At 57.0% G+C, this 57,036-nt stretch carries 57 protein-coding genes and 2 pseudogenes (1 of these 59 only partly in view); 34 read left to right on the top strand and 25 right to left on the bottom strand.

The annotated features are described in order from the left end of the window. From UB23_RS20635 to UB23_RS20625, 3 genes are all read right to left on the bottom strand, one after another. Positions 1-99, bottom strand: partial view of an alpha/beta hydrolase family protein gene (locus UB23_RS20635; RefSeq protein WP_045061160.1) — the start only. The gene continues 939 nt to the left of window position 1, outside the view; only the first 99 of its 1,038 coding nucleotides appear in the window; the start codon lies at positions 97-99; the stop codon falls past the left edge of the window. 166 nt (positions 100-265) lie between these two features. Then, complete coding sequence (locus UB23_RS20630) at positions 266-877, bottom strand: FMN-dependent NADH-azoreductase (protein ID WP_045061159.1); 612 nt, start codon at positions 875-877, stop codon at positions 266-268. Between the two features lie 102 nt (positions 878-979). Next, on the bottom strand, positions 980-1,906 hold the full coding sequence (locus UB23_RS20625; RefSeq protein ID WP_045061158.1) for an SDR family NAD(P)-dependent oxidoreductase: 927 nt from the start codon (positions 1,904-1,906) through the stop codon (positions 980-982). A gap of 187 nt (positions 1,907-2,093) precedes the next feature. Here UB23_RS20625 and UB23_RS20620 point away from each other — a divergent pair, with 187 nt between their 5' ends. After that, on the top strand, positions 2,094-3,014 hold the full coding sequence (locus UB23_RS20620) for a LysR family transcriptional regulator (protein ID WP_045061157.1): 921 nt from the start codon (positions 2,094-2,096) through the stop codon (positions 3,012-3,014). A 242-nt stretch (positions 3,015-3,256) separates the two neighbouring features. On the opposite strand, the gene UB23_RS20615 is transcribed toward UB23_RS20620, so the two are convergent. Further along, on the bottom strand, positions 3,257-4,126 hold the full coding sequence (locus tag UB23_RS20615; RefSeq protein WP_045061156.1) for an SDR family oxidoreductase: 870 nt from the start codon (positions 4,124-4,126) through the stop codon (positions 3,257-3,259). A 116-nt stretch (positions 4,127-4,242) separates the two neighbouring features. Here UB23_RS20615 and UB23_RS20610 point away from each other — a divergent pair, with 116 nt between their 5' ends. The 7 genes from UB23_RS20610 (at position 4,243) to grxC (ending at position 8,961) form a co-directional block, all read left to right on the top strand. Further along, entirely contained in the window at positions 4,243-5,181 is a 939-nt protein-coding gene (locus UB23_RS20610; protein WP_045061155.1) for a LysR family transcriptional regulator, read from the top strand. A gap of 221 nt (positions 5,182-5,402) precedes the next feature. Continuing rightward, entirely contained in the window at positions 5,403-6,032 is a 630-nt protein-coding gene (locus tag UB23_RS20605) for a LysE family translocator (RefSeq protein WP_045061154.1), read from the top strand. A gap of 277 nt (positions 6,033-6,309) precedes the next feature. Further along, on the top strand, positions 6,310-6,786 hold the full coding sequence (locus UB23_RS20600; protein ID WP_045061153.1) for a nuclear transport factor 2 family protein: 477 nt from the start codon (positions 6,310-6,312) through the stop codon (positions 6,784-6,786). Between the two features lie 366 nt (positions 6,787-7,152). Then, positions 7,153-7,620, top strand: coding sequence for a cyanase (gene cynS, locus UB23_RS20595; protein WP_045061152.1), 468 nt, complete (start codon positions 7,153-7,155; stop codon positions 7,618-7,620). 101 nt (positions 7,621-7,721) lie between these two features. Continuing rightward, entirely contained in the window at positions 7,722-7,970 is a 249-nt protein-coding gene (locus UB23_RS20590) for a DUF2790 domain-containing protein (RefSeq protein WP_045061151.1), read from the top strand. 38 nt (positions 7,971-8,008) lie between these two features. After that, positions 8,009-8,671, top strand: coding sequence for a carbonic anhydrase (locus UB23_RS20585; RefSeq protein ID WP_045061150.1), 663 nt, complete (start codon positions 8,009-8,011; stop codon positions 8,669-8,671). 26 nt (positions 8,672-8,697) lie between these two features. Continuing rightward, on the top strand, positions 8,698-8,961 hold the full coding sequence (gene grxC, locus UB23_RS20580) for a glutaredoxin 3 (protein WP_045061149.1): 264 nt from the start codon (positions 8,698-8,700) through the stop codon (positions 8,959-8,961). A 21-nt stretch (positions 8,962-8,982) separates the two neighbouring features. Here grxC and UB23_RS20575 read toward each other — a convergent pair whose 3' ends face one another. The 6 genes from UB23_RS20575 to cynR all read right to left on the bottom strand — a co-directional run bounded on the left by UB23_RS20575 (position 8,983) and on the right by cynR (position 16,050). Continuing rightward, positions 8,983-11,055, bottom strand: coding sequence for a 2Fe-2S iron-sulfur cluster-binding protein (locus tag UB23_RS20575; protein ID WP_045061148.1), 2,073 nt, complete (start codon positions 11,053-11,055; stop codon positions 8,983-8,985). 319 nt (positions 11,056-11,374) lie between these two features. Beyond that, positions 11,375-11,998 (bottom strand): DJ-1/PfpI family protein, encoded by a 624-nt coding sequence (locus UB23_RS20570; protein WP_045061147.1) that lies wholly within the window; start codon positions 11,996-11,998, stop codon positions 11,375-11,377. Positions 11,999-12,368: 370 nt separating this feature from the next. Beyond that, positions 12,369-13,280: a LysR family transcriptional regulator gene (locus tag UB23_RS28770; RefSeq protein ID WP_082069225.1), complete on the bottom strand. Its 912-nt coding sequence runs from the start codon at positions 13,278-13,280 to the stop codon at positions 12,369-12,371. Then, complete coding sequence (locus tag UB23_RS20560) at positions 13,280-14,200, bottom strand: LysR family transcriptional regulator (RefSeq protein WP_045061145.1); 921 nt, start codon at positions 14,198-14,200, stop codon at positions 13,280-13,282. The genes UB23_RS28770 and UB23_RS20560 overlap by 1 nt, the downstream gene beginning before the upstream one ends. 199 nt (positions 14,201-14,399) lie before the next feature. After that, positions 14,400-15,029: a glutathione S-transferase family protein gene (locus UB23_RS20555; RefSeq protein WP_045061144.1), complete on the bottom strand. Its 630-nt coding sequence runs from the start codon at positions 15,027-15,029 to the stop codon at positions 14,400-14,402. 130 nt (positions 15,030-15,159) lie between these two features. Further along, a complete protein-coding gene (cynR, locus tag UB23_RS20550; RefSeq protein ID WP_045061143.1) occupies positions 15,160-16,050 on the bottom strand; it encodes a transcriptional regulator CynR in 891 nt (296 codons plus the stop codon). Positions 16,051-16,377: 327 nt separating this feature from the next. On the opposite strand from cynR, the gene UB23_RS20545 reads away from it, so the two are divergent. Next, the gene (locus tag UB23_RS20545) at positions 16,378-17,310 is read left to right on the top strand and encodes an alpha/beta fold hydrolase (RefSeq protein WP_082069224.1); all 933 of its coding nucleotides are present in this window, start codon (positions 16,378-16,380) and stop codon (positions 17,308-17,310) included. Positions 17,311-17,468: 158 nt separating this feature from the next. Here the strand turns inward: UB23_RS20545 and gorA are convergent, their stop codons facing one another. Further along, on the bottom strand, positions 17,469-18,830 hold the full coding sequence (gene gorA, locus UB23_RS20540) for a glutathione-disulfide reductase (protein ID WP_045061142.1): 1,362 nt from the start codon (positions 18,828-18,830) through the stop codon (positions 17,469-17,471). A 781-nt stretch (positions 18,831-19,611) separates the two neighbouring features. Between gorA and UB23_RS20530 the strand changes: the two genes are divergently transcribed. Next, the gene (locus tag UB23_RS20530) at positions 19,612-20,388 is read left to right on the top strand and encodes an alpha/beta fold hydrolase (protein WP_045061140.1); all 777 of its coding nucleotides are present in this window, start codon (positions 19,612-19,614) and stop codon (positions 20,386-20,388) included. A gap of 213 nt (positions 20,389-20,601) precedes the next feature. Here the strand turns inward: UB23_RS20530 and rclC are convergent, their stop codons facing one another. Both rclC and UB23_RS20520 read right to left on the bottom strand, forming a co-directional pair. Beyond that, complete coding sequence (rclC, locus tag UB23_RS20525) at positions 20,602-21,207, bottom strand: reactive chlorine resistance membrane protein RclC (protein ID WP_045061139.1); 606 nt, start codon at positions 21,205-21,207, stop codon at positions 20,602-20,604. 176 nt (positions 21,208-21,383) lie between these two features. Continuing rightward, positions 21,384-21,725 carry a carboxymuconolactone decarboxylase family protein gene (locus UB23_RS20520; RefSeq protein WP_045061138.1) on the bottom strand — a complete coding sequence of 114 codons (342 nt, stop codon included), beginning with the start codon at positions 21,723-21,725 and terminating at the stop codon, positions 21,384-21,386. Between the two features lie 108 nt (positions 21,726-21,833). Between UB23_RS20520 and UB23_RS20515 the strand changes: the two genes are divergently transcribed. Next, positions 21,834-22,748, top strand: coding sequence for an AraC family transcriptional regulator (locus UB23_RS20515; protein ID WP_045061137.1), 915 nt, complete (start codon positions 21,834-21,836; stop codon positions 22,746-22,748). Here the strand turns inward: UB23_RS20515 and UB23_RS20510 are convergent. Continuing rightward, positions 22,738-23,688, bottom strand: coding sequence for a LysR substrate-binding domain-containing protein (locus UB23_RS20510; RefSeq protein ID WP_045061172.1), 951 nt, complete (start codon positions 23,686-23,688; stop codon positions 22,738-22,740). The two genes, UB23_RS20515 and UB23_RS20510, sit on opposite strands and share 11 nt — an antisense overlap. Positions 23,689-23,907: 219 nt before the next feature. Between UB23_RS20510 and UB23_RS29550 the strand changes: the two are divergent. Next, positions 23,908-24,021 (top strand): annotated as a pseudogene (locus UB23_RS29550) (LysR family transcriptional regulator); the annotation flags it as partial. Further along, positions 24,018-24,377: an MmcQ/YjbR family DNA-binding protein gene (locus UB23_RS20500; RefSeq protein ID WP_045061135.1), complete on the top strand. Its 360-nt coding sequence runs from the start codon at positions 24,018-24,020 to the stop codon at positions 24,375-24,377. The pseudogene UB23_RS29550 and the gene UB23_RS20500, both read left to right, overlap by 4 nt. On the opposite strand, the gene UB23_RS20495 is transcribed toward UB23_RS20500, so the two are convergent. Both UB23_RS20495 and UB23_RS20490 read right to left on the bottom strand, forming a co-directional pair. After that, positions 24,374-24,781: a DUF1294 domain-containing protein gene (locus UB23_RS20495; RefSeq protein ID WP_045061134.1), complete on the bottom strand. Its 408-nt coding sequence runs from the start codon at positions 24,779-24,781 to the stop codon at positions 24,374-24,376. The genes UB23_RS20500 and UB23_RS20495 overlap by 4 nt on opposite strands. Then, complete coding sequence (locus tag UB23_RS20490) at positions 24,778-25,608, bottom strand: undecaprenyl-diphosphate phosphatase (protein WP_045061133.1); 831 nt, start codon at positions 25,606-25,608, stop codon at positions 24,778-24,780. The genes UB23_RS20495 and UB23_RS20490 overlap by 4 nt, the downstream gene beginning before the upstream one ends. 256 nt (positions 25,609-25,864) lie before the next feature. Between UB23_RS20490 and UB23_RS30865 the strand changes: the two are divergent. The 10 genes and pseudogenes from UB23_RS30865 to UB23_RS20445 all read left to right on the top strand — a co-directional run. Next, a pseudogene (locus UB23_RS30865) lies at positions 25,865-26,674 on the top strand (cache domain-containing protein); the annotation flags it as partial. A gap of 12 nt (positions 26,675-26,686) precedes the next feature. Continuing rightward, a complete protein-coding gene (locus UB23_RS30860; protein WP_442963636.1) occupies positions 26,687-27,532 on the top strand; it encodes a methyl-accepting chemotaxis protein in 846 nt (281 codons plus the stop codon). A 210-nt stretch (positions 27,533-27,742) separates the two neighbouring features. Then, a complete protein-coding gene (gene pnuC / locus UB23_RS20480) occupies positions 27,743-28,306 on the top strand; it encodes a nicotinamide riboside transporter PnuC (protein ID WP_045061131.1) in 564 nt (187 codons plus the stop codon). Further along, positions 28,303-28,845 carry an AAA family ATPase gene (locus UB23_RS20475; protein WP_045061130.1) on the top strand — a complete coding sequence of 181 codons (543 nt, stop codon included), beginning with the start codon at positions 28,303-28,305 and terminating at the stop codon, positions 28,843-28,845. The genes pnuC and UB23_RS20475 overlap by 4 nt, the downstream gene beginning before the upstream one ends. Positions 28,846-29,137: 292 nt before the next feature. Next, positions 29,138-29,575 (top strand): hypothetical protein, encoded by a 438-nt coding sequence (locus UB23_RS20470; protein ID WP_045061129.1) that lies wholly within the window; start codon positions 29,138-29,140, stop codon positions 29,573-29,575. A 1-nt stretch (position 29,576) separates the two neighbouring features. Next, positions 29,577-30,149, top strand: a complete 573-nt coding sequence (locus tag UB23_RS20465; RefSeq protein ID WP_045061128.1) for a hypothetical protein — start codon at positions 29,577-29,579, stop codon at positions 30,147-30,149. A gap of 51 nt (positions 30,150-30,200) precedes the next feature. Beyond that, a complete protein-coding gene (locus UB23_RS20460) occupies positions 30,201-31,571 on the top strand; it encodes a hypothetical protein (RefSeq protein WP_045061127.1) in 1,371 nt (456 codons plus the stop codon). A 62-nt stretch (positions 31,572-31,633) separates the two neighbouring features. Beyond that, the gene (locus UB23_RS20455; protein WP_045061126.1) at positions 31,634-32,317 is read left to right on the top strand and encodes a C39 family peptidase; all 684 of its coding nucleotides are present in this window, start codon (positions 31,634-31,636) and stop codon (positions 32,315-32,317) included. Positions 32,318-32,350: 33 nt separating this feature from the next. Continuing rightward, the gene (locus UB23_RS20450) at positions 32,351-33,148 is read left to right on the top strand and encodes a hypothetical protein (protein ID WP_045061125.1); all 798 of its coding nucleotides are present in this window, start codon (positions 32,351-32,353) and stop codon (positions 33,146-33,148) included. 46 nt (positions 33,149-33,194) lie between these two features. Next, entirely contained in the window at positions 33,195-34,475 is a 1,281-nt protein-coding gene (locus UB23_RS20445) for a hypothetical protein (protein WP_045061124.1), read from the top strand. Between the two features lie 116 nt (positions 34,476-34,591). Here UB23_RS20445 and UB23_RS20440 read toward each other — a convergent pair whose 3' ends face one another. Continuing rightward, positions 34,592-35,917 (bottom strand): sigma-54 dependent transcriptional regulator, encoded by a 1,326-nt coding sequence (locus UB23_RS20440; protein WP_045061123.1) that lies wholly within the window; start codon positions 35,915-35,917, stop codon positions 34,592-34,594. 344 nt (positions 35,918-36,261) lie between these two features. Between UB23_RS20440 and UB23_RS20435 the strand changes: the two genes are divergently transcribed. From UB23_RS20435 to nhaB, 3 genes are all read left to right on the top strand, one after another. After that, entirely contained in the window at positions 36,262-36,528 is a 267-nt protein-coding gene (locus UB23_RS20435) for a hypothetical protein (RefSeq protein WP_045061122.1), read from the top strand. 246 nt (positions 36,529-36,774) lie between these two features. Further along, positions 36,775-38,064: a hypothetical protein gene (locus UB23_RS20430; RefSeq protein ID WP_045061121.1), complete on the top strand. Its 1,290-nt coding sequence runs from the start codon at positions 36,775-36,777 to the stop codon at positions 38,062-38,064. 83 nt (positions 38,065-38,147) lie between these two features. After that, positions 38,148-39,650 carry a sodium/proton antiporter NhaB gene (nhaB, locus tag UB23_RS20425; protein WP_045061120.1) on the top strand — a complete coding sequence of 501 codons (1,503 nt, stop codon included), beginning with the start codon at positions 38,148-38,150 and terminating at the stop codon, positions 39,648-39,650. A 116-nt stretch (positions 39,651-39,766) separates the two neighbouring features. Here nhaB and UB23_RS20420 read toward each other — a convergent pair whose 3' ends face one another. The 3 genes from UB23_RS20420 to gnd are packed head-to-tail and all read right to left on the bottom strand — an operon-like array spanning position 39,767 to position 43,103. After that, entirely contained in the window at positions 39,767-40,606 is an 840-nt protein-coding gene (locus UB23_RS20420) for a Cof-type HAD-IIB family hydrolase (RefSeq protein WP_045061119.1), read from the bottom strand. Beyond that, the gene (zwf, locus tag UB23_RS20415; RefSeq protein ID WP_045061118.1) at positions 40,603-42,126 is read right to left on the bottom strand and encodes a glucose-6-phosphate dehydrogenase; all 1,524 of its coding nucleotides are present in this window, start codon (positions 42,124-42,126) and stop codon (positions 40,603-40,605) included. The genes UB23_RS20420 and zwf overlap by 4 nt, the downstream gene beginning before the upstream one ends. Next, a complete protein-coding gene (gene gnd, locus UB23_RS20410) occupies positions 42,123-43,103 on the bottom strand; it encodes a phosphogluconate dehydrogenase (NAD(+)-dependent, decarboxylating) (protein ID WP_045061117.1) in 981 nt (326 codons plus the stop codon). The genes zwf and gnd overlap by 4 nt, the downstream gene beginning before the upstream one ends. A 271-nt stretch (positions 43,104-43,374) precedes the next feature. Here gnd and UB23_RS30365 point away from each other — a divergent pair, with 271 nt between their 5' ends. The 4 genes from UB23_RS30365 to UB23_RS20390 all read left to right on the top strand — a co-directional run bounded on the left by UB23_RS30365 (position 43,375) and on the right by UB23_RS20390 (position 48,173). After that, a complete protein-coding gene (locus tag UB23_RS30365; RefSeq protein ID WP_205893896.1) occupies positions 43,375-43,548 on the top strand; it encodes a DUF6026 family protein in 174 nt (57 codons plus the stop codon). Between the two features lie 236 nt (positions 43,549-43,784). Beyond that, positions 43,785-45,518, top strand: coding sequence for a phosphoethanolamine transferase CptA (locus tag UB23_RS20400; RefSeq protein WP_045061115.1), 1,734 nt, complete (start codon positions 43,785-43,787; stop codon positions 45,516-45,518). 117 nt (positions 45,519-45,635) lie between these two features. After that, positions 45,636-47,873: a TonB-dependent siderophore receptor gene (locus UB23_RS20395; RefSeq protein ID WP_045061114.1), complete on the top strand. Its 2,238-nt coding sequence runs from the start codon at positions 45,636-45,638 to the stop codon at positions 47,871-47,873. A 99-nt stretch (positions 47,874-47,972) separates the two neighbouring features. Beyond that, entirely contained in the window at positions 47,973-48,173 is a 201-nt protein-coding gene (locus tag UB23_RS20390; protein WP_045061113.1) for a hypothetical protein, read from the top strand. Between the two features lie 55 nt (positions 48,174-48,228). Here the strand turns inward: UB23_RS20390 and UB23_RS20385 are convergent, their stop codons facing one another. The 3 genes from UB23_RS20385 to zapE form a co-directional block, all read right to left on the bottom strand. Beyond that, on the bottom strand, positions 48,229-48,720 hold the full coding sequence (locus UB23_RS20385) for a GNAT family N-acetyltransferase (RefSeq protein WP_045061112.1): 492 nt from the start codon (positions 48,718-48,720) through the stop codon (positions 48,229-48,231). A gap of 113 nt (positions 48,721-48,833) precedes the next feature. Continuing rightward, a complete protein-coding gene (locus UB23_RS20380) occupies positions 48,834-49,415 on the bottom strand; it encodes a DinB family protein (RefSeq protein ID WP_045061111.1) in 582 nt (193 codons plus the stop codon). Positions 49,416-49,433: 18 nt separating this feature from the next. Next, a complete protein-coding gene (gene zapE / locus UB23_RS20375) occupies positions 49,434-50,552 on the bottom strand; it encodes a cell division protein ZapE (RefSeq protein ID WP_045061110.1) in 1,119 nt (372 codons plus the stop codon). A gap of 146 nt (positions 50,553-50,698) precedes the next feature. Here zapE and UB23_RS20370 point away from each other — a divergent pair, with 146 nt between their 5' ends. Continuing rightward, positions 50,699-51,751: an aldo/keto reductase gene (locus tag UB23_RS20370; RefSeq protein WP_045061109.1), complete on the top strand. Its 1,053-nt coding sequence runs from the start codon at positions 50,699-50,701 to the stop codon at positions 51,749-51,751. 90 nt (positions 51,752-51,841) lie between these two features. Here the strand turns inward: UB23_RS20370 and speB are convergent, their stop codons facing one another. Next, entirely contained in the window at positions 51,842-52,801 is a 960-nt protein-coding gene (speB, locus tag UB23_RS20365; protein WP_045061108.1) for an agmatinase, read from the bottom strand. A 108-nt stretch (positions 52,802-52,909) separates the two neighbouring features. On the opposite strand from speB, the gene UB23_RS20360 reads away from it, so the two are divergent. The 3 genes from UB23_RS20360 to UB23_RS20350 all read left to right on the top strand — a co-directional run bounded on the left by UB23_RS20360 (position 52,910) and on the right by UB23_RS20350 (position 55,933). Beyond that, positions 52,910-53,812, top strand: coding sequence for a LysR family transcriptional regulator (locus tag UB23_RS20360; protein WP_045061107.1), 903 nt, complete (start codon positions 52,910-52,912; stop codon positions 53,810-53,812). Between the two features lie 117 nt (positions 53,813-53,929). After that, positions 53,930-55,402 (top strand): nucleobase:cation symporter-2 family protein, encoded by a 1,473-nt coding sequence (locus UB23_RS20355; protein WP_045061106.1) that lies wholly within the window; start codon positions 53,930-53,932, stop codon positions 55,400-55,402. A gap of 57 nt (positions 55,403-55,459) precedes the next feature. Next, positions 55,460-55,933 (top strand): LEA type 2 family protein, encoded by a 474-nt coding sequence (locus UB23_RS20350; RefSeq protein ID WP_045061105.1) that lies wholly within the window; start codon positions 55,460-55,462, stop codon positions 55,931-55,933. 118 nt (positions 55,934-56,051) lie between these two features. On the opposite strand, the gene UB23_RS20345 is transcribed toward UB23_RS20350, so the two are convergent. Continuing rightward, the coding region (locus UB23_RS20345; protein ID WP_045061104.1) for a sensor domain-containing diguanylate cyclase at positions 56,052-57,036 on the bottom strand (985 nt) is incomplete at its 5' end.

Below are 57,036 nucleotides of genomic sequence, written 5' to 3'. Positions count from 1 at the left end.
GTAGCCGACGCTCCAGCGCGGATGCATCGCAGGTGCTGCCTGCACCCAATTAAGGCTGCCGAGCAGGCCCAGCAGTAATGCTGCACAAAGACGTACCATGGAACGCCCTACCTGTTCACTTGCGGTGACGATGCCCTTTGACTGCACGACTTGGGCCAACGTGTGACACAGCCAGAAACAAAAAACTCCGTACCTGGCGCTTGCGCTTCCAGAATACAGAGTTTTTTACCGATTGCCCGAGCTGTTTGAGCTCTTTACGCAAGCCTTACGCAGCGGCGAACAACTGCTCACTGATGCGCACGTGCGCGTCATTCATGGCTTTGGTACGCACTTCGTCACCGTAGGCCAGGCCTTCGGCACGCACGAACTCGATGTCGGTGATACCGAGGAAACCCAGCAGCAGCTTCAAGTACTCTTCATGGGCTACGCCGCTGGCCTGGCCGGCATGCAGGCCGCCGGAGGTCGACACGATCACCACTTTCTTGCCCCCGCACAGGCCTTCAGGGCCGGCTTCGGTATAGCGGAAGGTCTGGCCAGCTACCGCGATGCGGTCGATCCAGGCCTTAAGCTGGGTTGGAATCGTGAAGTTGTACATCGGCGCGGCAATCACCACGGCATCGGCCGCGAGGAACTCAGCCAGGGCAGTGGCGCTCAGGTCGGCCTCGTGTTGTTGCGCGGCATTGCGCAACTCGGCGGTGGTGCCGGCCGCAACGAGGGTGGTGGCGGAAAAATGGCTGATGGCATCGGCGGCCAGGTCACGGTAGGTCACCACCGTGCCTGCTTCAGCGCCCTGCCAGGCCTTGACCACTTCGCTGCTCAGCTGACGGGAGGCCGAGTTGTCACCCAGAATGCTCGAATCGATATGCAACAGTTTCATAAGGGATCTCCAAGGTGAGGATCGCCAGCCGGCGATCTGATGGAGTAAATCCTACAGGTGAAACCAATAGCCGATTAGTCAGCAACAATGCGATTGATCGTCTCACCTATAGAACAATCCGACGGTCATCCGCGTGGCAACTTCCCACAACCGCTGCGCGTTATCAGGGTCAACGGCATAAGCTGCAACGCCCCTGTAATCGGCAGGCCGTTTGGTGACTACCAGCGCCTCATTACAGTCCTCGAAATAACGACCACCAATGCCTTCCAACAACGGAGACGCCGCAAGCAGTACCGATGTCGCAGCACCTTGTTGCACGTTCTTCTGACGTTCAATTGGGGTCTTAAGCCCACCGGTATGTTTCTGAAGGTTGGTCGCGATTGCCCCAGGGTTCAAAGCGTTAGCGAAAATGCCTAGCTTCGCCCAGCGACGGGTGATCTCTACGGCGATGAGCGCGCATGCTGACTTTGCCTGGGCATATGATGCGAACGCATCGTATGTGCGGAAGTCAAAATTGATGTCGTCGAAAACTACTGGCCCTAGAAGATTAGCGTTTGAGCTCAACGAAACAATTCGGGCGCCTTCGGCTTTGATCAGGGCGTTTTGCAACCCAAGCACGAGCGCAAAATGGCCGAGAAAGTTGGTTGCAAACTGCATCTCCCAACCCTGCGATGTCAGCTCCCGCTGAGGAACGGCCATGATCCCTGCGTTATTGACCAGGATATCAAGTGGCCCTGACCACGACTCAGCAAACGATTTCACAGAGGACAGATCCGCCAGATTGATTGAGCGGATATCAACGGTACCCCTGCCCCCAGAGCGCAGTTCGGCGGCTATCGATTCCGCCGCCTCCGGACGCCGTACTGCAAGCGTCACGTTTGCGCCGGCATTGACCAATGCGCGCGCTGTCTCAATACCGATACCGGAGGCCCCGCCCGTTACGATTGCACGTTTACCAGTGAGGTCGACCCCTTCAATGACCTCTTGTGCGGTTGAATGAAACCCGAAAGGTGTAGTGATACGCGTCATGAATTATTCCTCGCATGTTTAATAACCGCTGAGTCGAACTGACTTGCGGGATCACCGGATGACCGGGATGCCACAGGCCACGCTATGAAGCCCGACCCGCGTAAAGTTGCTGTGGACCAAGATAAGCCTCAGCACTGTCGCAAACAATCAGGCTAATATCGGATGAACTGATGCAGGAATTAGCACAATGCAGAAATCCGGGCTACTCGAGCTGAACGCCGTAGTCGCCGTTTCTACTCATCGCAGTTTTCGTCGTGCGGCCGTGGAATTGGGAATGTCGCCATCAGCACTCAGTCATGCGATCGCTGCACTGGAGAAACGCCTTGGCGTGAGGTTGTTCCACAGAACCACGCGAAGCGTTTCTCTGTCTGAAGCCGGGGAGCAATTTCTGGTTCGTGTGCAGCCCGCTCTGCGTGATATATCCGCGGCCATGGAGGCGGTAAGCGAATTCCGCGATACGCCGGCGGGAACCCTACGCCTGAACACCTCCGAAGGTGCTGCGCAAATGGTGCTGACGCCAGTGGTACTGGAGTACCTAAGGCGTTATCCCGACATGCGGGTAGACATCGTTACCGATAGAAGTCTGGTTGACATCGTTGCTGGTGGATTCGACGCCGGCATACGGTTGGCGGAAAGCGTTCCGCAGGACATGATCGCCATTGCGATCACTCCCCCGCTCCGTTTTGCGGTGGTCGCTTCCCCCCAGTATTTCGCGAAATGCAAAAAACCAAAGGTTCCGATAGACCTGCTCGCACACAACTGCATACGCGTGCGCTTCCCCAGTGGTTCGATCTACAAATGGGAATTCGAGAAGCGCGGTGAAGAGCAATCAATAGATGTCAGCGGGTCGTTGACGCTCGACAGCCACCACTTGATGTTAGAGGCTGCTTTGCAAGGCGCCGGCATAGCCTGGACTAATGATTTCGCTGCTTCTGCTCATATTTCGTCCGGAAAGCTCATGCGAGTGCTGGAGGACTGGACACCTTCGTACCCGGGGCTGCGCCTTTACTATCCTGCGAATCGCCATATGCCAGCGGGACTTCGGGCTTTCGTCAACGTCGTACGTGAGATTGTGTCGGAGAATTCGATCACTAAAAAGAAAGTCTGAGCTTATATGCTCAGGCCGGGAGAGCTTCGGCATCTGCCTGTCTTCGCATGACAGTGCCAGGAGTTTTTTAGCGAAGGTCATTGGGCCTATGCTTTTTATCCAGCAAAACCCGGTTCACCGTCAAAAAAGGCCCCGCAAGGCCCTTCTCTTCGATGCTCACTCATTGGCTCAGCCAAGACGCTACGGTCGCCGATAAGCGCAGCGCTCGACTTAATGGGGATGTAGGGCAGCCCACTGAACCGTCAGAGCTTGAAGGCATCTCTAACGATGTCCTCAAGATCTTTGGGCTTTCGACCTAGCAGTTCTTCAAGGGTACGACTGGTTTGATCAAATGCGCCTTTCTCGATAGCGCGATACCAATCGCCAATGAAGGTCGCGACATGAGGTGGCCAACCTTCGGCTTCGCGGGCGGCGATGAAGGTTGCGGTCGCGATCGGCTGATAATGAACGGCTTTACCGGTTATGCGCGAAAGCGCGGCGGCGATGTCTGCGAACGACCAGGTTTGTCCGCTATTGAGCAGATAAGCTCGATGCTCGTGACCCGGCTGACTGAGCAGGGTTGCCCCGCCTTCAGCTAGCTCATCAATGTTCGTCAGGGCCACCCGCCCCTGACCGGCGGGTGCGCTGAAGCCCTTCTGCGGAGCATCTTTGCCGATGTACATCGCAAGCACGTCGGCATACAGCGGATGCCGGACGATGGTGTAATCCAGCCCGGATGATTTAAGCATCGCCTCTGTTTCGAGGTCGCTGGCAGTGACACCTTCAATAGGACAATAGTCATCGCTAACGCGCTGAATGCTGGTGTAGAACACATGTCGAACACCCGCCATACGTGCCGCATGAATGACGTTTCTGTGTTGCCCCACCCGATCGCTGAAAGCAACGGCTGACACCAGGTAGATTTTTTCCACCCCGGCGAAGGCTTTGACCAGGGATTCGACGTCAGTGTAATCGCCCAGCCGCACTTCGACGCCCAGGTCCGACAACCACTGCGCTTTGCTCCCCTCTCGAACCAAGGCGACGACATCTGCCGCAGGCACCTTCCGGACCAGTGAGCGCACTACTGCGCTACCCAGTTTACCGGTCGCGCCGGTGATTAATATTTTCCCCATTACGCTCCACCTGTTTTGAGTGTGAAATTCAGTCGGCCACCACTATGGGCTGAAATTCACCACCGAATTAGTCATCAATCAGTAGAATCAGCTTCAACCAAAAGTTGGAGATAAGCGTGGACAGTTTGGGCAACCTGGAATCATTTGTCAGAGCCGCCGAAGCTCGCAGTTTTTCCGAAGCGGCTCGGCGGATGGGCATTTCCGCCGCGGCAGTGAGCAAAAACATTGCCCGCCTGGAAACAAAATTAGGCACCCGACTGTTTCAACGCAGCACGCGAAGTCTGTCCCTTACCGAAGCCGGTGAGGCGCTATATGCACAGGTGGCGGGTAGTGTCGAAACGATTCAAGGCGCAATGGCTCAACTCGGCGACTCACGCGATGTGCCCGCCGGTCGGCTGCGGGTCAACATGTCTCCGTCCTTTGCCTATGACTACGTGCTGCCTCTGCTGAAAACGTTCAAGCAACGGTATCCTTCCGTCGTGCCCGATTGGCACCTCGAAATCCGACGCGTTGATTTGATAGGTGAAGGTTTTGACGTTGCGATTGGCGGCGGCCTGGAATTAAGCCCGGGCGTGGTGGCGCGTGAACTGGCCAAGCTACACCTCGTTGCTGTAGCGGCTCCGGAGTGGCTCCAAGGCAAGCCATTGCCCATTGTGCCGGCGGACTTGCAGGGCCAGGATGGCATTGTCGTGCGATCGACCGACACCAACCGATTACGCACCTGGACGTTGCGCAGTTCGGCTGGCGAAACCTTTGATCTGAGCCTGAAACCAACAGCCATCATGAATGATCCGCAAGCCCTGTGCATGTGCGCCCTGATGGGGCTGGGCGTGGCATTGGTGCCTCTGGAGCGAGCATGGCCCTGGTTACAACGGGGTGAGCTGATACGGCTATTACCAGAATGGTATGTCGATCTGGGCTCAATCTCCGTCTACTACTCGGCCAGGAAAGAACTGCCAGCTAAAACACGCGTCTTCGTAAACTTCCTGATTGAACATTTCCAAGGCACGCTGAGTGATCACTTCAGCGCCATAGAAACTGATAAAGGGAAGTAGCGGCACGCCCTGGCGGTCCCTTCCTGGCATTAGCCAGGCAAAAGCGCAGCCGCCCAAGCCTGATTTGCGGAAAATGATCAGTTGGCATACAGGCTCCTGTTCTAATTATCAAAGCGCAGATTCTGCCAAAAAACGTAGATTTGGGAGTTCAATACGCAACCACCTGCCCTACCCCTTCCCTCTAAAATTGTCTCCCTCATCTCCTACCGAGCCACACGAATATGGAAGACAAAGCGCTGTACCTCCTCGCTCTCTCGATGATTTTTCTAATGCCCGGTCCGGACATGATCCTGCTACTTCAAACGGGTGCGAAACAAGGTAGAACCGCAGCGCTGGCGACTGCGCTCGGGCTCGCGTTGGCGCGTGCCTGCCATGTGGCTCTGACCGCTATGGGATTGGCAACAATGTTTAAGGTGCTACCTTGGACTTTTGATATCGTCAAATATGCAGGAGCAGCCTATCTACTTTGGATAGGGATTCAGATGTTCAAAACCAGTGGCAAGCGTTCACCTGCCACTACAGAGACTGGAAATGTAACACCGAGCTTGAGCGCGGCTATCCGGCGGGGGCTTTTCACCAATTTACTCAATCCGAAAGCACTACTTTTTTGCTCAGTGCTACTGCCGCAATTCATCGATCCGAATCGATCGTCGGTATCGGAGCAATTTGCAATACTGGGTGCAGTACTCGTAATCACCGGTCTGATTTTCGACAGCATTTATGCCACCGCCAGCGCTTGGGTAGGGCGTTGGTTAGAGCGTAGCGTGACCGCGCAACGAGTTCAGCAATGGCTTTTCGGTACCCTCCTGATTGGATTTGCAGTGCGGCTGGCGTTCGTACAGCAAGCCTGACGTCCTGACGCCAAGTCGTTTGGGCGGTGCATTAGTTCGTTCGATTCCTGGACTGCTCAACCGCTACTCTCACATCGCCGCCAACCCGCTTTTACACAGGGCGCTAGCGAATGAAGCAACAACTGAAGGTTGATCAATTCCCGAAGGTCACCTCTCATACCTGCTGATGTATTTGATCTAGAAATGCTCGGTAGGCGCCCTGATGGTTCCTGACTTAACTAAGCTTTTAGCTAACCACGGATTTTATCCCGAGGTACCTCAATGTGGAGTAGTCATCATGGCTGAATCTGAGACCCGTCCCCCGCTACCACCGTTTGACCGCGAGTCTGCAACACTCAAAGTTCGCCTGGCTGAAGATGGATGGAACAGCCGAGATGCTGAAAAAGTCGCATTGGCCTATACCACCGATACCCAGTGGCGCAATCGCGTCGATTTTGCAGTCAACCGGGCTGAGGCTCAGGCGTTCCTTACGCGAAAATGGAATAAGGAGTTGGAGTATCGACTTATCAAGGAGTTATGGGCGTTTACCGACAATCGTATTGCTGTCCGGTATGCCTATGAGTGGCGCGATGATTCCGGGAATTGGTACCGCTCGTACGGGAACGAAAACTGGGAATTCGCAGAGAACGGTTTAATGGCAAACCGTTTTGCCTGCATCAACGACATGCCTATCAAAGAGTCAGAACGAAAGTTTCGGTGGCCGCTAGGCCGTCGTCCGGACGATTATCCAAGCCTTTCCGACCTGGGTCTTTGAGGAGGGCGGAATACTCGCGCTAACTGACGAACACGCATAGAAAAGCAGCGCTATACGACCAGCTGCCTCTCCCCAATAAATGCAGATGCCCGCTGAGCCCGCCTTACGCGGGCTCTTTTGTCTCGCCATCCCGCTCGTGCAGCAATGCGATTATTTTTTTTCGACCAATGTGAATACCCGGAATCAGCAGTATTGCTTCCGAGTTCCCAACGTTCATGAGCACTCCGTTTTAAACCTATAGGCAGGGCTTATGCGACGCATTGTTTATCGGTCTTGGACGCTATCGAGCAAACGGCAGAACATGGCTTCACACCAAGCAACACTCATCCAGCAACTCTTACCCAAGCATCCGATAGGAGCAACACCATGCAACAGTCCCACGCTTACAACGACACCAGTCTTGAACTGACCGCTAAAATTCTAGACGCCAAAGCCCGCAAAAACCTGTCGTTCGAAGACATGGCAGAAGGCACCGGCCTCGGTCTGGCCTACGTGACCGCAGCCCTTCTCGGCCAGCACCCTCTTCCAGAAACTGCCGCGAAAGTGATCGGTAAAAAGCTGGACCTGGACGCCGACTCGGTAGCGCGCCTGCAAATCATCCCACTGCGTGGCAGCCTTTCGGGTGTCCCTACGGATCCTACCATCTACCGGTTCTACGAGATGATCCAAATCTACGGCACGACTTTGAAGGCCTTGGTCCACGAACAGTTCGGCGACGGCATCATCAGCGCGATTAACTTCAAGCTCGATATGAAAAAAGTTGAAGATCCTGAAGGCGGCCACCGCGCAGTGATCACCCTCGACGGGAAGTTCCTGCCACTGCGTCCTTTCTAAGAAGGCGACTGGAAATGTAATTCGGCCCGCACTCGTAGCGGGCCTGCTTTAACACATTAACCCACTTCACCGACTCACCAAATCTAAATGGAGGATGCGTCATGAAAAAAATTCTGTTTCTCGCCCTGTCCCTGACAGCTTCGTTGTCGGCCTATGCACAGGAAGCTTCGGCTGCGCCAGAAGCCACTCCGTATGTCTATGGCGTGCACTTGGATATTGCCAAGGTCATCAACATCACTGAAGCAGCAGACGTCTGCGGTCCAGTGCCAGTGCAAATGACTTACAAGAATTCCCACGGTGACACCCGAGTCCTTGAATACAGCGTGATAGGTCGCGGCTGCACTAATTGAATGTTACCCAACTTAACTACTTGCAAAAGGCTAATCCCATGAAAGCGCTCATTGAAGGTTTTTTAAAGTTTCAGAAAGAAGCATTTCCGCAACGGACGGACCTGTTCAAACACCTGGCCACCACGCAGCATCCAGGCACGTTGTTCATCACGTGTTCCGATAGCCGCGTAGTACCAGAACTGTTGACGCAACAAGAACCTGGCGAACTGTTCGTGATCCGAAACGCGGGGAATATCGTGCCGTCGTATAGCCCCCACCCGGGCGGTGTGTCGGCAACGGTCGAATACGCCGTGGCGGTGCTCGGGGTGACCGATATCGTCATTTGCGGTCATTCGGATTGCGGTGCAATGACGGCTGTCGCCAAATGCAAATGCATGGATCACCTTCCTGCCGTCGCCGGTTGGCTGCAGCATGCAGAGTCCGCGAAAGTCATTAACGATTCTCGTTCTCACGTCAACGACGCAGCAAAAGTAAGCTCAATGGTTCGGGAAAATGTCATCGCACAATTGGCGAACATCCAGACTCACCCAAGCGTGCGCATCGCTCAGGAAAAAGGCTTGTTGAATTTGCATGGATGGGTCTACGACATCGAAACCGGATCGGTTGACGCTCTTGATTCTGATAATCGCAGCTTCAAATCGTTGGCACAGCACCCGGATACCTGCGCTGTACACGCTCGGGTAGAAAAAGCCGCAGCCTAAAGTTGTCTAAACGAGGAGCACTCTTCATGCCTGAAGTCATTATGTACACAACCAGCACCTGCCCTTACTGCCGTGGTGCCAAGCAGCTGCTCAACTCTAAAGGTGTTTCTTATACCGAAATCGACGTGCAGTCAGTTGATCAAAAGGTGGAAATGATAAATCGCAGCGGCCGTCGCACGGTTCCGCAAATTTTCATCGGCGACTGGCATGTAGGTGGATTTGATGACCTCGCTCAACTCGACCGTGAAGGCGGTTTGGCGCATGCGCTCAACCCGCGTCTCGCGGGATGAGCGATAGAGAAGGCATTCATGCTACAGATCCAAAACCAGGGGGGCGTCGCCCTCCTTGCTTTGCGCTGGCACTGCGCAGCAAATCAAGACCTCTCCCTGAGCCGGCATTTCAGCGGGCAAGTTCACATAGTGCACCTCCCCACTGATCAGCTTTGTACGACAAGTCCCACACGACCCGCCGCGGCAACTGAAGTCCGGATTCAGACCACGACTTTCAGCCAACTCCAGCAAGCTGCCGTTGCCTGGCTCCCAACGCGCCTCTTTAGCAGAAGTCGCGAACAGTACTTTTACCGGGGTACTGGCTGCCGGAACTTGTTCGACCGCCGGGGTCAACTGATCGCGTAGCCGAACCAAGGTCGAAGGCCCGAAAGTTTCAGCGTGAATGCGATCATCGCCAATGCGGAGTTCACGTAGCCCATCGTATAACGCCTGGGTAAACGCGCCTGGGCCGCACAAGTAAAAGTCGTAATCATCCAGGGGTAAAAGCGCCTTGAGTAGAGCGACGTCCACACGTCCAGCCAATTCGAAGTCCTCGCCCTCGCGAGCGTGCTGCTCAGGCTGACTCAGAAGTCGCAATGCACGAATTTTATCCTTCGCACGGGTTGCTAGTTCAAACAGCTCATCCCGAAATGCCAGCTCCGCCAGACTGCGGGCACTCTGAATAAACCAGGTCGGCCGAGTGCGACGAATTCGCTCTCCTTCGTAGATCACTTCGCGCAGCATCGACAGCAGCGGCGTGACCCCGACCCCAGCGGCCAATAGAACCAATGGCCGATGCTCATCCGCCTTCACTGTAAATCGTCCCTGAGGGGCACGGGCTTCGATCAGATCCCCCGCCCGAATCTGGTCGTGCAAATGCGACGAAATCAACCCGTCACGCTTGACGCTGATCCGGAAGAAGTTGTCAGACGGTGCACTCGACACACTGTAAGTCCTGACAACCGGCGGCTGCCCATCAACCAGGCTAAACCGTACCGGTAAATGCTGGCCCGCCTCGAATCGCGGCAATCCCGCGCCATCGTCGGGTTCCAGATAAAAAGAGCTGATGGTGCTGCTCTCTTCAACGATTCGGGTGACGCGCAGATGCCGCCATTGGTCGCGCAGGGCATCGGCCTGTAAACGACCTTCAGCTTTTTCCCAGCTGCCGGTCATCATACTGTTCGGCGAAAAACTCTCGAATACCCAGCGCAGCGCCAACACGGCGCGCCTTAGGACGACATGCTCCACCGTCAAGGTCCAGAGTCTTTCTGCCCCTTGGAATGCAGCGATCTGCGGCCCCTCAAGAATAAGCTCCGTGCGCCCGGCCACTTGGAGCACATCACCTGACGAGAAGTCGACAAAAACCAAACCGGCTTTAGGGTTGAGCAACAGGTTGCCCAATGTATTGAAATGCAGATTGCCGGCGAAATCGGGAATCGTCAGCACGTTGCCTTCGACCCTGACAAAACCTGGATTACCTCCGCGGTGCGAAACGTCAACCGAGCGACTGGATGAGTCTCCTTCGAGGTCGACGTAGCTGGCGAGGAAGAACGTGTCTGCCTTGCGAATAATCTCTCTGGCCGCCTCGTCCAGTTCGTGTAGACGTTGCGCTAAAACATTGGATGAGGAACGCCCAACGCTGACCGGCTCGACACTTCGCAATTGGATGTATTGAGGACAGTTGCCAAAAGCGTGCACGACAGAAACGGCAACACCGTCAGAGGAGACGGTGTTGATATTGCCGTTCATACGATTGCGCCTTCGGGTCTTCAGATCGATGCCCAGTAGCCCGACTGCGGCGCCCATTCCCAAGGCAGGTTTGACTGGGTCGCCGTCTGCGGGGAGGCGGTCGAGCTGCAAGCTGCGTGGGTCGGGTGAGTGAACAAACCCTGGAGGGCCTTCTATCAACGTCGCCCAAGGGATGCCTTGTTCATCGACCGCACCTACCACTAGATAAGGTAGCTGGCTGTAGAACGAGCGATGCTGATCCGGCATGTAGTCGCGAACAACCTTTCGCCCAAAGTGCTCCATCTGCTGCGCCACGCCGACACTTTCTTGCAACCGCCGCTCACCAGCATGCCAGGGTGAAGCCCCTTGCTCATCAGTATTATTCATGATCACCTCTACGTATTCGTAAACAGGTGCAATTCACTCACTTCCCCGGCGTCTATCGATGGCTTCACCGGCGAGATGTTCACCTGCACCCACCGATATCATCAATTCAACACCTTGCAGGCCGGAGCGCTACACGTATCTGCGAGGCACAACGGCGTACCGCACGCCCTTACGTCATTTACTTCAGTGCCAACGACGGTCCTTACGACAACTTGTAGAGCTTTTTCCCGGAAATAGTCGTTCTGAATATCAACGACGATGAGAGCCGTATCAGTCATACAAATACCTTGAGAAGTTGATATAGAGTATTGAGCGGGAGCTAGGCCACTTGCGGCTTGTCATACCAGTCACGATCAGGTGTAGCGAAGCGCATTTTTTGGCGGATGTAAGTCGCGTTTTCAGAACTGGTCAGTTTTTCCAACAGCAAAAAGGCGACTTCTGTGGCCGTGCCTGGACCGCTGGAAGTGATAATGTTGTCGTGGACAACGACTGGTCGGTCTACGAATAAAGCACCGGTTTCCACTAACTGGTTTTTGCGCTTTCCGCCTTCCTGGTGATAGGTCGTCGCGTTCTTGCCACGCAACACGCCCGCAACACCCAAGCACACCGACGACACACAAACGCTGGCGACGGGTTTGCCGGCATCAACAAAGTGGCGAATGGTTTCAAGAAAAGGCTCACTCAGAGCTTCTTCATAGAATCCTGCCGGTTCGAAACCACCCGGTAAAGCCAGCGCATCAAAGCTACTCACGTCCAAATCACGAAGCAGAAAACCTGGATTAAGCGTGAGACTAAATGTGGTGATGATTTTTCTGCGAAGGCCTGCATTGACTAACTCAATAGGACAATCACCGAGCAAATCGGCCCAGCCGAGCACGTCGGTGAAAGCCGCCATTTCCATGGGTTCGACACCATTGGCTAACAGCATGAGTACTCGTTTCATAGGTGTCTCCGCAGTCAGGTGTTTTATAAAGTGCCTGAACGCATGGTCCGCCTTAATCGCTTTGGTGAGAACAAACACAAAACACAATCCAATGTTTCGCCTGCTGAAATGCTGGGGGAGCTTTGTGTCGGTTTGTAGCAAAGGCGGCGCTAGATACATTTCCATGCGTAGCACTGGATACGGGGACACATAGGGGATACAGCTAGCGGTTTAACTATTCCTGTCGCTCCACAATCCATCTCCCGTCATGCACAGGAACACAGATGAAAAAGATATTTGCAGGTCTGGCCTTAGCGGCCCAGCCTGATCGAAAAGGCAGCGAACGCCAAATGAAACTAGTCAGCGACGTCAGTCCGGGATCGCCGAACGCTCAATGAGCGTCGGGCAACATTGCCGGATGTTCGCGCAGGCCTTCGACAATGTGGTCGACAAAACTGCGCACTCTCATTGAAGCTCTACGCCCTTCCCGGTAAACGACATGAACTGGAAGCGCTGGCAGTTCGAAAGGTTGCAACACCCTGCGTAGCCGACCGCCATTTAAATAATCGTAGGCAGGATAACTGAGGCAGCGCGTAAGCCCCGCGCCATAAGCCGCTGCATCGATGGCAGCTTGAACGGTGGTGCAGCTGACGCGTGATCGGGCCTTGATGGTGGATGGAACACCATGTCTGGAAAAATCCCAGTTGATCTTCTCCCGATAAGCTTGAATGCCAATCAGCCGGTGACTTTTGAGATCCTCCGGCTCGGCGGGCACACCATGGGCTTCGAGATAGGTGGGGCTGGCGCATACGATCGTACGAACGTAGCCAACCGGCCTTGCTATCAACGAGGAACTGGGCAAATTTCCGACCAGCACCGCAACGTCAAGCCCCTCCTCGTTCATGTTCGGAAAACGATCATGATAATGGGCGAATATTGTGACTTCGGGATAAAACCCCATGTAATTCGCAAGCAAAGGCGTCATTACATAGCGGCTGAAAAGGAGTGGAAGCAATACAGTCAGATTACCCTGAGCCTGAACATGAAGGCCTTTAGCTGATGCTTCTGCGTCTTCGATTTCTTTGAGGATGCGGGAGCAGTCAGCCATAAATACAACACCCGACTCAGTCAACGACACTCCACGAGTGCTGCGTTGCAATAACGGCACCCCGAGACGCGTCTCCAACCGAGCAATCGCGCGAACGACTGTCGGGCCAGAAACGTTCAGACGGCGCGCAGCTGCCGCCAGGCTTGGCCGCTCTGAGAGCGCTTCAAACATGAGCATTTCATGAAAACGGTCCATCAGAGCGTACTTTTCCTGGGAGGTCGAAGCGCCGCATCACATCCCAGGCGTTCCGTGAGGAAATCCACGAACGTACGTATCTTCGCTGGTACGCGGTTACTCTTGAGGTAAACGACCTGGATGGGCAAAGCGGGCGGTTCAAAATCCTGGAGTACCACTTCCAGTTCACCGGCGGCTACCTGACTAGCCACCTGGTAGGACAACACGCGTGTCACACCCCAGCCCAGACAAGCAATATTGATGGCAGCTTGATTTGCGGTAACGACTAGCTGCGGATCGAAACGAAAGCTCAGTGCATTTCCTTCATTCTCAAATTGCCAATCGCTCAACAAATGGCTCGCGGAAGACATAACGATTTTGGCGGAACCTAATTCTCCAGGATGGCGGGGCCTGCCGAATTCCTCGAAATACTTGGGGGCGCCACAAATTACCTGGCGCACCTCGCCAACTTTGATAGCGTGCTGATTATTCTCGTGCAAATGGCCAATACGGATCGCCACATCGATACCTTCATCGACCATGCTTGTCACGCGGTCGACCAGTAACGCGTGTAGATGTACAGAAGGAAATTGATCCAGGTACTCAGCCAGCAAAGGCGCAATGTACAACTCTCCGAAAAGCACGGGAGCTGTCACCGTCAGGTGCCCACATGGAATCGAGTAGCTGCCAGCAGCAGCTTCCTCGGCTTCATTGACCTCACCGAGTATTCGCCGGCAATCATCCAGGTACCGTTGCCCTGCCTCAGTCAAGTGCAAGCTTCGAGTTGTGCGTGAGAGCAACTGAGTGCCGATGCGTTCCTCCATAGCGGCAATGGCACGGGTAACGCTGGGAGGGGAAATATTCAAACGACGGGCGGCGGCCGCAAAACCTTCTTCTTCGGCCACCGTCATGAATATCTGCATTTCCTGAAAGCGATCCATAGGCGACTCTGCCGTGATGTAGGGACAGCAAGATCTGATCGCGAGAGCGAGCAGACATAGATGCAAAAAAGTGTCGCCTGGAGCGACTGGTGCAAACCCTATCCAGATGAATGGTGCAACAGGCAAAAATTCGAAGAGATCGTAGTTGAGTTAGCGAAGCCTACCCGGAATTTTTCCCCGGGTAGCTCCGACAGTAGTATCAAGCTTGCTGCAAGCCCTTGGCAGTACGCTGCATACCTACGAAATTTGGCAATGCCTCAATACTGCTCAACCAAGCACGAACGTTAGGATAGTCAGTCAGTGCAACATTACCTTCTGGGGCGTGGGAGACGTAGGTGTAGGCTGCTACATCTGCAACGGTCGGTTTGTCGCCAGCCAGGAATTTACTTTTACCCAGCTCTTGCTCCATCACCGTCAGCAGGGTGTGAGACTTGCTGATCGCATCCTGCGCATTGTAGCCGGCACCGAACACAGTGATCAGTCGGGCGGTAGCGGGGCCTGAGTTGATCTGCCCGGCGGCAACTGACAACCAGCGTTGTACTTTTGCTTGCGCTACGGGATCACTCGGCAGCCACTCACCGTTGCCGTATTTAGTTGCGAGATAGACCAGAATGGCGTTCGAGTCAGCTAAAACGGTGCCGTTATCATCGATCACCGGTACTTGGCCGAAGCTGTTGAGCGCCAGGAATTCCGGCAGTTTGTGCGCGCCCTTCATCAGATCCACAAATATCAACTCTGTTGGCTGGCCGAGCAGTGAGAGCATCAATTCGACACGATGCGCGTGACCAGACAGTGGGTGACGATAAAGTTTGATGGGTTGTTGGGACATGACGTACTCCGGTTGTTTTTGGGTTCGACCCGGTGATCGTGTCGATGGAGTCATCTTGCTCTTCGCTACCAAACAGAGGAATTACCATTATTTACAATCCAGCATTTCACTGGGCGTAATGGTCAGCACTCTATTCTCGGCCCACTGCCGCGGATCCAAGCATCAAATTCATGAACGCGACCGATGCTGCACTGTGGTAGTTATTTTTTCGCCTCAGAATCGACACGCCACGTTGAGGCGCCTTGTCGAGCAAGGCCAGCTTGTGCAAAGCACGATCCTGCGTGGCAATGGGTTCAGGAAGAATGGTGGCGACCGCGGTGTTTCGGATGACTTCAAGCAACGTGTTCACGGAGTTGACCTGAATCGTCACCTTGGGCGTGATTTTCGTCTTGGCGAAGTACTCATCGATACAAATGCGCGTAGCGAAGTCAGGGGTCAGCAAAGCAAAATCCAGTTGAGCTAACTGGTCCGTCGTGAGTGCATCCTGGCAGTCATAGAGTGGGTGAGCGCGCCCAACCATCAGACCAAGTGTCTCGACAAAGGCCGGGATTGATTCGATATCGGCGTTTCTCACTTGGTCAAATGCCACAGCTATATCCAGCGAATCATCGACCAACCCCGTTTCGATATCGCCCATCGACAGCTCGAAGATCTCTAAGCGAATGTTCGGGAATTGGGAGATGTAATCACGCACTAAAGGACCCAAAACGTACGCCATGAACGTTGGGGCCATGGCGAGCCTTAACGTGCCACGGGACAGGTCTTTCACATCGTGCAACGCCCGTTTACCCGCCGCCAGCTCCACCAGTACGCGCCGGGCGCATTCGATGTAGGCTAGTCCAGCATCTGTGGGTTTGACAGTCCGGGATGTACGGTCAAAAAGGCTGACGCCAAGCGTTTCTTCCAGCTGCCGGATCTGCTGCGACAGTGTCGGCTGAGACACATGAAGGACTTCTGCGGCCCGGGTAAAGCCACCGTGGTCAGCTACTGCCAACAGATACCGCAAATGTCTTAGAAGCATTGGATCACCGAAAGATTGGGTTCGTAAGGCAGTGTATATCTGACCGTTGCGCGGCAATTGGCCTAGCAGGTATCAGCCTATTATTCTCAACCGAGCCTCCCAAAATGCAATGGGACTTTCGTGATCACCGCCACCGCGAAGATGGCCAGCCCTGTGTCGGCAACATCCGCCCTCATGATTCTTTCATCAGGTGAAATACCGCATTGTCTCGTTTAGTCATTCCTCAGACTCAGCGGTTTATCAAGTATTGGATACAGCGCAAAACAACATCAACGCGCTGACCAGATTTCTCCGCAGATTAGCTCTGCACCCACTGGAGTACCGGTGATGCCCTTACTTAAATACCTCTGCTTTCCAGTTCTGACTTTGCTTTTGGGCTTCGGACACGCCCAAGGGGAAACGCCAAAAATGCAGTATCGCCAAGTGACAGTCGATGGCGTAAATATTGCCTATCGAGAAATTGGCGACCCCAGCGCCCCCTCCGTGTTACTCCTTCATGGAGTGCCCAGCTCGTCTCGTATGTACGACGACCTCATGAAGCAATTGGGCAACCGTTTCCACCTCATTGCTCCGGACTACCCAGGCTTCGGTAACAGCGATGCGCCCCCACCAGACAAGTTCGTCTACACATTTGATCACCTCGCGAAGGTGATGGAGCACTTTACAGATTCAGTCGGGCTCAAACGATACAGCCTGTTTATGCAAGACTACGGCGCTCCCGTCGGTATGCGATTAGCGATGGCGAGACCGGAAGCCATAACCTCGATGGTGTTCCAAAATGGCAATGTCTATGCAGAAGGTTTGGGCAAGATGTGGGACAGCCGCAAAGCCTACTGGGCTGATCGCAATGCCTATGAGGCCAAGTTTCAGGCTGCTCATTTATCCCTGGACGTAACACGACAGCGGCATGTCGGCAGCGATCCAGACGTCACAGCGTACAACCCCGATTTATGGCAAGACGAAGTGGCATTCCTCAACCGCCCCGGTGAAGGTGCGATTCAAATGGAGCTGATTTACGACTATCGCACTAACCTGGATGCATACCCGGCGTGGCAGAAATGGCTGCGTGAACATCAGCTGCCTACATTGGTTGTCTGGGGCAAGCATGATTTGGCCTTTACCGTTGCAGGAGCTGAAGCTTTTCACCGGGATTTGCCCAATGCTGAGATTGCGATCCTCGACGGCGGACATTTTGTTATGGACACCCGGCTGGAAGATGTCGCGAATCTCACTCGAAAATTCCTGATCAAGCAAAAATGAAATAGGCGCATCCTGATCAGATCAGGGTGCGCTTTATGTTCCTGCTCACTCCTATCGCTTAACCTTTAAATCGATCAGTGTCATACGACGGCGGACGGCAAATACGCCATCTCCTGAGAGGATGGCGCTAAGGGCAAAAAGGGAATCGCCATCCCCCGTCACCTGCTACTCACCGCCGTACGGAGGGTAACGAACTCTTCTGCGGAGGTCGGATGAACGCCAATCGTGTCATCAAAAAGTCGTTTGGTGGCACCCGCCTTAAGAGCAATCGCCAAGCCTTGAATGATATCCCCCGCGTCCGGACCGACCATGTGGCATCCCAATACTCGATCAGATTCTGCGTCCACTACCAGCTTCATCAGCGTCTGTTCTGGCGACTCGGTGAGCGTCAATTTCATGGGTCGGAACCGGCTCTCGAACACCACCACTTTGTGGCCTTGCTCAATCGCTTGCTCCTCGGTGAGGCCTACCGTACCAATATTTGGCTGGCTGAACACCGCAGTTGGAATATGGCGATAGTCGACCGGGCGATACTGCTCAGGTTTGAACAATCGACGGGCAACCGCCATGCCCTCTGCTGTCGCAACGGGTGTCAATTGGACACCGCCAATAACGTCACCCAGAGCCAAAATGGACGGCTCGCGAGTTTCGAAGTGCTCATTCACGTCAATGTAGCCAGCCTCGTTAAATTCCACGCGGGTATTTTCCAGCCCCAGGTTATCGAGCATTGGCCTGCGACCAGTGGCGTAGAAGATGCTGTCAGTTTCCAGTTGCGTTCCATCCTTTAGCGTCGCGAGCAAGCTTCCATTGGCCTGCTTATCAATTTGGACAATGTCAGTGTTGAAATCTAACCGCAGACCGCGCTTGGTCAGTTCCTCTGCCAAATGAATACGCACTGATTGATCGAATCCTCGCAAAAACAGATCGCCTCGATATAGCAGCCGGGTATCAGCTCCCAGCCCGTTGAAAATGCCAGCGAATTCCACGGCAATGTAACCTCCTCCGACCACCAGGATTCGCTTGGGCAGCTCTTTCAGGAAGAACGCTTCATTCGAAGTGATCGCATATTCATGTCCCGGAATCTCCGGAATCTGCGGCCACCCGCCAGTCGCAATCAAAATCCGCTCAGCGCTGAAACGCTGGCCGTTTATATCGACGTGGTTCGCATCGGCTAATCGCGCGTGGCCTTCGAGCAACGTGACGCCGCTGTTAATCAAAAGCTCACGGTAGATGCCATTGAGACGATCGATCTCACGGTTCTTGTTCGCAATAAGCAATGGCCAGTCGAAATTCGCCTTGCCCGCTGTCCAGCCGAAGCTTTCGGCCTGTTCGAAGTCATCAGCAAAATGGGCACCGTAAACCAACAACTTTTTTGGAACGCAGCCGACATTCACACACGTGCCGCCTAAGTATCGACTTTCGGCAACCGCTACTTTTGCACCAAATCCTGCTGCAAACCGTGCAGCACGCACTCCACCCGAGCCGGCACCAATGACAAATAGATCGAAGTCGTAGCTCATTTCAGTTCTCTGTAGGGAATGCACAGCACCTGGCTGTCCAGTTTCATTTGAGGAATAAGGACCGGAGCGAATGCATCAGTGAGGCGCAAAGCCTCGGAAACAAACCTTGGCCTGATTGCGATTGGCACATATCAGCCATGCCTAATCCGCTGGTCTCACTTGCCAAGGCTCCCATGAACTGGGGAAGCAAAAAGCCCGCTTCCTGCTCACGATGAAGCACGATTGAAGTATCCGGACAGGAGCCACCAGGGCAGGATTGAGTAGTGCCAAACATTGGAATCTCCCAGTTATGGAGAACGCTGCGACAACTCCAGCGGTTGATCGCTTATGGGATCAGTTTCTCCAACAAAGGCGCCTTAGAGAATGGGCAGAGATGTCATGGCTTAATTGTGCAGGATGAAACAATGTTGATAGAGCCTTGTGAACACGCATCCAACCTTTCCGCCCAAAAGACCCAGGGCGATACGCAGCATGAGATCGCTTACGCATGAGTGTCGACGTGGGTACGGTCGCGGCCATTTCAGAAAACGGAACAGAAGATTGTCTTTTTTGGTCGTTCTCCCGGTGTTGTTCAGGGCAGACCATGGGCCACGCAGTGCATTGATTTGCAACCGGCCACAGAGGCATCAACCTGATGACGATTATTTGTCTTCATGATGCAAAGAAGATTCTGAATCGTTGCACAGACTGACTACGTGCTCACCCAAGAGGGAGGGCTAGTTCTGTACCCGGCACAAATTGGTGGAACTGCGTCAACCTTCTTCACACACAGGAACACTAGATGAACAAGTTATTCTCAGGTCTGGCCCTCGCAGCTGCGATGATGACAGCCACCGCAGCAATGGCTGCGCCGGTCAAACCGACTGTCGTGTTGGTTCACGGGGCTTTCGCTGATTCCAGCAGTTGGAATGGCGTCGTCAAAATTCTGGAAAAAGATGGCTATCCAGTGATCGCAGCCTCGAACCCGCTGCGCTCCCTCAAAGGAGACGCCCAAGCAGTGGCCGACGTGCTCGCTAGCGTCAAAACGCCCATTGTGCTGGTAGGTCATTCGTATGGTGGTCCGGTCATCTCCGAAGCCGCTTACGGCAACACCAATGTCAAAGCGCTGGTGTTCGTTGCAGCCATTGCACCTGAAGCGGGTGAATCCACCGCAGAGTTATCCGGACGTTTCCCGGGTGGCACGCTGGGCCCTACTCTCGCTCCTCCAGTAGCCTTGGCTGACGGCGGCAAGGATCTGTATATCCAGCAAGACAAATTCCACCACCAGTTCGCTGCTGACGTTTCCAATGCGGACGCCAAATTGATGGCTGCGACTCAACGTCCCGTAACAGTGGCGGCGCTGAATGAAGCATCGACCGAACCGGCCTGGAAAACCATTCCTTCCTGGTTTGTCTACGGCGACGCTGATAAGAACATCCCGGCACAAGCACAGGCCTTTATGGCTGAGCGGGCACACTCCAAACAGACCGTCGCGGTCAAAGGCGCGTCGCACGTTGTGATGGTGTCCAACCCGAAAGTCGTTGCCAACCTGATTGAAAAAGCAGCCAACGCCAAATGACAACAAGTCGCGGCTTTATGATAAGCCGCTTCATCGTTGAACGAGCATCCGGTCGTGTAACGGATGCTCACTTACCGCAAGCGAAGGAGGTGTGAGTGATGCTGAGAGTTCTAGCAACGTCCAGTGGAACGCCTGTACGTGCAGTCTCGGAGCCCTCGGTAGCGAACGCGGAGCCGGCAACGACAGTCAGGAGTAAAGCAATCAGGATTCTCATCACGGTTTTCCAAGTGTCGGTTGAAGTGATAACGCGCAGCGTTCGCGGAGCAATTGACGTGCGGATTCAGCCATCACGGGTAGGGAGCCGGCCAGCATCAGTAAATCTTTAAGCACCAGGCGCCCGGCGCCCGACAGATAAGGGAAGCCGTGTTGCGCATCACCGAGAGCACCCACCCAGGCTTCGGGTGTGGTAATCAAAAAGCTAAGCGTCACCAGCGGTGTACCGAAGGCCAGGGCCCCGCCCAACAGGCCGGTACGTCTCGAGACTGAATTTGACAGCACGAGCAGGCCAATCAGGATTTCGACGATCCCGAGTCCGGTCGAAAAACCGTAGGTGTTGTTTTCGGTTTGCCAGGCGCGCTTGTCCGCGTTCAACTCACCTTCGTGAGTGAGGTGCGCTTTGTATCCTTCGGGGTGTTCATAGAAGAAATACATGACAGGGCTATTGGCAACAAAAGGTGTGATGCTGTCGGCTTCATATGGAACGAATTTCAGCGCTCCGATCCATAGAAAAACGATGGCGATAGCCAATCGCATGAGAGACGTTGCGAAGGTGTCGACTTTGCTGATAAATCGGAGCCAGGCAGTAAAAGATGTGAACATGAGACTTCTCCAAATGTTTGAATGTGGAGATAGTCTGAGGTGAATCCGAACGCCGATTTTGTGCGCCTTGCTCAATTTATTGATTGATCGTCTCAAGATGCTGATGAGGATCTTGCAGGTGTAAAAAAGCCTCGATACCTTGCAGTACCGAGGCCACACGCGTGCGTAGGAATGATCTATTTCTTCAGCGAGTCATACGCCTCCAGCGTACGCAACGAATAGATGTAAGCAGCGCCGGCGTTGAGCGAGATTGCGGTCGCTAATGCCGCCGCCACTTCTTCACGACTTGCTCCTGCTTTGATCGCCGCGTCCGCGTGGGCAGCGATGCAACCATCACAGCGGGTGGTGACAGCTACCGCGATCGAAATCAACTCCCGGGTTTTGGCATCCAGCACATCGTTCTCCGCGCAGGCCTCTCCAAGAGCGAGGTAAGCCTTCACCATTTTAGGGTTGCTCTTTCCAAGCCCGCCGAAGGCCTTCTGGATGGTAGGTAGCATTTCGGACCAGTTGTTGAACATCGCATGACTCCTGAGGAAGTTGGTGTAGTGTTTCGACAGGCTTAGTTTTCCCCCCCTGAGAGATGTCAGTTTGTCCGATCCGCTCAATTTTTTATGCGAAGCTCTCAAATGAATTCTATCGATAAGCTCATCAGCCTGGCTAACGTCCGAGGCAGCCTGGATTTGCGGTGTCAGTTTCAGGGCGATTGGGCACGGGATCACGAGCAAGAAATATTAGGCAAAGCGCCCTATCACATTGTGTTGGAGGGAGAGTGTCGGGTTGAGTTTCCGGACGGGCAACGCCTGCCCATGCGAGCAGGGGATATTTTGCTTCTGCCTCGTGGTGCACCGCACGTCATGCGTAGCATTGGAAAAACGGCTGAGTCCAGCACACCAAGGCTGATTTCCAATGCGCCCCTGCCGCTCTATCGGATTGGAGATGTTAGTGCTGATCTAGACATGCTTTGCGGAGGCTTTCACTACAATCGAACGTCGATGTTATTCGCGGCGCTCCCCGAACACCTTGTGATTCCAAGTGCTGCCCTCCCTAAAAGTGCCCCCCTGCCGGCGCTTGTCGAAATGTTGCGAGGTGAAGCAGATAGCGATCAGGTGGGCGCACATTACTTGCTCGATGCTTTGTCCCAAGCGCTGTTCACATTGATCCTGCGTGCCCACATTGCGAGCCACGGTCAGCACACCGGCACCTTGGCATTGCTGTCTGATAAACGGCTGGGCCGCGCTTGGCAGTCCATGCTGGCTGATCCTGCGCAAGAGTGGACCGTTGACGGTCTCGCTGAAACCGCCAGCATGTCTCGCGCAACGTTTATGCGAGCCTTCGTACGGGTGGCTGGAGTTTCGCCTTGGGTATTATTGACCCAAGTCCGCATGGAGTTAGCGTTCAACCTGCTAAGCCATTCCCATTTGGGGCTGAGCGACATTGCCGCCCAAGTCGGGTATCAATCCCAAGCGGCTTTCAGCAAAAAATTCAAGGAAATATACGGTGAAGCACCTGGGAGAGTGAGGCGCGGAATGACTACCGCGTAGCCGGATGCTCTTTTCCAGCTCTCTCACAAGCGACCCTGTCCGCCTCGGCGTTAGCGCCAAAATCCATAGCTAACTTATCAATCAGACCGCGGACTGAAGGTAGCAGCCCTCTTCGGGACGGGAAGACCGCATGGATGAGCCCGCTACGCAGCACAAACTCAGGTAGTACCTCCACCAATAGCCCATCATGTATGGCGTGCCGCACCATGATTTCGGGTAGTTGTACGACCCCTACCCCTTGTATTGCAGCGCGGTGTAACGCATCAAGATCCGAGGTGACAAATCTGGGCGCGTGAACCACCTCGATTCGATATTCTTTCGTGCCTAAAAAGGTCCACCTGTGCTCACGGTTTGGTGGTCCTAGATCCATGCTAGGCAAGCTCGCCAAGTCATTTGGGGTTTCGAGCTTCAACCCTTCTATCAAGGAAGGCCGCGCAACCAGCTTTTGGTGGCTATCGCCTAGTACTCGCATCACAAGGTTGTCGTCTTCCAATGGCGGGAAACGCACTCTCAGCGCGATGTCATACCCCTCACCCAGCACATCAACCCTGCGATTTGTGCTGTCTATGTGCACCTGGACTTTGGGGTGCAGCACCATGAATTCCGCAATAATGTCGCTCACACCCATGGCGCCTAACGCAGGTGGACAACTGATACGCACGATTCCTTGAGGTTCGGAGCGTGAATGCTCGACCACTTGCTCCGCCGCGTCAGCCTCTACGAGCATCGCTACACAATGACGGTAGTAGTCTTGGCCGATCTCTGTGACCGTAAACTTTCTGGTTGACCGCTGGATCAGGCGTACACCAAGCCGCTCCTCCAGAGATGCGATACGCCGGCTTAGCTTCGATTTGGGGATGTCGAGTTTTTTACTCGCGCTGGTGAATCCGTTGTGGTCGACAACCTGGACGAAGAAATACAAATCATTGAAGTCGTACACGGAGTGATTCGCCCGGTGGCTGGGTTCAGAACGCATTATCGCAGGTGATGGTGGGAGTTCCCATTGCTGAGTATCTTGCGGCTTTCCAGCCCTGACCTCTTGCCCTTCTTAGCGTGATAGCCGCTTTGTCAAAAGGAGCGTACGCTTTTGACGATTGCCAGCATGAAAATCGAAATTTCTAATTTGGATCAATCAGTTACGGCATTTATAGTTTTGCCGCTGGTGCAGTTGCTGCCTGACTGGTCATTACTTGGGGGCTGGCTGCAGGCGGTACGCACCTGGATCGATCATCTGGTTGAGTCATTCACCGCCCGCGGGGAGCGCCTGTTATGAGCACTGCACGAATGAGCGAAGCCGCTGTGGCGCAGTTTTGCCTGGCATTGCCGGGTGCCAGGGAAGACTACAAATGGGGTGGTGTGCGGGTTTTTTCGATCGCGGGAAACAAGATGTTTGCGCTGCAGGGACTTCGCGGTAACTCCCTGGCGTTCAAGGTCGACAAAGACCTGTTCCTGGGGCACTGCGACCGCCCTGGCATCCATCCGGCGCCTTATCTGGCTCGGGCCCAATGGATCATCCTGGAGGTGCCCTACCCTCTGGGCGCGGAAGAGCTGCAGGGTTTATTGCAGCGTTCCCACCAGTTGGTGGCGAGCAAGCTGCCCAAACGGACCCAGGTGGGACTGCTGCTCTAGAACAGGGCGAACAGATGGGCGCCGAGGAACAGTTGGTCGATCCAGAACACCTGGTGCAACAGCACGATGGCCCAAAACAGGGCCTGATAGGAAACCTTGCGGGTCTTGTGCCGGAACACTTGCTGCGCCACCAAAGCGCCAGGCCAGCCACCGGCCAGTTCCACGGCGTGCAGGACATTCTCCGGGGTACGCCAGCGCTCGGTACGGGCCTTGCGCTTGTCGCTCCAATAAAGGAAGAACGCCAGCACGCTGACGATGCCGTAGGCCGACAGGGGAATCAACGATATCCCCTGCAACCACATCAACATCGAGCCGGCCAACGGCAGCGCACACACCAAGGCGAACACCAGCGACTTGAGTCGTGGATTCTGAATCCTTGCGGGGCGCGCGCTGCGGTCGATCATGGCTTGGCCGCGGTCCAGTCGACCCAGCCGAACTGCCAGGTCGCCAGGATCAGCAGGCCGAAGGCGATGCGATACCAGGCAAACACGGCATAGCTGTGGTTGGCGATGAACTTGAGCAACCCGCGTACCGCAATCATCGCGAAGATAAACGCCGTGACGAAGCCGACGGCAAACACCGGGAAATCCGCCGGGACGAACAGATCACGGTATTTATAGCCCGAATACACTGCGGCACCGACCATGGTCGGCATGGCCAGGAAGAACGAAAATTCGGTAGCCGTCTTGCGTGACAGGCCGAACAGCAGGCCACCGATGATGGTCGAGCCCGAGCGCGAAGTGCCAGGAATCATCGCCAGGCACTGGGCAAAGCCGACTTTCAAGGCATCTTTCCAGGTGATTTCGTCCACGGTCTCGGCATGCACTTCATGCTCGCGGCGCTCGGCCCACAACATGATGATGCCGCCGATGACCAAGGCGGACGCCACGGTGACTGCGTTGAACAGGTAATGATGGATCAGGTCGGCGAAAATCACCCCCAATACCACCGCCGGCATGAACGCGATCAACAGGTTGACGGTAAAGCGTCGAGCGCTGGGCTGGGTCGGCAAGCCGATGACCACGTCGAGAATCTTGCGGCGAAATTCCCACACCACCGCCAGGATCGCTCCGAGCTGGATGATGATATTGAACGCCATGGCCCGCTCACCACCGAAGTGGAGCAGGTCCGCGACGATAATCTGGTGTCCAGTACTGGAAATGGGCAGAAACTCCGTCAGCCCTTCTACAACGCCTAGTATCAATGCCTGAAAGGCGGTCCAAAGATCCATCAATCCCCCAAGAAGCGATGCGCGCCGGCATGCCCCGTTAATATTTTCAATGCATTTACTGCGGTCAGTCTGGCTGTAGCGCCGCGTGCTGGAACCTCTGGTTAAACCACGGCTTGGCGTGGAAAGCTCATGCCGGATTCAGGTTTTCGCGCGCGGGGCCGAAATCCTATCAGACAAGTCCGTTTCACGCTGCCAAGTATTGGGCTTGACTGCAAACCCGTGCCTGCCATCCGGGGTGAAATGCTGGCGATCCTATATGACAAGAACAAGAAACCGGAGTAACCGCCTTATGAACAGCTTGCGCACCATGTCGATCAGTCGCCGCCTGTGGCTCATCCTGATTGTGGCCGTCATGATGCTGATGACGCTGGGCGGATTGATGCTCAAGCAGATCCACACAGACCTGTACCACGCCAAGGCGCAGAAGACCCGGCACGTGGTGCAGACCGCCAGCGGTGTCCTCAACTATTACCATGGCCTGGAGACTACCGGCGTGCTGACCCGCGAAGCGGCGCAGAAGCAGGCGCTGACCGCGGTTCGTGGCCTGCGGTACGACCAGGACGATTACTTCTGGATCAACGACCTGGTACCGGTCATGGTCATGCACCCGGCCAATCCGAAACTCGATGGCCAGAACCTGTCGGCGATCCGCGATCCGGACGGCTTTGCCCTGTTCAACGAGATGGTCGCGGTGGCCAAGAGCAAGGGCGCCGGCATGGTCAACTATCGCTGGCCAAAGCCTGGTGCCAGCGCGCCGGTCGAGAAAACCTCCTACGTCAAGCTGTTCGAGCCGTGGGGCTGGGTAATCGGCTCGGGCGTCTACATAGATGACATGCAAGACGAGTTCTACGGCCAGGTGTGGAAAGCCTCATTGGTGGGCCTGGTGATTGCAGCGATCATGGCCTTGCTCGTGATCCTCATTGCCCGCAGCATTGTGCGTCCCCTGCAGGAAACAGTGAACGCCATGGCCAATATCGCCAGCGGCGAGAGCGACCTGACACGCAGCCTCGATACCCATGGCCGCGATGAAGTGACGCAACTGGCCCAACATTTCAACGCGTTCACAGCCAAATTGCGCATGGTGATCGGCCAATTGCAGGTCTCGGCCAGCGACCTCGGTGAATCGTCCAGCGCCTTGGGCAATGACGCAGCCCAAGCTCAACAACGCAGCCAGCAGCAGTCCCAACAAATGGAACTGGTGGCGACAGCGATCAACGAGGTCACGTACGGGGTGCAGGACGTGGCCAGGAATGCCGAGCATGCCGCCAGTGAAATGCGCGATGCCGAGTCGCAGGCGCAGCAGGGCCAAGTCAATATCGATGGCAGTTTGCAGCAGATCGGCAAATTGTCCGGCACCATCGAACAGGCGGTGCAAGTGATCCGCACACTGGCCGCCGAGAGTACGCAGATCGGCACGGTGCTCGAAGTGATCCGTTCGATTGCCGAGCAGACCAATCTGCTGGCCCTCAATGCCGCCATTGAAGCCGCCAGGGCCGGCGAACAGGGCCGGGGTTTTGCGGTAGTGGCCGATGAAGTCAGGCTGCTGGCTCAGCGCACGCAGAAATCCACGGCCGAGATCCAGTCGATGATCGAGCGCTTGCAGAATCATTCGGAAGCGGCGGTCAAGGTCATCGGCGACAGCAGCCGCGCTTCGCAACTGACCATCGAACAGGCAGGGCTGGCCGGCGCGAGCTTGAGTGCCATAGGCCAGGCTTTGCGCAACCTCACCGGCCTCAACGCCTCCATTGCCAGCGCCACCCTGCAGCAGGCGCATGTGGTGGAAGACATTAACCAGAACGTGACCCAGGCGGCAGGCCTGTCCCACAGTACGGCGCTGGCGGCCGAGCAATCGAGCGTGGCCAGTGTGCGGTTGAAGGGGCTGAGTGAGCAGTTGAACGGGTTGCTCAAGCAGTTTCGCGTCTAACTCCTGCACGAGCGAGCTTGCTTGCGATGGATGTTAACGTTAACGCGTGCTTGCTGAGAAACGCGGTGCTCTCAGGACCATCTCGAGCAAGCTCGCTCCTACAGGAGTCTTGCTGGCTCGACAATCTTCTACGTCAGTGTCGAGCCGAAGTTTTTACATCCGCACCCATCCGGTACAATCCGCTCCCCTCCCCACTCTCAAGGAACCTCCATGTCCGGGTTAGAACTGTTTGCCGCCGCCCTCGGTGTGATCGCCGTCTGGTTGACGGTCAAACAGAATCCCTGGTGCTGGCCGATTGGCCTGGTCATGGTATTGCTTTATAGCTGGGTATTTTTCGAGGTGAAGCTCTACTCGGACATGCTGCTTCAGGTGATCTACGCGGCGTTGCAATTGTACGGCTGGTGGCAATGGACGCGTGGAGGTGATGAACGGCTGGGGCGGCAGGTCAGCCAGCTGGCGGTGGCGCCGATTGCCTTGAGTCTGTCCCTGGGCGCCATTGGCAGCCTCGCTCTCGGCGCGGCCATGGCGCACTGGACCGACGCCGCGCAACCCTGGCTGGATGCCGCGCTCACCGGTTTCAGCCTGGTGGCCCAGGTGTGGATGGCACAGAAACGCGTGCAATGCTGGCCGCTGTGGATCTTGCTGGACGTGATTTTCGTCGGGCTGTTCGTCTATAAAGGCATGTACCTGACGGCCGGACTTTACGCGCTGTTTACCCTGATCGCGATCCAGGGCTGGCGTGAATGGCGCACCGACCTGGCCTTGCGAACATGAAGGTGCTGGTGCTCACAGGTCCGGAATCCAGCGGCAAAAGCTGGCTTTCCCACGAGATCCAGGCGCATTTTGGTGGGCTGCTGGTCGGCGAGTACGTTCGGCATTTTATCGACAGTGAAGCCCGCGACACCTGCTACCAAGACATCGAGACCATAGCCCGCGGCCAACTGGCCTGGGAGGACGAGGCTCGAGCGAAGCAACCGTCACTGTTGATTCTCGACACCCACCTCTTGAGCAACATCCTGTGGAGCAACACATTGTTCGGCGCGTGTCCGGCCTGGATCGAGCAGGCCTTGCTGGCACGCCACTATGACCTGCATGTGCTGCTCAGCCCCGAAGTCGTGGCCTGGCACGATGACGGGCAGCGTTGCCAACCGCAACTGGCGCAACGCCAGGCATTCTTCCAGGCCACCCATCAGTGGCTGGAGCTGCACCACCAGCCTTTCCAGGTCCTGCAAGGTGACTGGCAGCAGCGCAGGGATGCAGCGTTCGAGGCCGTGGCCCGCTTGCTCTTCTCTGCTGAAAGTGTCCATTCCTGAAACACATTGTGCTGCGTAAACCCATGAGCTAAAGCGGCTCAGCGTTCTGCAGGCAAAACTGTTAAGTCACTGAAACCCCCTGCCAATACCGCCGGTAGCGAGCACTGCTGCCTGAATGGCGGGGAATATCCCCCAATTTTGTCTCAGTGACGTTACACCCTTCGACTATTCAGTTCTGAATTTTCATCCAACTAGCTGTTTTTTATAGAAAATCTAAAAGCGGCACGCCTTCTGCTCTCTCCCTCGCAACGCTTATAAGGGCCAGCGTTCACTAACAGAAGGAATTGCCGCCGTGGGGAAATTTGATAAACGCATCTATGGCCTGTTGGTGATCGGATGCGCACTCGCAATCAGCGCCTCCCTGCCTGCACATGCCGACAATGGCATCATTACGATCAAACGTGATGTGCAAACACGCAACGCGGTCGTTCCTCCGCTGATCCCCGATCCGAATCCCACCACAGTCAACGCCAATCCCTCGCAACAAATTCTCAAACAGACGAATGAGTTGAGCGACGGCGATTTCGCCAACGTTGCCAGTGGTGCAAGCATCTCGCGCATGGTGACCCAGAACACCAACAACCTGGGTGCCAACACGTCCAACCAGACCCAACTGTCGAACCAGCCCGCCGGGCGTTCGGGCAATTCGGGCGGTGGCATTGCCAACATGGTCAATTCGAGTATGACCAAAGGCCTGGGCACTCTGAACATCATAACGGGAGGCCGTTAGGATGAATCGCACACTGCTGGTCATCGCCATGTTTTGCAGTGCATCGACCTTTGCCCAATCTCCAGTGACCAACAACGCTGAGATCGATAATTCGGGCATGCAGTACCAGGGCAACCTCACGGTCAACCAGGCGGCCGGTGATCAACAGCAACAGGTCAACGCCCGGGCCATCGCCATTGGCCATGGAGCCACTGCGACCACGCAAATTCGCCAACGGCTGGGTAGCAGTGGCGACCCGGCAATGGATGCCAGTTCCAGCATCCAGGGTAACTCATTCAGTCGCGGTAACGGCGCAGTGGGTGTCAACCAGAGCTCCGGTGCCAGCAACCAACAGGCGAACGCACTGCGCATCAGCGTCAGTGACCAGCCGCAAAGTATCGACGACAGCGTCCTCATGCAACAGAACGTGGCGCTGCTCAACAACTCCGATCCAACTGACTCTGCACCAGGCTATCGCCAGGTCACTACCAGTGACCAGGCCTTCACCGGTAGCCGCGGGGTAATTCAGTTGAATCAGAGTGCCGGGGTGGGAAATCGAATGGGAAACACCCTGAGCATACGGGTCGCGGATTGACCCAAACAGGTAATAACAACACTTAACCTAAAATAAGTACGGAGAATCACCATGAAACCTTCGATGGCAATAAAGCCTCTGGTTTTCGCAATTGCTGCGGTCATGGCTGTTGCTGTACAAGCTGGGCAATACGATAACAACGGCCACGACAATGGCCATAACAATGGTCATAACAATGGCCATAATGGCAACAATGGTAACGGCAACGGAGGCCCAAGAACTCCTCCTCCAACCATGATCCCTGTCTTTGCTACTGCCAATGCCATCGACAACCAACGCAGCACCGGCAACAGCATCCGCAATGAAGGGACCGTCAACGAAGCTGAAATGACCAGCTCCGCAACCGGCACCAGCGGCAACGTCGGCGTCAACGTGGCTGCAGGTAATGGCAACCAGCAAGACAACGCGGCCGCTATCGCCAACGCTGCATCGGACTCCAGTCTCGATAACAGCTTCGTGTTCGGCACTGCTTCCGCAACCTCCACCGTCAACCAGTTCAGCAACAACAACACGGTCAACAACTTCGGCAGCACCTCTTCGGCCGTGATGACCGGCTCGGGTAATGGCGGCAGCGGCAACATGGGTATCAACATTGCCGGTGGCGACCTTAACCAGCAGAAAAACACCATGGCCATTGCTAATGCCAACGCTCCACTGGGCAACGCAACCGCGACTGCTTCGGCCAATCAAAATGGTCCTGGCCTGACAGTGAATAACAACGCTGATCGGACTTATCGCCTGGATACCATCACCGTCACCAATTCGGCCAGCGGCAGTGCTTCTCAAGGCTATGCGTCGGTTGCCAGTGGCAGTCAGAGCGCTTCTTCGAGCTTTGAACTGGCCGGCGCCCAGGCTTCTGCAGCCAGCGGCTCAAGCAGCTGGAATGCCAGTGGCTCTCACAGCAGCGATTCGAGCGGTTCTTCGAATGCTTCTCTGACTGCCACACTAAGCGCCACTCTGGACGCCGCTGCTGAAACGGCCAGGGAATATACCCGTGACTATGGTCGTCATGAGCAAAGTGGCAGCGAGTCTAACAGTTCATCGCTTAACGCTTCGCTCGATGCATCGCTGGACGTCAGCGTAGACAAGTCGTACACCAAATCGCACGACTCTTCGTTCGAAAAATCGTATGACAAGGCCTACGAAAAAGCCCAGGCCTCTGCATACGAAAAATCGGGCAGCAAATCGTCCGAATCTGCGTATGACAAATCCAAAGGCTATGCTGAAAGCAGTGCATTTGACTTGAGTACTACCTACTCCTATCAAGTGCTGACTCCAACTGGCTGGGCCAACCCTGTAACCAACACCGCAACCCTCAGTGGTTCGGTCAACGGTGGCAGCGGCAACCTGGGCGTCAACGTGGCTGCGGGTGTGGGCAACCAACAAAGCAACTCGCTGGCGATTTCCAACCAGTCGTTCTAATCGTTGTCTGTGGAGGCCCCCTTACGGGGGCCTTTTTCAGCGCACCCAGAAGGCGTCCAACCATGCGCATCATCGCCTTGGCATTTTTGCTTGGCATGGCCGGTATGACCGAGGCGGCACAAATGCCGCTGTCCGTGATCCTGCCCGGCGGAGCGGTGGTGTACAAGCCGATCCAGAGCATTCGCGAGCGCAAGTTTGCCGACCTGGTACAACAGAAAACCGACTTCAGTTGCGGCGCAGCTGCGCTGGCGACCGTCTTGCGCCAGGCCTACTGGCTGGACGTGAACGAAGAGCAGATCATCGAAGGCATGCTCGCCCAATCCGACCAGGATCTGGTCCGGGTCCAGGGCTTTTCCATGCTGGACATGAAGCGTTACGTAGAAAGTATCGGCATGCGCGCCCGTGGCTACCGTGTAGCACCGGAGACGTTAAGCGAAGTGAAAATCCCGGTAGTGGTTCTGCTGGACATTCGTGGCTACAAACACTTTGTAGTCATGCAAAGAGTTCACGACGGCTGGGTATACATCGGAGATCCGGTACTGGGTCATAAACGATTCAAGGTCGAAGACTTTGTCAAAGGCTGGAACGGCATCATCTTTGCCGTTATCGGTCAGGGCTACGACAAAAACAACGCCTTGCTCGACCCTCCCGTACCACTCACTGCCAAAAACCGTATCAATGCATTCAGCCCGGTGCGAGACGCAGACCTGATGGATTTCGGGTTCATAAAAAGCGACTTCTTCTAATAACAAGGGAGCATGAAGCTCCGGGAGCATCCAATGAACACTCCAACCTGGCTGGCCGTCGTTTGCCTGGCTGCCAGCCTGCCAACCCAGGCACAGACGTTCAAACCCATTGAACTGAAGGATCAGGAGCTGGCGAGCCTGCGAGGCCGCTATGTCATGCCCGGAAGGATCATCAGCTTCGGGGTTGCCATGACCAGCACCTGGGAAAATGCCAAAGGAGAATTGATCGGGGTCACCTCCTCGATGCAGATCCAGAAATCAACGATCAAGCCACAGTTCTATGTGTCGATGATCGATGAAAAAACCCCGGGTGCCAGCAGTTCGCAAGGCACCACCAACTCTGCTGCGGGCACAGGCGAGCAAACCGTTGCGGCAACGGGTTCAGGCACCGGCACCGTAACCGGCGGCAGCGGCCTCAACACCACCGAAGGTGTCACTCAAGTCGTGCGTGCGGCCGGTGACAACAACACCGCCTACAACAATGTCGACATCAACGTTACCAAGGCGAACGAGGCGCCAGTCATGCAACCCCAGGGCCAGGCACTGGCCGCAGGCACCACGCTGGTGGGCAGTAATGGCGCGGGTTCCCTGAGCGTTTCCTCATCCGGGACAGGTGTGCAACTCAACATCGTGGCCAACAACAATCAAGGCAGTACGATCCAACGCCTGGCCCAGGGTGGGCTGACGCAGAACACGACTTTGCTGGGAAGTAGCAACCAGGTGCGCAACCTCACATCGTTCAATGTGGTGCTGCGTGACAGTGCGACTACAGGCGGGTCATTGACCGGTAATCTGGACCAGCTTAAAGGTCTTCGCACTGCCGGATTCTGATCTACGCTCAGTCTCATCAGAAGTAGTCAGAAGGGACGGCTAACCCATGCACCGATCGTTAACGCTCAGAGCAATCGTCTGTTTGAGTAGCCTGGCTCCGGTCACTCTGCTACATGCAGCGACAGACCCCCAGGTTGAAGCACTAAAACAAGAACTCATGGAGTTAAAGCAGCGTTACCAAGCTCAACAGAACGCGTTGATGGTACTCGAACAACGGGTTCGCCAAGTCGAAGAAACCCCGGCGGCGGCGCCGCCCAGACGCCTGACCAAATCCCCGGCCGACCCGACCAGGAATGGTCAGGCCGTGGCTGCAGGCGCTCCGGGAACCGCCGGCAGTTCCTATGGCCAGTCCCTCAAGGAAGACTCGGAACCAGCGCCCAGCGTTTCCAACCTGTATGACGAAGCCAGTGGCTTCTTCGGTGGCGGAAAGTTCAGCGTCGAAACCGGCCTGACCTACACCCACTACGACACTCGCGCATTGACGCTCAATGGCTTCCTGGCGCTGGACTCGATCTTTCTCGGCAACATCAACCTGGACCGTATCAAGGCGGATAACTGGACACTGGACTTGACCGCTCGCTACAACCTGGCGCAACGCTGGCAGTTCGATATTAACGTTCCCGTGGTTTATCGAGAGTCGACTTACTCCTCCGGCGGCGCTGGTGGTGCAGGCCCGGTGACGTCGGATGCAACCGTCACCCGCGACCCGACCATTGGCGATGTAAACGTTGGCGTGGCTTACAAATTCCTGGACGAGTCGGTCAACCTCCCCGACGCGGTTGTCACGCTGCGGGTCAAGGCACCCACCGGCAAGGACCCCTACGGCATCAAACTGGTCAGCGACCCCACCAACGATAACCTCTCGGTACCCGAGGACCTGCCAACCGGTAACGGTGTGTGGGCGATCACCCCGGGTATCTCGCTGGTCAAGACGTTTGACCCGGCCGTACTGTTCGGCAGCCTGGCGTACACCTACAACATGCAGGACTCTTTCAGCGACATCAGTCCTCAGGTTGGCTCCAAGGTCAGCGGCGATGTGAAGCTGGGGGACTCCTGGCAGGTGGGCGCGGGTATTGCGTTCGCCTTGAACGAGAAGATGAGTATGTCGTTCTCGTTCACCGACCAGTTCGCTCGCAAAAGCAAGATCAAGCCCGATGGCGGTGATTGGCAGTCCATTAGCAACAGTGATTACAACGCGGCCAACTTCAACATCGGCATGACCCTGGCGGCCACCGACAAGCTGACGATCGTGCCCAACCTGGCTATTGGCCTGACTGACGATTCGCCGGACTTTTCATTCAGCCTGAAATTCCCTTACTACTTCTGAGGTATATAAGACAAAAGATCGCAGCCTCGTTGCACTCGACAGCTCCTACATTGAATTGAAAATCTCTGTAGGAGCTGTCGAGTGCAACGAGGCTGCGATCTTTTGTGTTCGTGGATCTACCGAATCTGATGCTTGTGCAACAACCGATAAAATGTCGGCCTCGAGATACCCAGCACCTTCGCTGCAATGCTCAGATTGTCACTGTGACGGTTGAGCACATCGCACAACGCCTGGCGCTCAGCCCGGGTTTTGTAATCCTCCAGCGTGCCCATTGGCGCAACCACGGTATGGTGGCTGATCAGCCCCAAGTCGCGGGCTTCGATCTGCCGACCTTCGGCCAGCACCAGGCCGCGACGAACCCGGTTGGCCAATTCGCGCACATTGCCCGGCCAATCATGCTTGCCCATCGCGATCAGCGCGTCATCGCTGAAGCTGCGTGGCCTGCGGCCGGTTTCATGGCTGTAGAAGTGGGAGAAATGATTGGCCAGCATGGACAAGTCGCCATGCCGTTCACGCAATGGCGCGGTGACGACTTGCAGCACGTTGAGGCGGTAGTACAAATCCTCACGGAAGCGTTTCTTCTCGATCGCCGCTTCCAGGTCGACGTGGGTCGCCGCCAGAACTCGCACATCTACCGGTATCGGCTGGCTGCCGCCAACATGTTCGATATGTTTTTCCTGCAGGAAACGCAGCAGATTGGCTTGCAGTTCCAGCGGCAGGTCACCAATCTCATCGAGGAACAGTGTGCCGCCGTTCGCCGCTTCGATCCGGCCGACTTTGCGTTGGTGGGCGCCAGTGAAGGCACCCTTCTCGTGGCCAAACAGCTCGGACTGGATCAAGTGTTCGGGAATCGCGCCGCAGTTGATGGCCACGAAGGGTTTGTTGTGCCGCTGGGATTGCCGGTGCAGGGTGCGGGCCACCAGCTCTTTGCCCGTGCCGCTTTCACCGCGGATGAGTACCGGGGACTCGGTAGGTGCCAGCTTGCTCAACAGCCGGCGAAGCTCGCGGATCGGCTTGCTGTCGCCGAGCAGCTCATGTTCTGGCTGGTCAATGTGCACGGTGCCTTTACCGCGCAAACGCGCCATTCCGAACGCGCGCCCCAGGGTTACCTGAACTCTTGAAACATCAAACGGCAGGGTGTGGAAGTCGAAAAACCATTCGCAGACAAAGTCGCCGACATTCTGCAGCCGCAGGACTTCCTGGTTAAGCACGGCGATCCATTCGGTGCCACTGCGGCTAATCAGTTCCTTGACCGCCTCGGGGCGTTCCAGATGAAAGGGTTGTAATCGCAACAGGCCGACATCACAGGTCTTGTCGGCGGCATTTTCCAGTGTGCAGCTTTCGACATCCCAGCCCACAGCTCGCAATCCTGGCAGTAAACGATGGCAATCGTCGCAAGGATCAACCACTAATAGACGTCGTTGGGCAGGCGCTTCGTTCATGACTGTTCCTTGGCGCCAAATTCGATTAAATATTAGTAAAAACAGTCATTTGGCGGACCTGGCTGTAACATTAGCAAGAAATTGACAGTTGCTTGTACCGATTGACTATAAGGCGCTCGCCTAAACAGTTATAAAAGACTACTTGGTTAGTTACCTAATGAACTTCAACCTTTCATTCAGCTTTCAAAACAGCACCGAACAGCGAGTTCTTGCAAGAAAGGTGAAATTTCTTCGATTCCAGTGTGACCCGAGGCCGGGTTGAGGACATCAGTACAAGTACCAGCCGCACGGGAAGCCCGACCGTCGGCCGATCACTTGATTGGGCATATAGAGAGAGAACCCCAATGAACGCCCCGCTCCGTATCAACGAAGCTCTTTTGATTGCAGACCGCGCATTCCAGCCTTTCCAGTGTGTGGCCTGGTCTCTACAAGATGGCAACGGTGAACTCAGCCTGACAGTGATCGACCGCACCAAATGCAGCATTGGTCGCAAACAGATTCCAAGCAGTGCCTATACCGATCCGGCACAACTTGAGCGTGTGCTTAAACAGGCCCGCGAAGAACTCAGCCGTGACGGTTACAACCTTGAATCATGGTCGATGCCACACTGATAGCAGCGCGGATTACCTGGCAGTAATCCGCGCCCTTCCCAGTCTTTCAGTGGGCTGTTCAGTACTGCGAAGGTACTAATTACTTGGCAGGCTTGCCACTGGTTCAAAAAGACACTCTTCTGGCACACTGCGACCCTCCGCCTGTTATTTCTCCCAGTTGTACGGTTGGCCATTCAGGGTTTGAATATCTTCCTTATAAGGTCGCCAGGCCAACTTCTGGACGACGACTCGCAAGGAGATGCGTGCATGTCAAGCCAGGTTGCCTTTGCCTCCCCCGCAACACTCAGCCAAGCCGGTCGCCTCGACCTCTCATTTGCCGCCCGCGGAACCACCCAGGTGTATTTCGCCGGCAGCCTCTGCAGCATGACCCATGACGTCGCCATTGATGCCTGCGGGCGCATCCTCGTCGCGGCCAAAGTCGGAATGGCCGAGGGCAGTCGCTTTGGCCTGGCACGCCTCCTGGCCGATGGGTCTGCGGACCTGTCTTTCGGTGATCAAGGCAGCGTCATCGGCCAGTTCGAGAATGGTTTCGAGGCCATGGCCGGCAAACTCGCGGTGCTGCCCAACGGCAACATCCTGCTGGCCGGGCTGCACTATCTCAACGGCCATCGCACGCTCCCGGCCCTGGCGTTGTTTGACCACTGTGGCCAACCGGTCCAGGGCTTCGGCGAGAATGGCCGCTGCGTGGTGCGCTTGCCCGGCAATCTTTCCGTGGGCGTGCGTGATGCCTGGCTTCCACCGGGCGTTCCGGGCGCCGAAGCCTGCGATCTACGGGTGCAGGAGGACGGCAGGATCCTGCTATTGGCCAATCATCATTTCGAACTGGCCGATCATGTCGGCCTGCTCATCTGCCTGAACCGTGACGGCTCACTGGACAGCTCGTTCAATGGCCGCGGATTTGTGATGGTCCGGCACTTGCTGATGAACACCTGGCTCAGCAGTCTCTTGCTGCAAGCAGATGGTCGAATCCTGGTGGGTGGGTCGATCAACTTTCCCGCCGAAGGATTGCTCGCCCGTTACCACGCCAACGGGCAACTGGACACCAGCTTCGCAGTCGACGGTTTCATGAGTTTCGATGGTGCCGGCCGCAGCACTCACGTCAGCCATATCGTCCAGCAGTACAACGAGGACCTGCTGTGCGTAGGCAGCAGCCGGGACCCCATGCATTGCCTGTCCCTGCGGTTGCACAACAACGGGCGTCCCGACAGTCATTGCCATGGCGGTCAGCCGCGACTGCTGGAGATCGGCCGCAGTGGCTGTCAATGGACAGCGGCCCTGGCCTTGCCCGACGGCTGCACCCTGGCCGCTGGTGCGACGCTTGGAGGCTGTGAGGCTGACTTCATACTGGCCCGGTATCTGCCGGATGGGCAACTGGATCACCAGTTCGGTGATGGCCTCGGCTGGGTCCGCACCCGGCTGAGTCGCAGCCTGGACACAGCGACTTCACTGACTGCACAAACAGATGGCGCGATTGTCGTTGGGGGTTATTCGCTCGACGGCAATTACCGGGCGATTGTGGCGCGCTACCTGGGGTGAATGGCGCGCGGAGACTTTTCCTGCACTTGATATTCCGCTGGTCTTACGGCAAGTTGCGCGCTTCTTAATACAAGGAGCAGCCGATGTCCGGTTCAATGGCCCAGGCGTTCGCGCACAATTTTCTCGGGCACTCTCCCCGCTGGTACAAGGCGAGCATCGTCGGCTTTCTGATTCTCAACGCTGTGGTGTTATGGACGGTCGGCCCTGTGGTGGCGGGCTGGTTGCTGGTCCTGGAGTTCATTTTTACCCTGGCCATGGCGCTTAAATGCTATCCGCTGATGCCGGGGGGGCTGCTGCTGATTGAAGCGCTGCTGCTGAAGATGACCACACCCCAGGCGTTGTATGACGAACTGGTGCACAACTTTCCGGTAATCCTGCTGCTGATGTTCATGGTGGCAGGTATCTACTTCATGAAAGACTTGCTGCTGTTCCTGTTCTCCCGGCTGCTGCTCGGCGTGCGGTCCAAGGCATTGCTGGCGCTGCTGTTCTGCTTTTTATCGGCGTTTCTGTCGGCCTTTCTAGACGCCCTGACCGTGACCGCCGTGATCATCAGCGCAGCGGTGGGCTTTTATTCGGTGTACCACCGCGTGGCCTCGGGCCATGACCCGCGCCTGGACAGCGCTTTCTCCGACGACCGTCATGTGCCGCAACTGCATCACGATGACCTCGAGCAATTTCGCGCCTTCTTGCGCAGCCTGTTGATGCACGGTGCCGTCGGCACAGCACTGGGCGGTGTTTGCACCTTGGTGGGCGAGCCGCAAAACTTGCTGATTGGCCACGAGATGGGTTGGCACTTCGCCGAGTTCTTCCTCAAAGTGGCCCCGGTTTCCTTGCCGGTGCTGGTGGCGGGCCTGGTGACCTGCGTGCTGCTGGAAAAGCTGCGCTGGTTCGGCTACGGCACGCTGTTGCCGGACAACGTGCGCGCCGTACTGGCCAACTATGCCGCAGAAGATAACGCCGAGCGCACTTCTCGCCAGCGTGCTGCACTGGTCGTCCAGGGCCTGGCGGCGCTGATCCTGATCGGCTGCCTGGCCTTCCATGTGGCCGAGGTGGGGTTGATCGGGTTGATGGTGATTGTGCTGATCACGGCATTCACCGGCATTACCGACGAACATCGCATTGGTAATGCCTTCAAGGACGCCATGCCCTTCACCGCGCTGCTGGTGGTGTTCTTTGCAGTGGTTGCGGTGATCCACGATCAGCAATTGTTCACGCCGTTGATTCAGTGGGTGCTGGCCCTCCCCGCAGAGCAGCAACCGGGCATGTTGTTCATTGCCAACGGCCTGTTGTCGGCCATCAGCGACAACGTGTTTGTTGCAACCATTTACATCACCGAGGTCAAGCAGGCGTTTGTGTCCGGCCATATGAGCCGTGAGCACTTCGAGGCCCTGGCGATTGCGATCAACACCGGCACCAACCTGCCGAGCGTGGCGACGCCTAATGGCCAGGCGGCATTCCTGTTTCTGCTGACCTCGGCAATCGCGCCGCTGATTCGCCTGTCGTATGGGCGGATGGTGTGGATGGCATTGCCGTACACCGTTGTGATGGGCGTGCTCGGGTGGTATGCGGTCAGCTATTGGTTGTAACCACAGAAACCTGTGCGGCCACGCCACCCCTGCGAGAGTAAGGCTTACTCGAGATGAGGCCGTGAATCTGGCATCAATGGCGCCTGACAGGGCGTCATCGCGAGCAAGCTTTGCTCCTACAGTGCGGCGCGGTGTGGGTGGTTGAGGATGTACTGCTCAATCGCCTGCGCAGCGCCGTCTTCGGTGTTGGCACCAGTGACGACGTCCGCCTGGCGCTTCACCGCCTCTTCCGCCTGCCCCATCGCGATCGACAAACCGGCCTGGTGAAACATCGCCGGGTCGTTGCCGCCATCGCCCAGCGCCGCCGTGTGCTCCAGGGGCACGCCAAGAAACTCGGCCAGTGTCGCCAGTGCCGCGCCCTTGTTGGCCTGCATGGCCGTGACGTCCAGGTAAACCGGTTGCGAACGCGAGACCTGCGCCTGCTCTTGCACCTTGGGCAATAACAGCGCTTCGAGCTCAATCAACAGATCGGTGTTGTTGCTGGTCGCGACGATCTTGTCGATGCGTTCCAGATAGGGTTCGAAGCTGTCGACCACGACGGGCGGGTAACCCAGCCCATGCTGCTCCCTGGGCACCATCGGCCCGTCGGGATCCTTGAGCAGCCAGTCACCACCGCTGAACACCCAGACTTCAACGTCGCTGCGATCGGCAAACAACGCCAATGCCGTCAACGCTGCGGTGGCTGGCAAATAATGGGCAACCAGAATACTCCCGTCAGGATTAACCAGGGTGCCACCGTTGAATGCCGCCGTTGGCAGGTCAACGCCCAGGGCTTCGATCTGCTGCAACATGGCTTTTGGCGGACGCCCGGTGGCCAGGCTGAACAGCACCCCCGCCTCACGCAGTGAGCGAACGGCCTCGATGGTGCGCCGGCTGAGACTGTGGTCGGGCAGCAACAAGGTACCGTCCATGTAGCTGAGCAAGAAGCGGATCGGCGCTCGGGTCAATTCACTCATCCGAGGCTGTGCCAGACGCGACCGTCGCGAGTCAGCAGATCTGCGCCCGCCTGCGGGCCGTCTTCACCGGCAGCATAGCCCTCAACGCTGGCATCTTGCTGCCAGGCGTCGAGGAAGGGTTGCACGGCGCGCCAGCCGTTCTCGATGTTGTCCGCGCGCTGGAACAGCGTCTGGTCGCCGGTCAGGCAGTCGTAGATCAAGGTCTCATAGCCGGTGGACGGCTGCATTTCAAAGTAGTCCTTGTAGGCAAAACCCAGCTCGATATTGGCCATCTTCAGCGCCGGGCCAGGACGTTTGGCCAGCAAGTCAAACCACATGCCTTCGTTGGGCTGGATCTGGATGCGCAGATACGTTGGCTGCAGTTCATCCACTTCGGTATCGCGAAATTGCGCATAGGGCGCCGGCTTGAAGCAGATGACGATTTCCGTGTCGCGCACGCTCATGCGCTTGCCGGTGCGCAAATAGAACGGCACCCCGACCCAGCGCCAGTTGTCGATCATCACCTTGAGCGCGACGTAGGTTTCGGTGGTGCTGTCGGGCGCAACGTTGCCTTCCTGGCGATAACCAGGCAATGCCTTGCCGTCGACTTCGCCGCTGGTGTACTGGCCTCGCACCGAGTTGGCCCGGGCCTCTTCCACCGACCAGGGGCGAATCGCGCCGACGACCTTGGCCTTCTCGCCGCGTACCGCGTCGGCACCAAAAGCGGCAGGCGGCTCCATGGCGACCATCGCCAGTAACTGGAACAGGTGGTTGGGCACCATGTCGCGCAACGCGCCGGTGTGCTCGTAAAAGCTGCCCCGGGTTTCCACGCCGACGGTCTCGGCGGCAGTGATCTGCACATGGTCGATGTAGTGGTTGTTCCAGAACGCTTCGAACAGGCTGTTGGAAAACCGGCTGATCAGAATGTTCTGTACGGTTTCCTTGCCCAGGTAGTGATCGATCCGGTAGATCTGATTTTCCGACATCACCTTGAGCAGGCACGCGTTCAAGGCCTCTGCGGTTTGCAGGTCGGAGCCAAAAGGCTTTTCGATCACGACGCGGCGAAACGCTTCGGGGGTTTCTTCGAGCAGCTTCGCCGCGCCCAGTCGACGCACCACTTCGCTGAAGAAACGTGGCGCGGTGGCCAGGTAGAACACCGCATTGCCGGTGCCGCTGGCGGCGATTTTCGCCGCCAGGGCTGAATAGGTGCTGTCGTCCAGGAAGTCGCCCTGGACGTAGCTGATGCCTTTGGCGAGTGTGGCCCACAACGCCGGGTCAAGGGCGTCATCGCCCTTGCCGACTTTGCTCATCGCTTGCGCCCGAATGAAATCCTCGAGCTTCTGCGCAAAGGCTTCGTCACTGATGGCGTTGTGGTCAACGCCGATGATCCGCAATCCATCCCCCAGCAATCCATCGCGACTCAGGTTGTACAGCGCCGGCATCAGCAGCCGCTTGACCAGGTCACCATGTGCACCGAACAGGAACAGCGTGGTGGGTGGTGCTGGTTCAGCCTTGGATTTATTGCGGATCAGGCCAGTCATTTTTTCGAAGTCTCCACATGGCCGCCGAAGCCGAACCGCTGGGCCGAGAGAATCTTGTCGCCAAAGGTGCCCTGCCCGCGTGAACGGTAGCGAGAGAACAGCGAGTTCGACAGCACGGGAACCGGTACCGACTGTTCCATGGCCGCCTCGATGGTCCAGCGACCTTCACCGCTGTCAGCTACGGAACCCGAGTAACCGTCGAGTTTCGGATCGCTGGCCAAGGCGTCTGCGGTCAGGTCGAGCAACCAGGACGAGACCACGCTGCCACGACGCCAGACTTCGGCGATGTCGGCGACGTTGAGGTCAAAACGCTGGTCTTCAGGCAGGTTTTCGCTGGCCTTGGTCTTGAGAATATCGAAGCCTTCGGCGAAGGCCTGCATCATTCCGTACTCGATGCCGTTGTGGATCATCTTCACGAAATGACCCGAGCCTGCAGGGCCGGCGTGGATGTAACCGCGCTCGGCACGGTCGTCATCGGACTTGCGGTCCTTGGTGCGCGGGATGTCACCGATGCCAGGGGCCAGGCTTTCGAACAGCGGATCCAGGCGTTTGACCACCTCGGCTTCGCCGCCGATCATCATGCAATAACCCCGCTCAAGGCCCCAGACGCCACCGGAGGTGCCCACATCGATGTAGTGCAGACCTTTTTCCGACAAGCTCTTGGCCCGGCGAATGTCGTCCTTATAGAAGGTGTTGCCGCCGTCGATGATGGTGTCACCGGCTTCGAGCAAGGTGCTCAGGGTGTCGATGGTGTCTTCGGTCGGCGCGCCGGCCGGCAGCATGACCCAGACGGCACGTGGCTTGGCCAGGCCAGCCACCAGGGCCGGCAGGTCGATGACGCCCTTGGCGCCTTCTGCGGCCAGGGTGTCGACAAAAGCGGTATTGCGGTCGTAGACAACGGTGGAATGCCCGTTGAGCATCAGGCGCCGCGCAATATTACCGCCCATGCGGCCCAGTCCAATAATCCCGAGTTGCATGTGCTGATGCTCCTTACTGCAAATAATGTGTGTCAAAGGTTATAGCCCAACGCAACCTGTTCAGCTTAGTCAGACAGGTCGGCATGAAGTTTCCGTGCATTGTGCCCGATCCAGACTGATAACGTCGGGAATCGTCGCGAAGACACACCGACCACGAAAAATAAAAAAGTTCCCTTCGCAGGCAAAAGAAATCAAAATTGCAGCCGATAGTTAATCAGCGCCCGACGTCGGGGGCAGGTTCACAGTTGAAACACCATTTGCGAGGTGAGCAATGGGCACAGTACAAGCAGCACGACCAGCACAAACTCTCTACGTCACGATCCGTCGTGATGAACTGGGCCGGCTCAGAGAAGAGAACGACCTGCTGAAGCAGCAGCTTGCGCAATTGCGCCAGCTCAACCAAGGCCACCAGCCACAGGCCCTGCCAGTAACCCACCGCGCCTGACCGCCCTGCAGGAGCGAGCTCGCTCGCGAAAAACGAGAGGCCGCCGCGGGCCATCAGGCACCCAGCGTCATCGTTCACGCCCATGGCGAGCAAGCTCGCTCCTGCAACTCACAAACTTTTCACACCCGTTCATTCATACTCCTGCGCCATTGTGGCCGCTCGGTAGGCGTGCCGCGCCCGTTCGTCCACCAGTGTCCACTGGCGGCGGTCGACGATTATCTAGGCTGGAGCGCTGAATGGCTTTGTTCAAACGCAGCAACACGACTGCGAAAGGGTTCGACTGGGCCGGGCTTGCCTGGCTGTTTGTGTTCTTCTGGTACTTTTCCGGCATCACCCAACTGCTGATCCAGCTGACCGGCACCTCGGGTTTCACCGGCTTCCGCCAAGCCTTCATCATGAGCGCGGTCTGGCTCGCGCCCATGCTGCTCTTTCCCCGACAGACCCGTGTGCTCGCCGCCTGTATCGGTGTGGTGCTGTGGGCCTGCTCGATGGCCAGCCTGGGCTACTTCTTCATCTATCAGCAGGAGTTTTCCCAGAGCGTCATCTTCATCATGTTCGAATCGAACATCTCTGAAGCTGGCGAGTACATGACCCAGTATTTCGCCTGGTGGATGGTCGCGGCCTTTCTTGCCCACACGCTGTTTGCCTACTTCCTGTGGACCCGCTTGCGTCCGGTGTACCTGCCTCGCGGGCGGGCCTTCCTGGCAGCAACGGCCATCCTGGTGGCAGTGATCGGTTATCCGCTGGTCAAGCAGACCCTGCGTACCGGCAGCCTGGCAGAAGGCTTCGAGAAATTCGAAACCCGCATCGAACCTGCCGTGCCATGGCAGATGGCCGTGGCTTACCACCGCTACCTCGATACCCTCGCCGGCATGCAGGACATGCTGCACAGCGCGAGCAAGATCGCTCCGCTGAAAAACCTTACCGACTCCGCAGCCAATCAGCCTGCGACCCTGGTACTGGTGATCGGCGAATCGACCAACCGCCAGCGCATGAGCCTGTATGGCTACCCGCGCAATACCACCCCTGAGCTGGACAAGCTCAAGGACCAGTTATCGGTCTTTGACAACGTCATCACCCCGCGCCCCTACACCATTGAAGCGCTGCAGCAGGTGCTGACATTCGCCGACGAAGATAACCCGGCGTTGTATCTGTCGACTCCGTCGCTGGTCAGCATGATGAAACAGGCCGGCTACAAGACCTTCTGGATCACCAACCAGCAGACCATGACCAAGCGCAACACCATGTTGACGACCTTCTCCGAGCAAGCCGACGAGCAGGTGTACCTCAACAACAACCGTAACCAGAACGCCGCCCAGTACGACGGCGATGTCATCGCGCCGTTCAACAAGGCCCTGGCCGACGCGGCACCGCGCAAGCTGATCGTGGTGCACCTGCTGGGCACGCACATGAGTTACCAGTACCGTTACCCCTCGACCTTCGACAAGTTCAAGGATCGCCAGGGTGTACCGGCCGGCGTACGTGACGATCAATTGCCGACCTACAACAGCTACGACAATGCGGTCCTGTATAACGACTTCGTGGTCTCGAGCCTGATCAAGGATTACGCGAAAACGGACCCCAATGGCTTCCTGATGTACCTGTCCGACCATGGAGAAGACGTCTTCGACTCGCCGGGCCATAGCACCTTGGGCCGCAACGAAAACAAGCCAACCGCGCCGATGTACACCATTCCTTTCATGGCCTGGGCCTCGCCGAAATGGCGTGAATCCCATGACTGGAACTTCGCTGGCGATCTGAGCCGCCCCTACAGCAGCTCGCACCTGATCCACACCTGGGCGGACATGGCGGGGCTGAATTTCGATGAGCTCGATCGCAGCAAGAGCCTGGTCAGCGACAGCTTCAAGCCGCGCCCATTGCTGATCGGCAATCCCTACGAAAAACAGCAGCGGCCGTTGATCGACTTCAGCCTGATGAAACCCAAACCCGTGGAAGTCGTGCAGCATTAAGGCTGCCAGGCACCCCACAGCAAACACTATAATTATTGTTTACCACTAAATATTCGCCGCCCTCCTTCGTCTTTGAGCAAACGGAATTTTTCCCTCAACGACAAGGAGTCGGCTGCGATGTTCGCGCCTATTACCCGTTCCATGACTTTAACCCTGGGCCTGTGCAGCGTTGCACTGAGCCCGGACCTGCTCGCCGACAGCGAAATTGAAAAGGCTCCGGTCGCCGGCGCCCTCGAGCTGACCGCCACCAGTATCACCGCCCAGGGCTTGGGCAATAACACCGAAAACACCCAGTCCTACACCACCGGCGCCATGAGCAGCGCCACGCGCCTGAACCTGTCGATCAAGGAAACCCCACAGTCGGTTTCAGTGGTCACGCGCCAGCAAATGGACGACTTCAAACTCACTTCGCTGTCCGAAGCCATGCGCCAGACCACCGGCATTGTGGTGCAACACAACGACTCCGACAGGGTCAACTATTCCTCGCGCGGCTACTCGATCAACAACTTCCAGGTTGACGGGATGCTCAACACCTTCAGTTACATGAAGTCCGACTCCGACACCATCATCTACGACCGCATCGAAGTCGTGCGCGGCGCCACCGGCCTGACGACGGGCGCCGGGGATCCGTCCGCGACCATCAACATGGTGCGCAAACGCCCGACTGCGCAATGGGAGGCCAAGACCGGTGTCAGCGCCGGCAGCTACGACAATTACTACACCTACCTGGACGTTGGCGGGCCATTGGCCTTCGATGGGCGCCTGCGCGGCCGCAGCGTGCTGGCATACCGTGACAGCGACTCGTTCCGCGACAAATACCAGCAGCAACGGGAAGTCGGCTACGGCGTGCTCGAAGCCGATCTGACCGATGCCACCACCCTGGCGGTGGGTTACGACTACCAGAACAAACACGTACAGGGCACTTCGTGGGGCACCGTACCTTACTGGAATGCCGACGGCAGCAAGGCCAACCTTGGCCGTTCGACCAACATGGCCACGTCCTGGAGTTCCTGGCCGATCAAGGACCAGACCGCCTTCGCCAACCTGGACCATCAATTGGGTGCAGGCTGGCACCTCAAGGCCGCCTACACCCACCGCGAGAGTGACACCGACGGCAAGATCTACTACGCCGGAGGCGGCTTCCCCGAGCCCGATCGCAGCGGCATGGTGGCCAACGTCAGTCACATGATCGGCACCCAGAAGATGAAAGCCTACGACTTCAACGTGTCCGGTCCCTACTCGCTGCTGGGACGCGAACATGAACTGATGATTGGTTATGGCCAAGCGCAGCGCAGCGATAGAAACCCTTACACCGACGGTCCGATGGCTGATGACTACGCGATCGTGCCGGACTGGAAGTACATGGGCGATATCGGCAAATTCTCCGACACGGTGACCAGCCTCACCGGGTCCACCAGCAGCACCGAGCAGAAAGCCGGTTACCTGGCCACACGCCTGAGCCTGACCGATGAGTTACACGCCGTACTTGGCAGCCGCTATGGCAGCTGGAAATCGTCGAGCACCACCAATAGTTACGACGCCAATCAGGTGTTGAGCGCAGTGGACGATACCAGCCAGAAACACAACGACATGTGGACGCCTTACGCCGGGTTGCTCTACGACATCACACCCGAGTACACCGCCTACGTCAGCTACACCGACATCTTCAAGCCGCAAACCAATCGCGACGCCAACCGCAAGTACCTCGAACCGGTGGTGGGCAGCAACTATGAATTGGGACTCAAGGGCAGCCTGCTTCAGGAGCGCCTCAACCTGGCTACGGCGCTGTTCTGGAGTGATCAGGACAACGTCGCCGAGCTCGACGATTCGGTGCCACCGGATCCGGTCACCGGAGAGGAGTTCTACAAGGCCAATGGCAAGGGCACCAAGGTCCGGGGTTTCGAAGCCGAACTGTCCGGCGAGGTGATGGCCGACTGGAACATGACCGCCGGTTACACCTATACCCACTCGGTCAACGGCGAAAAGAACCGCACCAACACCACCGCGCCCCTGAACATGTTCCGCCTGTCCACGGCCTATCGGCTTCCAGGCAACTGGCATGCGCTGACGGTGGGCGGCGCGCTTAACTGGCAAAGCGAGATCTACCGCGCCGCGAGTCGCCCGGTGGGGCGCAACGCTGCAGGCAATATCATCACCCAGCGCACCAACATCAGCCAGGACGCCTACACCCTGGTCAACCTGATGTCGCGCTACGAGTTCGACCAGCACCTGTCGGCGTCGCTCAACGTCAACAACCTGCTCGACAAGAAGTACTACGAGAATGTCGGCTTCTATAACGGCAACTACTGGGGCGACCCGCGTACCGTGACCCTGAGCCTCGATTGGAAGATTTAAAAGCTGTTAATTCCCAATTAACGGAATCGGCGGATAATGCCCTTTCAACATTGCTTCATGGAAGAAAGGGCACCCGAAACCTGTAGTGGGAGGCACACCATGAAATCTACAACCCTGATCCTCGCCAGTTTGATGATGCTGGGCACGACAGCCGCCTGGGCGGAAGGCGGCGCTGAACGCATGCGCTATTACTACGAGACTTTGCGATTGAGCCAGCAGGCGAATCAGCAACAGCCAGCGCCGCAAGTGCGGGTTCCGGACGATCAGACCGCACAAATGACGGAGCACTACAAACCATAACGAGCTCAAGGCTGTGGCGAGGGAGCCTGCTCCCCCGCCTCGCCTGGTTCAGGTCTTACAGCGCCTTGGTCCAGAACAGCATGCGACCGTGGGCCGGATCGAACATCCCGGCGGCAAATCCGAATTTTCCATAGGACGCCTGGGCAATGGCGTTACCCTCCAGAACCTCCAGGGTGATCTTGCAGCAGCCACGCTGGCGGGCGATGTCCTCAACCTTTTGCAGCATCTTCTGACTCAACCCCAAACCGCGAAATTTCTTCACGACGGCGACGTCGTGCACATTGACCAGCGGCTTGCAGGCAAACGTCGAAAAACCCTCAAAGCAATTGACCAGACCGGCCGGCTCGCCGTTGACGAAAGCCAGGACGCTGAAGGCGTGTGGCCGCTTCGCCAGTTCGCCCGCAAGGTTTTCCAATACATCGACCGGCAGCGAATGTCCGCCTCCCATCGGGTCTTCTGCATAGTGGTTCAATACCAGGCTGATGGCCTCGGCATGCAGAGCATTGGTGTAGCTGGCCTGAAGTACCAGAATTTCTGCGGATTCCATTTCCATCCTCGATCACACGTGAAGTAACTGCCGCTGAATCTATCAAGCGCGATCACAAATCAACAGCAATGCAGCCCATTTTGCGCCCAAAGCATTGAATACCAGCCTGCCGATCAATGCCCCCAGATCAATCCCTCGGTCCATCCCAGCTCGGCAAAATCCTCAGCCCGTAAGCCCGCCTCCCCCACGCAAAAAAACTCGTCCAGCTGCGGCGGCTGCACCGAGGTTGAGCTGAGCATTGCATGGACCTGCCCGCGATGGTGAATCTGATGTTCGAACAAGTGCGAGAGCATGCGCAATCGGCAGTCATGCTGCGGCGTGTCACGGGCAATGGTCACGATCTTGCCCAGATCGCTATCGCGCATCTGCTCGCAATAAGCGATCAGCCGCCGGTCCACCAGCGCCTGCTCGCGCTGCAGATCGGCAGCCGTGGTACAGGGCTCATCCAGGCTGAAGAACACCTGGCAATCGGGATGCGGATCGTCACCGCGCAACTCGCGCTCCAGCGCGTCCACGTAGAACCAGTCGCAGGTCAGGATGTGATTCAAGGTGGCTGTGAGACTGGGGAAGAAGCTGACCCGTGGTGCCGCCAATTCCACAGGGGCCAAACGCCCCCATGCTTTGGCGAGCCGATGATTGGCCCAGGCGTTCTGATAAGCCATGGTCAGCAGATGATGCGACAGCGTGTGAGACATGGGTTCGCTTCCCGGTTGTCAGACCTCGGCAAAACGTTGCAGCTGCATTTCCTGCAAGCGACTGAGGGTGCGGCGGAACGGAAATTCCAGATATCCCTCAGTGTAAAGCTCGGCCATGGATACCTGGGCCTCAAGGTAGAGCGGCACCTTGCGATCGTAACATTCGTCGACCAGCGCGATGAATCGACGCACGCCGTCATCATGCACCGACAACTGAGGTAACTCGCGATCACCAGCGGCCACTCGCTCGACCCCGTCTTCAGTGCCCCGGGCAATGCGTCCGGTACGCTTTTGCGCGCTGAGGTTCGGCACTTCACTCAACAGGATAGCCTTGAAAGTGTCGCACAGGACCATGAAGTCCATCGCGGCGAAGGGTTGCTCGCACAGGTCGGCGTAACGGCACCAGAGCACGCTTTTGCTGGCCTGTACCACCGGCAGCGAGCGGTGACCGACCGCGATCGGCTCGCTGGAGACCGACTGGCCGAGGGTCAATGTCCAGAACACCTCGTGCAAGGCACTGGGCTGCCCGGGCTCTGCAACCCAGTAGCGCTGCAACCCGGCGCCCGGATGCAGGCGATGGTCTTCAGCGCCGTCCACTGCAATGACCTGCATGTGCTGTTTGATCGCCTCGATGGCGGGCACGAACCGGTCGCGGTTGAAACCGTCGGCATACAGTTGGTCAGGGGGCAGATTGGAAGTGCACACCACAACCACGCCCTGCTCGAACATCACCTGGAACAACCGCCCGAGGATGATCGCATCGCCAATGTCATTGACGAACAGCTCATCGAAGCACAGCACCCGAACTTCTTCGGCGAGTTCCCGGGCCAGGCTTTTAAGCGGGTCTGCGGTACCGGTCAGCTGAAATGACCGCTGGTGCACCCAGCCCATGAAATGATGGAAATGCTGGCGCCGGGCAGGGACTCGCAGGCTTTGATAGAACTGATCCATCAGCCAGGTCTTGCCTCGCCCAACGGGGCCCCACAGATAGACACCGGTCACGCCCGGACGCCCCTCGTGCAGGGCCTCGTAGCATTTCTGCAGGGCCCACACGGCATGTTCCTGGGCTTCGTCCTGGACGAAACCTTTCTGTTCGATGGCCTGCTGCCAGGCGCTTAACGGCGAGTCGATGGTCATGCGCGGCAGTATGCCATGAGCGCTTGGGCGCTAGCCGTCAGCCAGTGGAAAAATACCTTGACGGTTAATATTACGTACGTAATATTAAGCGAATATCGCACAACATTCATGTCGAGCCCCCACCGCTCGCTCCAGGAGTCACCGCCATGCACTACAAAGTATTCGGCCGTAAAACCGGCTTGCGCGTTTCGGAGCTGGCCCTGGGGGCCGGCAATTTTGGCACGGGCTGGGGGCACGGCGCGGAGCGCGACGAGGCCATGCGCATTTTCGACGGCTATCTGGAAGCCGGCGGCAACTTCATCGATACCGCCAATGGTTATCAGGCCGGGCAGTCTGAGAGCATGCTCAGCGAGTTCATCGCGCCGGAGCGGGATCGGCTGGTTATCGCCAGCAAATACACCTTGGGTACCACTCCGGCAGACGGCATTTCACACACGGGTAACAATCGCAAGAATATGGTCCGGGCTGTCGAGGAGAGCCTGACCCGCCTCAAAACCGATCGTCTTGACCTGTTCTGGGCGCACATGAGCGACGGCGTCACGCCAATGGAGGAGATTCTGCGAGGTTTTGACGACCTGGTGCGTGCCGGCAAGATTCACTACGCGGGGCTGTCGAATTTCCCGGCGTGGCGCATTGCCCGGGCCGATCTGCTGGCCGAGGTTCGCGGGTTTGCGCCGATTGTCGCACTCCAGGTCGAATACAGCCTGGCCGAACGCAGCGTCGAACGTGAGCAGCTGCCAATGGCCGAGGCTCTGGGCCTCGCCGCGACCTTGTGGTCGCCCCTGGGTGGCGGGTTCCTCACGGGCAAGTACCGCAATAGCGACGGGGATAACCGCGCAGCCAAGTTGGGCATGCTGATCCACGCGGAAAAAGGCGCCCGCGAGACCGCCCTGCTCGATACGCTGCTCGCCGTAGCCGGGGAACTGGCTGCCAGCCCGACCCATGTGGCGATCGCATGGCTGCGGGAAAAAGCCCGGCAGTCGACGACCACGTTGATTCCGATCCTGGGTTCGCGTACCCGTGAACAGCTGGACTCGACCCTGGGGGCGCTGGCGGTGGAATTGGATGCCGGGCAAATGGCGCGGCTGGATGAAGTGAGCGACGTGCCCAAGGGCGTGCCGCATGAAACCCTGGCGGGCTCCTTTTCGCGCTTCAGCGGCGACCGGATCCTGGACCTGCCGAAGATTCCGGTCGCCTGACCGAGCCACTGTTTGACCGGCTTGCTCGCGAAGCGCTGGTGAACGCACTATCGCCATCGCGGGCAAGCCTTGCTCCTGCAGGGTATTGCTTCAACGGTCGACCTTGTGTCTGGCCGCATACAGGCAAAGCATTTCCATCGCCAAAGTCGCTGCTGCCAGGGAAGTGATCTCGGCGCTGTCGTAGGCCGGAGCAACTTCCACCACGTCCATGCCCACCAGATTGATGCCGCGCAAACCACCCAGGATTTCCAGCGCCTGTACCGTGCTCAAGCCTCCACATACGGGGGTTCCGGTGCCGGGGGCGAATGCCGGATCCAGGCAGTCGATATCGAACGTCAGGTACACCGGATTATCCCCCACCCGGGCGCGGATGGCCTCGACGATCGACTCGCAGCCGCGTCGATGCACCTGGCGTGCATCGAGTATCGCAAAGCCCATGGCATCGTCATTGGTCGTGCGCAAGCCGATCTGCACCGAGCGCGACGGTTCCACCAGGCCCTCGCGTGCGGCGTGCCAGAACATCGTGCCATGGTCGACCCGCTTGCCCGCCTCGTCCGGCCAGGTATCGCTGTGGGCGTCGAAATGGATCAGCGACAGCGGGCCATGTTTACGCGCATGGGCCTTGAGCAGTGGATAGGTGACGAAATGATCGCCACCAAAGGTCAGCATCGCGCTGCCGGCCGCAAGGATATGTTCCGCGTGGGCCTCGATGCTGTGGGGTATCGAGTGCGGCGCGCCATAGTCGAATGTGCAATCACCGAAATCGACCACCGCCAGGTGGTCGAACGGATCGAACGTCCACGGCCAGTGGCGCTCCCAGGCGATCCCGGCCGACGCTGCACGAATGCCCCGTGGACCGAAACGCGCACCGGGACGGTTGCTGGTTGCGGTATCGAACGGCACGCCGCTGACTGCCACGTCGACTCCGCGCAGGTCGCGGCTGTAGCGACGACGCATGAAACTGGTGATGCCGGCGTAGGTGCTTTCCGCAGCAGTACCGTAGAGGCTGTCGCGGGTCATGGCTTGATCGTTCAGCATTGGGGCGTCCATCGCATATTCCTTGGTTTGACATCTACGGAGTGACGCCACAATGCGCGGTCGGATACATTGGCAAAATACCAACTTTGTTATCCTGGCATTATCACGGAGTAATGTTTGATGCTTGGCCAACTTCACGACCTGGACCTGCAGCTTCTGCGTTTGTTTGTACGCGTGGTCGAGTGCGGTGGTTTCAGTGCCGCCCAAGGCGAACTTGGCTTGAGCCAGTCGAGCATCAGTCAGCAGATGGCCAAGCTTGAAACCCGGCTCGGCTACCGGTTATGCAGTCGTGGCAAAGGCGGATTTAACGTCACGCCCAAGGGCGCGGAACTGCTCGGCGCAATCCGCACCCTGTTCGAGTCCATCGAAACCTTCCGCCATCAATCCAATGGCGTGGCCGGGCGCTTGATAGGTGAAGTGCGAGTCGGGTTGTCCGAAGCGCTCGATCAATCGGTGCTGCAACGGGTGGCCGAGGCGATACGGCGCTTTCGCCAGCGCGACGAGTCGGTGCGCATCGAACTGATCAGCGCGATGCCCGGCGAAATGGAAAGGCTGCTGTTGCAACAACGCCTGGATCTAGCCATCGGCTATTTCTCCCTGGCGCAGCACGCGTTTGACTACCGTGAACTGTTCAGGGAGAGCCAGCAGCTGTACTGCGCCCCGGGCCACCCACTCTTCAGCACCGACGCGCCGCTCGACCAAACGCTGCAGGCCAGTCATCGCGTAGACCACCCCTACCGCTTCCTGCGCCGCGACGACCCCTTTCAAGGGACCCCTTGTTCGGCGCGGTCGGAGCAAGTGGAAGGCACGCTCGCGTTCATTCTGTCGGGCCGGCATATCGGTTATCTACCCTGCCACTACGCCCGAAGCTGGGAGGAAAAAGGCTTGTTACGCGCGGTACAGCATGATGGAACCCGTTTCGAAGTGGCATTCCAGCTCGCCCGCCATCGCGCCCAGTCGCCAGGGGATGCGCAAAAGGCGTTCGAAGAGGATCTGCTGGCAGCTTTCAAGCCCGGCACTTGAGGTTCCTGGCAGCGCCGCAGCAGGATTTCTGTAACCCTTGGTTACTGTTTTCCCAGCTTTCTGGCATCCTGCGCCTCCATTTTCTGACCCGGCCCGCCTTCTGGCACGCATATCACCATGACCGCCTCCGAAAAAGCCTCTGCTGCGCGCAACAACGATCTGATCTACGGCCTCAACGATCGCCCTCATCTCACCGCCACCGTCTTCGCCGCCTTGCAGCACGTTCTGGCGAGTTTTGTCGGCATCATCACCCCCACCCTGATCATGGGCAGCGCCTTGGGCCTGCAAAGCGAAGTGCCCTACCTGATCAGCATGGCGCTGTTCGTTTCCGGGCTCGGCACGTTCGTCCAGGCGCGACGCTTCGGGCCGATCGGTTCCGGGTTGTTGTGCCTGCAAGGCACCAGTTTCTCGTTCATCAGCGTGATTCTCAGCGCCGGTTTCATGGTCAAGGCCCGTGGCGGCGGCACCGATGAGATCCTTTCGACGATCTTCGGCGTGTGCTTTTTTGCCGCCTTCATCGAAGTGGTTTTGAGCCAGTTCATCGGCAAACTGCGGATGCTGATCACCCCGGTGGTCACCGGCACCATCATCACGCTCATGGGGCTGTCGCTGATCAAGGTGGCGATGACCGATATCGCTGGCGGCTTCGGCGCCACCGACCTGGGCGGTGCCCATCACCTGGCGCTCGCCGCTCTGGTGCTGGGCACCATCATCGTGCTGAACCGGGTCGACGTGCCATTCCTGCGTCTGGGGGCCATCGTCATCGGCCTGACCCTTGGCTATTTCGTGGCCTGGATGATGGGTGACGTCAGTTTCTCGAACATGCCCGACGTGCCCCTGATGAGCGTGCCGGTGCCGTTCAAATATGGTTTCAATTTCGATTGGGTCGCGTTCGTCCCAGTGGCGGTGATCTTCCTCGTGTCGCCGCTGGAAGCGGCCGGTGACCTCACGGCCAACTCGATGATTTCCCGGCAACCGGTCAAAGGCCCGGTGTACATCCGGCGAATCAAGTCCGGCCTGCTTGCCGATGGCCTCAACTCGGCCATGGCCGCGGTGTTCAACAGCATGCCCATGGTGACCTTCGCCCAGAACAACGGGGTGATTCAGCTCACTGGCGTGGCCAGCCGCTATGTCGCGTTTTTCATTGCCGGCCTCCTGGTAGTGCTCGGATTGTTCCCGATGATCGGCGCGGTGTTGCAGTTAATGCCCAAGCCAGTGCTCGGCGGCGCTGAGTTGGTGATGTTCGGAACCGTGGCGGTGGCCGGTATCAAGATCCTCGCCGAGGCTGGCCTGCACCGGCGCAATATGTTGATCGTGGCGATTTCCCTGGGCATGGGCCTGGGCGTCGCGGCCGTCCCCGAAGTGTTGCGCGAGCTGCCCATGGCGCTGCACAACATCTTCGAATCGCCGATCACTGTCGGCGCGTTGTGCGCTATCGTGCTGAACATCTTCCTGCCGGAAGAATTCATCGAGCTGGAAGAAGACGATTTCGACCCAGAAGCCTCGATCCTCCAGGTCATGGAAAACCCCGATGTTGCGGCCAAGGGTGAACCGGCAACCGTTGCGGCGGTCGCACAGTTGAACCGCTGACACGGCTTGAGGGCTGCGTCGGCAGCGGTTCAGCCCTTTACTTGAAGAGAGCCTGTCATGCGCAGTATCCACGCCGTTATCCTGTCCTTGCTGATGCTCTCCCTGAGCGCCTGCGCGCTCTTTCCCAATCGCGACCCGGTCAACATCAACGTGGTCGGCATCGAGCCCCTGCAGGGCCAGGACATGGAGGTACGGTTTGCGCTGAAGATCCGTGTGCAGAACCCCAATGAGACCCCCATTGATTACAACGGCGTGGCCCTGGACCTCGAGGTCAACGGCCAGCCGCTCGCCTCGGGAGTCAGCGATCAGTCGGGCTCGATCCCGCGCTTTTCGGAAACCGTGCTGACGGTTCCGGTCAGCGTTTCGGCGTTCTCGGTGTTGCGCCAGACCCTGGGACTGAGCCAGACGCAGACCCTCAACAACCTGCCGTACGTACTACGTGGAAAACTCGCCGCAGGCTTGTTCGGCACCATGCGGTTCGTCGATAGTGGCAAGCTCAGTTTGCCGGGGACGACATCCGGCACCTGGTAACGTTGACTCAGGAGCTCTGATTAACATGGATGCCGCACCCACCTTCACCTGATCATCCACCGACAGCTCAAACACACCGTGGCGAAGATCGCGGTGTGGAGAAACATGATTCCAACGATCAGAAGTCATCAATATCGACTATACAGTTTCTACCCTTGGATTTTGCGTGGTAGAGCGCGGCATCTGCGCAGACCAGCAACTGCTTGAGAGTGGATCGCGATTCACTCATCGAGGCACAACCAATACTGACAGTGATTTTTATTTCCCCACCGGCGGAGCTTACACTGGATGCTTCAATGCTGCTCCTGAGTCGCTCCGCAACAACTGAAGCCTCGAGGCCATTGCTCTTAGGCAACATAACCGCAAATTCTTCGCCCCCAAACCTGGCGATAGTATCTCCGGGCCGAAGAACGCCCTCAGCAATTTTAACGATAGACTTGAGAACCTCGTCACCCATGGGATGCCCCCAACTATCATTCACTTGTTTGAAGTGATCGGCGTCCAGCATGATGATCGATATTGATTGGCCGTATCGATTTGCCCGAGCAAACTCTTTCTCTGCCAAATTGAAAAAATGAGCGCGATTAACTGCGCCCGTGAGATGGTCTTTGGTGAGTAAATTGGCCAGGTTATCACTCGACACCTTCCGCTCGGTGATATCTCGGCACACAACGGTATAGCCAGAAAACTCGTCATCCTCTTCGCGCAGAACGGCGATCATGGTTTGAGCAAAAAACGTGTGTCCTGATTTGTGTTGGCAAAGATAGTCTCGTGAATGCCAACCTTCTTCGCGCGCGAATGTGAGATGCTCATCAAAGACATCAACATCCACGTCTGGCAAGTTACAGAATCGGCGCAACGTCTCTCCGATAGCCTCGGATTCCGTGTAACCTGTTAAACGCTCTGCCGAAGGGCTCCAGCTATTAATGACTCCCTGTTTAGTCAAACCGAGCACTGCGAAATCATTTACTATGGTATAGATCGCATCCAGCCATGAGTCGGTCTGCCTTAGTCGCCTTTCAGTCGCCACCTGGCAAGAGATATCAGTCAAAACCGTTATCAGAACCTCGTTATTGATCTTCACAATTGTACACGTCAGAACA

The sequence above is a fragment of the Pseudomonas sp. ES3-33 genome, assembly GCF_000952175.1.
In the GTDB taxonomy this organism is placed as follows: Bacteria; Pseudomonadota; Gammaproteobacteria; order Pseudomonadales; family Pseudomonadaceae; genus Aquipseudomonas; species Aquipseudomonas gregormendelii.
This window is presented reverse-complemented; position numbering and strand designations above follow the sequence as displayed.

Coding starts and splice junctions, on each gene's coding strand:
- UB23_RS20430 (WP_045061121.1), top strand. CDS start 36,775: ATGTCAAGCCAGGTTGCCTTTGCCTCCCCCGCAACACTCAGCCAAGCC.
- UB23_RS20585 (WP_045061150.1), top strand. CDS start 8,009: ATGAAAGCGCTCATTGAAGGTTTTTTAAAGTTTCAGAAAGAAGCATTT.
- grxC (WP_045061149.1), top strand. CDS start 8,698: ATGCCTGAAGTCATTATGTACACAACCAGCACCTGCCCTTACTGCCGT.
- UB23_RS20475 (WP_045061130.1), top strand. CDS start 28,303: ATGAAGGTGCTGGTGCTCACAGGTCCGGAATCCAGCGGCAAAAGCTGG.
- UB23_RS20520 (WP_045061138.1), bottom strand. CDS start 21,725: ATGTTCAACAACTGGTCCGAAATGCTACCTACCATCCAGAAGGCCTTC.
- UB23_RS20545 (WP_082069224.1), top strand. CDS start 16,378: ATGCCCTTACTTAAATACCTCTGCTTTCCAGTTCTGACTTTGCTTTTG.
- UB23_RS20605 (WP_045061154.1), top strand. CDS start 5,403: ATGGAAGACAAAGCGCTGTACCTCCTCGCTCTCTCGATGATTTTTCTA.
- UB23_RS30860 (WP_442963636.1), top strand. CDS start 26,687: ATGGTGATCGGCCAATTGCAGGTCTCGGCCAGCGACCTCGGTGAATCG.
- nhaB (WP_045061120.1), top strand. CDS start 38,148: ATGTCCGGTTCAATGGCCCAGGCGTTCGCGCACAATTTTCTCGGGCAC.
- UB23_RS20465 (WP_045061128.1), top strand. CDS start 29,577: ATGAATCGCACACTGCTGGTCATCGCCATGTTTTGCAGTGCATCGACC.
- gnd (WP_045061117.1), bottom strand. CDS start 43,103: ATGCAACTCGGGATTATTGGACTGGGCCGCATGGGCGGTAATATTGCG.
- UB23_RS20355 (WP_045061106.1), top strand. CDS start 53,930: ATGACCGCCTCCGAAAAAGCCTCTGCTGCGCGCAACAACGATCTGATC.
- UB23_RS20400 (WP_045061115.1), top strand. CDS start 43,785: ATGGCTTTGTTCAAACGCAGCAACACGACTGCGAAAGGGTTCGACTGG.
- UB23_RS20530 (WP_045061140.1), top strand. CDS start 19,612: ATGAACAAGTTATTCTCAGGTCTGGCCCTCGCAGCTGCGATGATGACA.
- UB23_RS20440 (WP_045061123.1), bottom strand. CDS start 35,917: ATGAACGAAGCGCCTGCCCAACGACGTCTATTAGTGGTTGATCCTTGC.
- UB23_RS20380 (WP_045061111.1), bottom strand. CDS start 49,415: ATGTCTCACACGCTGTCGCATCATCTGCTGACCATGGCTTATCAGAAC.
- UB23_RS20390 (WP_045061113.1), top strand. CDS start 47,973: ATGAAATCTACAACCCTGATCCTCGCCAGTTTGATGATGCTGGGCACG.
- UB23_RS20450 (WP_045061125.1), top strand. CDS start 32,351: ATGAACACTCCAACCTGGCTGGCCGTCGTTTGCCTGGCTGCCAGCCTG.
- UB23_RS20500 (WP_045061135.1), top strand. CDS start 24,018: ATGAGCACTGCACGAATGAGCGAAGCCGCTGTGGCGCAGTTTTGCCTG.
- rclC (WP_045061139.1), bottom strand. CDS start 21,207: ATGTTCACATCTTTTACTGCCTGGCTCCGATTTATCAGCAAAGTCGAC.
- speB (WP_045061108.1), bottom strand. CDS start 52,801: ATGGACGCCCCAATGCTGAACGATCAAGCCATGACCCGCGACAGCCTC.
- UB23_RS20620 (WP_045061157.1), top strand. CDS start 2,094: ATGCAGAAATCCGGGCTACTCGAGCTGAACGCCGTAGTCGCCGTTTCT.
- UB23_RS20445 (WP_045061124.1), top strand. CDS start 33,195: ATGCACCGATCGTTAACGCTCAGAGCAATCGTCTGTTTGAGTAGCCTG.
- UB23_RS20615 (WP_045061156.1), bottom strand. CDS start 4,126: ATGGGGAAAATATTAATCACCGGCGCGACCGGTAAACTGGGTAGCGCA.
- zwf (WP_045061118.1), bottom strand. CDS start 42,126: ATGACTGGCCTGATCCGCAATAAATCCAAGGCTGAACCAGCACCACCC.
- UB23_RS20575 (WP_045061148.1), bottom strand. CDS start 11,055: ATGAATAATACTGATGAGCAAGGGGCTTCACCCTGGCATGCTGGTGAG.
- UB23_RS20515 (WP_045061137.1), top strand. CDS start 21,834: ATGAATTCTATCGATAAGCTCATCAGCCTGGCTAACGTCCGAGGCAGC.
- UB23_RS20495 (WP_045061134.1), bottom strand. CDS start 24,781: ATGATCGACCGCAGCGCGCGCCCCGCAAGGATTCAGAATCCACGACTC.
- gorA (WP_045061142.1), bottom strand. CDS start 18,830: ATGAGCTACGACTTCGATCTATTTGTCATTGGTGCCGGCTCGGGTGGA.
- UB23_RS20460 (WP_045061127.1), top strand. CDS start 30,201: ATGAAACCTTCGATGGCAATAAAGCCTCTGGTTTTCGCAATTGCTGCG.
- UB23_RS20360 (WP_045061107.1), top strand. CDS start 52,910: ATGCTTGGCCAACTTCACGACCTGGACCTGCAGCTTCTGCGTTTGTTT.
- UB23_RS20490 (WP_045061133.1), bottom strand. CDS start 25,608: ATGGATCTTTGGACCGCCTTTCAGGCATTGATACTAGGCGTTGTAGAA.
- UB23_RS20435 (WP_045061122.1), top strand. CDS start 36,262: ATGAACGCCCCGCTCCGTATCAACGAAGCTCTTTTGATTGCAGACCGC.
- UB23_RS20455 (WP_045061126.1), top strand. CDS start 31,634: ATGCGCATCATCGCCTTGGCATTTTTGCTTGGCATGGCCGGTATGACC.
- UB23_RS28770 (WP_082069225.1), bottom strand. CDS start 13,280: ATGGACCGTTTTCATGAAATGCTCATGTTTGAAGCGCTCTCAGAGCGG.
- UB23_RS20600 (WP_045061153.1), top strand. CDS start 6,310: ATGGCTGAATCTGAGACCCGTCCCCCGCTACCACCGTTTGACCGCGAG.
- UB23_RS20625 (WP_045061158.1), bottom strand. CDS start 1,906: ATGACGCGTATCACTACACCTTTCGGGTTTCATTCAACCGCACAAGAG.
- UB23_RS20630 (WP_045061159.1), bottom strand. CDS start 877: ATGAAACTGTTGCATATCGATTCGAGCATTCTGGGTGACAACTCGGCC.
- zapE (WP_045061110.1), bottom strand. CDS start 50,552: ATGACCATCGACTCGCCGTTAAGCGCCTGGCAGCAGGCCATCGAACAG.
- UB23_RS20560 (WP_045061145.1), bottom strand. CDS start 14,200: ATGGATCGCTTTCAGGAAATGCAGATATTCATGACGGTGGCCGAAGAA.
- UB23_RS30365 (WP_205893896.1), top strand. CDS start 43,375: ATGGGCACAGTACAAGCAGCACGACCAGCACAAACTCTCTACGTCACG.
- UB23_RS20570 (WP_045061147.1), bottom strand. CDS start 11,998: ATGAAACGAGTACTCATGCTGTTAGCCAATGGTGTCGAACCCATGGAA.
- cynS (WP_045061152.1), top strand. CDS start 7,153: ATGCAACAGTCCCACGCTTACAACGACACCAGTCTTGAACTGACCGCT.
- UB23_RS20555 (WP_045061144.1), bottom strand. CDS start 15,029: ATGTCCCAACAACCCATCAAACTTTATCGTCACCCACTGTCTGGTCAC.
- pnuC (WP_045061131.1), top strand. CDS start 27,743: ATGTCCGGGTTAGAACTGTTTGCCGCCGCCCTCGGTGTGATCGCCGTC.
- UB23_RS20350 (WP_045061105.1), top strand. CDS start 55,460: ATGCGCAGTATCCACGCCGTTATCCTGTCCTTGCTGATGCTCTCCCTG.
- UB23_RS20590 (WP_045061151.1), top strand. CDS start 7,722: ATGAAAAAAATTCTGTTTCTCGCCCTGTCCCTGACAGCTTCGTTGTCG.
- UB23_RS20385 (WP_045061112.1), bottom strand. CDS start 48,720: ATGGAATCCGCAGAAATTCTGGTACTTCAGGCCAGCTACACCAATGCT.
- cynR (WP_045061143.1), bottom strand. CDS start 16,050: ATGCTTCTAAGACATTTGCGGTATCTGTTGGCAGTAGCTGACCACGGT.
- UB23_RS20370 (WP_045061109.1), top strand. CDS start 50,699: ATGCACTACAAAGTATTCGGCCGTAAAACCGGCTTGCGCGTTTCGGAG.
- UB23_RS20395 (WP_045061114.1), top strand. CDS start 45,636: ATGTTCGCGCCTATTACCCGTTCCATGACTTTAACCCTGGGCCTGTGC.
- UB23_RS20420 (WP_045061119.1), bottom strand. CDS start 40,606: ATGAGTGAATTGACCCGAGCGCCGATCCGCTTCTTGCTCAGCTACATG.